At 58.6% G+C, this 57,671-nt stretch carries 45 protein-coding genes and 1 tRNA gene (2 of these 46 cut by a window edge); 28 read left to right on the top strand and 18 right to left on the bottom strand.

The window, feature by feature from the left end:
• From PIB16_RS06015 to PIB16_RS05985, 7 genes are all read left to right on the top strand, one after another.
• Positions 1-1,103 carry the 3' portion of a GmrSD restriction endonuclease domain-containing protein gene (locus PIB16_RS06015; RefSeq protein WP_271045191.1) on the top strand. The gene continues 730 nt to the left of window position 1, outside the view, so the window shows 1,103 of its 1,833 coding nt (coding positions 731-1,833); its start codon lies beyond the left edge, outside the window; it ends in the stop codon at positions 1,101-1,103.
• Positions 1,104-1,569: 466 nt separating this feature from the next.
• Positions 1,570-2,121, top strand: coding sequence for a recombinase family protein (locus tag PIB16_RS06010; RefSeq protein WP_271045190.1), 552 nt, complete (start codon positions 1,570-1,572; stop codon positions 2,119-2,121).
• 81 nt (positions 2,122-2,202) lie between these two features.
• Positions 2,203-4,749 carry a DEAD/DEAH box helicase family protein gene (locus tag PIB16_RS06005; protein ID WP_271045189.1) on the top strand — a complete coding sequence of 849 codons (2,547 nt, stop codon included), beginning with the start codon at positions 2,203-2,205 and terminating at the stop codon, positions 4,747-4,749.
• 12 nt (positions 4,750-4,761) lie between these two features.
• Positions 4,762-7,353: an N-6 DNA methylase gene (locus PIB16_RS06000; RefSeq protein WP_271045188.1), complete on the top strand. Its 2,592-nt coding sequence runs from the start codon at positions 4,762-4,764 to the stop codon at positions 7,351-7,353.
• Entirely contained in the window at positions 7,353-8,099 is a 747-nt protein-coding gene (locus PIB16_RS05995; protein ID WP_271045187.1) for a hypothetical protein, read from the top strand. The genes PIB16_RS06000 and PIB16_RS05995 overlap by 1 nt, the downstream gene beginning before the upstream one ends.
• Positions 8,096-9,145: a hypothetical protein gene (locus tag PIB16_RS05990; protein WP_271045186.1), complete on the top strand. Its 1,050-nt coding sequence runs from the start codon at positions 8,096-8,098 to the stop codon at positions 9,143-9,145. Before PIB16_RS05995 ends, PIB16_RS05990 begins: the two co-directional genes overlap by 4 nt.
• 16 nt (positions 9,146-9,161) lie before the next feature.
• A complete protein-coding gene (locus PIB16_RS05985) occupies positions 9,162-9,746 on the top strand; it encodes a hypothetical protein (protein WP_174019365.1) in 585 nt (194 codons plus the stop codon).
• Between the two features lie 227 nt (positions 9,747-9,973).
• On the opposite strand, the gene PIB16_RS05980 is transcribed toward PIB16_RS05985, so the two are convergent.
• From PIB16_RS05980 to PIB16_RS05955, 6 genes are all read right to left on the bottom strand, one after another.
• Positions 9,974-10,063 (bottom strand) — tRNA-Ser (locus PIB16_RS05980).
• A 197-nt stretch (positions 10,064-10,260) separates the two neighbouring features.
• Positions 10,261-11,142: a dihydrodipicolinate synthase family protein gene (locus PIB16_RS05975; RefSeq protein ID WP_271045185.1), complete on the bottom strand. Its 882-nt coding sequence runs from the start codon at positions 11,140-11,142 to the stop codon at positions 10,261-10,263.
• Positions 11,139-12,782: an ABC transporter ATP-binding protein gene (locus PIB16_RS05970; RefSeq protein WP_271045184.1), complete on the bottom strand. Its 1,644-nt coding sequence runs from the start codon at positions 12,780-12,782 to the stop codon at positions 11,139-11,141. The genes PIB16_RS05975 and PIB16_RS05970 overlap by 4 nt, the downstream gene beginning before the upstream one ends.
• Positions 12,775-13,698 (bottom strand): ABC transporter permease, encoded by a 924-nt coding sequence (locus PIB16_RS05965; protein WP_078052112.1) that lies wholly within the window; start codon positions 13,696-13,698, stop codon positions 12,775-12,777. Before PIB16_RS05965 ends, PIB16_RS05970 begins: the two co-directional genes overlap by 8 nt.
• A 15-nt stretch (positions 13,699-13,713) precedes the next feature.
• On the bottom strand, positions 13,714-14,628 hold the full coding sequence (locus PIB16_RS05960; RefSeq protein WP_035262398.1) for an ABC transporter permease: 915 nt from the start codon (positions 14,626-14,628) through the stop codon (positions 13,714-13,716).
• Positions 14,629-14,704: 76 nt separating this feature from the next.
• Positions 14,705-16,213: an ABC transporter substrate-binding protein gene (locus tag PIB16_RS05955; protein WP_271045183.1), complete on the bottom strand. Its 1,509-nt coding sequence runs from the start codon at positions 16,211-16,213 to the stop codon at positions 14,705-14,707.
• Between the two features lie 321 nt (positions 16,214-16,534).
• Here PIB16_RS05955 and PIB16_RS05950 point away from each other — a divergent pair, with 321 nt between their 5' ends.
• Genes PIB16_RS05950 through PIB16_RS05940 form a run of 3 tightly spaced genes read left to right on the top strand, consistent with a single transcriptional unit; the run spans position 16,535 to position 19,808 of the window.
• Positions 16,535-17,731 carry a sialidase family protein gene (locus PIB16_RS05950; RefSeq protein ID WP_271045182.1) on the top strand — a complete coding sequence of 399 codons (1,197 nt, stop codon included), beginning with the start codon at positions 16,535-16,537 and terminating at the stop codon, positions 17,729-17,731.
• Positions 17,728-18,684 carry a 4-hydroxythreonine-4-phosphate dehydrogenase PdxA gene (pdxA, locus tag PIB16_RS05945; RefSeq protein WP_271045181.1) on the top strand — a complete coding sequence of 319 codons (957 nt, stop codon included), beginning with the start codon at positions 17,728-17,730 and terminating at the stop codon, positions 18,682-18,684. The genes PIB16_RS05950 and pdxA overlap by 4 nt, the downstream gene beginning before the upstream one ends.
• The gene (locus PIB16_RS05940; RefSeq protein ID WP_271045180.1) at positions 18,681-19,808 is read left to right on the top strand and encodes an iron-containing alcohol dehydrogenase; all 1,128 of its coding nucleotides are present in this window, start codon (positions 18,681-18,683) and stop codon (positions 19,806-19,808) included. The genes pdxA and PIB16_RS05940 overlap by 4 nt, the downstream gene beginning before the upstream one ends.
• Positions 19,809-19,853: 45 nt before the next feature.
• On the opposite strand, the gene PIB16_RS05935 is transcribed toward PIB16_RS05940, so the two are convergent.
• From PIB16_RS05935 to PIB16_RS05920, 4 genes are all read right to left on the bottom strand, one after another.
• On the bottom strand, positions 19,854-20,561 hold the full coding sequence (locus tag PIB16_RS05935; RefSeq protein WP_080857531.1) for a FadR/GntR family transcriptional regulator: 708 nt from the start codon (positions 20,559-20,561) through the stop codon (positions 19,854-19,856).
• 4 nt (positions 20,562-20,565) lie between these two features.
• Positions 20,566-21,606 (bottom strand): four-carbon acid sugar kinase family protein, encoded by a 1,041-nt coding sequence (locus tag PIB16_RS05930; RefSeq protein ID WP_065656700.1) that lies wholly within the window; start codon positions 21,604-21,606, stop codon positions 20,566-20,568.
• Positions 21,607-21,839: 233 nt separating this feature from the next.
• Positions 21,840-24,083, bottom strand: a complete 2,244-nt coding sequence (locus PIB16_RS05925; protein WP_271045179.1) for a polysaccharide deacetylase family protein — start codon at positions 24,081-24,083, stop codon at positions 21,840-21,842.
• A gap of 173 nt (positions 24,084-24,256) precedes the next feature.
• Positions 24,257-24,646, bottom strand: coding sequence for an acyl-CoA thioesterase (locus tag PIB16_RS05920; RefSeq protein WP_035260778.1), 390 nt, complete (start codon positions 24,644-24,646; stop codon positions 24,257-24,259).
• Positions 24,647-24,819: 173 nt separating this feature from the next.
• Here PIB16_RS05920 and PIB16_RS05915 point away from each other — a divergent pair, with 173 nt between their 5' ends.
• On the top strand, positions 24,820-25,014 hold the full coding sequence (locus PIB16_RS05915; protein WP_003519634.1) for a hypothetical protein: 195 nt from the start codon (positions 24,820-24,822) through the stop codon (positions 25,012-25,014).
• Positions 25,015-25,044: 30 nt separating this feature from the next.
• Here the strand turns inward: PIB16_RS05915 and PIB16_RS05910 are convergent, their stop codons facing one another.
• Complete coding sequence (locus PIB16_RS05910; protein WP_174040096.1) at positions 25,045-26,853, bottom strand: ABC transporter ATP-binding protein/permease; 1,809 nt, start codon at positions 26,851-26,853, stop codon at positions 25,045-25,047.
• Between the two features lie 292 nt (positions 26,854-27,145).
• On the opposite strand from PIB16_RS05910, the gene PIB16_RS05905 reads away from it, so the two are divergent.
• The 7 genes from PIB16_RS05905 to PIB16_RS05875 all read left to right on the top strand — a co-directional run bounded on the left by PIB16_RS05905 (position 27,146) and on the right by PIB16_RS05875 (position 38,860).
• Positions 27,146-30,472: a transglutaminase family protein gene (locus PIB16_RS05905; protein WP_271045178.1), complete on the top strand. Its 3,327-nt coding sequence runs from the start codon at positions 27,146-27,148 to the stop codon at positions 30,470-30,472.
• A gap of 1 nt (position 30,473) precedes the next feature.
• Positions 30,474-32,879: a circularly permuted type 2 ATP-grasp protein gene (locus tag PIB16_RS05900; RefSeq protein WP_078052125.1), complete on the top strand. Its 2,406-nt coding sequence runs from the start codon at positions 30,474-30,476 to the stop codon at positions 32,877-32,879.
• A 4-nt stretch (positions 32,880-32,883) separates the two neighbouring features.
• Positions 32,884-33,762: a transglutaminase family protein gene (locus tag PIB16_RS05895; protein ID WP_065656595.1), complete on the top strand. Its 879-nt coding sequence runs from the start codon at positions 32,884-32,886 to the stop codon at positions 33,760-33,762.
• A 167-nt stretch (positions 33,763-33,929) separates the two neighbouring features.
• On the top strand, positions 33,930-35,168 hold the full coding sequence (locus PIB16_RS05890) for a vWA domain-containing protein (protein WP_065656596.1): 1,239 nt from the start codon (positions 33,930-33,932) through the stop codon (positions 35,166-35,168).
• Between the two features lie 110 nt (positions 35,169-35,278).
• On the top strand, positions 35,279-36,901 hold the full coding sequence (locus PIB16_RS05885) for an ABC-F family ATP-binding cassette domain-containing protein (RefSeq protein WP_065656597.1): 1,623 nt from the start codon (positions 35,279-35,281) through the stop codon (positions 36,899-36,901).
• A gap of 60 nt (positions 36,902-36,961) precedes the next feature.
• The gene (locus tag PIB16_RS05880) at positions 36,962-37,972 is read left to right on the top strand and encodes a 2-hydroxyacid dehydrogenase (RefSeq protein ID WP_271045177.1); all 1,011 of its coding nucleotides are present in this window, start codon (positions 36,962-36,964) and stop codon (positions 37,970-37,972) included.
• A gap of 135 nt (positions 37,973-38,107) precedes the next feature.
• Positions 38,108-38,860, top strand: a complete 753-nt coding sequence (locus PIB16_RS05875; protein WP_080819594.1) for a FadR/GntR family transcriptional regulator — start codon at positions 38,108-38,110, stop codon at positions 38,858-38,860.
• 56 nt (positions 38,861-38,916) lie between these two features.
• Here PIB16_RS05875 and PIB16_RS05870 read toward each other — a convergent pair whose 3' ends face one another.
• Both PIB16_RS05870 and PIB16_RS05865 read right to left on the bottom strand, forming a co-directional pair.
• Positions 38,917-39,714 (bottom strand): carbohydrate-binding protein, encoded by a 798-nt coding sequence (locus tag PIB16_RS05870; protein ID WP_271045176.1) that lies wholly within the window; start codon positions 39,712-39,714, stop codon positions 38,917-38,919.
• 10 nt (positions 39,715-39,724) lie between these two features.
• Positions 39,725-41,512 (bottom strand): heparinase II/III domain-containing protein, encoded by a 1,788-nt coding sequence (locus tag PIB16_RS05865; protein WP_271045175.1) that lies wholly within the window; start codon positions 41,510-41,512, stop codon positions 39,725-39,727.
• 247 nt (positions 41,513-41,759) lie between these two features.
• Here PIB16_RS05865 and PIB16_RS05860 point away from each other — a divergent pair, with 247 nt between their 5' ends.
• The 9 genes from PIB16_RS05860 to PIB16_RS05820 all read left to right on the top strand — a co-directional run bounded on the left by PIB16_RS05860 (position 41,760) and on the right by PIB16_RS05820 (position 52,686).
• Entirely contained in the window at positions 41,760-42,689 is a 930-nt protein-coding gene (locus tag PIB16_RS05860) for a carbohydrate ABC transporter permease (protein WP_236766955.1), read from the top strand.
• A gap of 3 nt (positions 42,690-42,692) precedes the next feature.
• Positions 42,693-43,529: a carbohydrate ABC transporter permease gene (locus PIB16_RS05855; RefSeq protein ID WP_003519646.1), complete on the top strand. Its 837-nt coding sequence runs from the start codon at positions 42,693-42,695 to the stop codon at positions 43,527-43,529.
• A gap of 4 nt (positions 43,530-43,533) precedes the next feature.
• Positions 43,534-44,706, top strand: coding sequence for a glycoside hydrolase family 88 protein (locus PIB16_RS05850; protein ID WP_271045174.1), 1,173 nt, complete (start codon positions 43,534-43,536; stop codon positions 44,704-44,706).
• Between the two features lie 13 nt (positions 44,707-44,719).
• Positions 44,720-45,829, top strand: a complete 1,110-nt coding sequence (locus tag PIB16_RS05845) for an ABC transporter ATP-binding protein (RefSeq protein ID WP_125145027.1) — start codon at positions 44,720-44,722, stop codon at positions 45,827-45,829.
• 19 nt (positions 45,830-45,848) lie between these two features.
• Positions 45,849-46,553 (top strand): DUF624 domain-containing protein, encoded by a 705-nt coding sequence (locus PIB16_RS05840; RefSeq protein ID WP_271045173.1) that lies wholly within the window; start codon positions 45,849-45,851, stop codon positions 46,551-46,553.
• A gap of 48 nt (positions 46,554-46,601) precedes the next feature.
• Positions 46,602-47,882: an ABC transporter substrate-binding protein gene (locus PIB16_RS05835; RefSeq protein WP_003519651.1), complete on the top strand. Its 1,281-nt coding sequence runs from the start codon at positions 46,602-46,604 to the stop codon at positions 47,880-47,882.
• Between the two features lie 69 nt (positions 47,883-47,951).
• Positions 47,952-49,817, top strand: a complete 1,866-nt coding sequence (locus PIB16_RS05830; RefSeq protein ID WP_271045172.1) for a DUF2264 domain-containing protein — start codon at positions 47,952-47,954, stop codon at positions 49,815-49,817.
• Positions 49,818-49,822: 5 nt separating this feature from the next.
• The gene (locus PIB16_RS05825; RefSeq protein ID WP_271045171.1) at positions 49,823-51,490 is read left to right on the top strand and encodes an acyltransferase; all 1,668 of its coding nucleotides are present in this window, start codon (positions 49,823-49,825) and stop codon (positions 51,488-51,490) included.
• Positions 51,491-51,540: 50 nt separating this feature from the next.
• The gene (locus PIB16_RS05820; RefSeq protein WP_003519654.1) at positions 51,541-52,686 is read left to right on the top strand and encodes an alpha-hydroxy acid oxidase; all 1,146 of its coding nucleotides are present in this window, start codon (positions 51,541-51,543) and stop codon (positions 52,684-52,686) included.
• Between the two features lie 39 nt (positions 52,687-52,725).
• Here the strand turns inward: PIB16_RS05820 and PIB16_RS05815 are convergent, their stop codons facing one another.
• Positions 52,726-53,070: a hypothetical protein gene (locus PIB16_RS05815; RefSeq protein ID WP_271045170.1), complete on the bottom strand. Its 345-nt coding sequence runs from the start codon at positions 53,068-53,070 to the stop codon at positions 52,726-52,728.
• A gap of 235 nt (positions 53,071-53,305) precedes the next feature.
• Between PIB16_RS05815 and PIB16_RS05810 the strand changes: the two genes are divergently transcribed.
• A complete protein-coding gene (locus PIB16_RS05810) occupies positions 53,306-54,247 on the top strand; it encodes a bifunctional helix-turn-helix transcriptional regulator/GNAT family N-acetyltransferase (protein ID WP_271045169.1) in 942 nt (313 codons plus the stop codon).
• Positions 54,248-54,320: 73 nt separating this feature from the next.
• Here PIB16_RS05810 and PIB16_RS05805 read toward each other — a convergent pair whose 3' ends face one another.
• The 4 genes from PIB16_RS05805 to PIB16_RS05790 form a co-directional block, all read right to left on the bottom strand.
• A complete protein-coding gene (locus tag PIB16_RS05805) occupies positions 54,321-55,352 on the bottom strand; it encodes an L-idonate 5-dehydrogenase (protein WP_271045168.1) in 1,032 nt (343 codons plus the stop codon).
• A gap of 65 nt (positions 55,353-55,417) precedes the next feature.
• Positions 55,418-56,092: a 4-carboxy-4-hydroxy-2-oxoadipate aldolase/oxaloacetate decarboxylase gene (locus PIB16_RS05800; RefSeq protein ID WP_271045167.1), complete on the bottom strand. Its 675-nt coding sequence runs from the start codon at positions 56,090-56,092 to the stop codon at positions 55,418-55,420.
• 89 nt (positions 56,093-56,181) lie between these two features.
• Positions 56,182-57,018: an ABC transporter substrate-binding protein gene (locus tag PIB16_RS05795; protein WP_271045166.1), complete on the bottom strand. Its 837-nt coding sequence runs from the start codon at positions 57,016-57,018 to the stop codon at positions 56,182-56,184.
• A gap of 33 nt (positions 57,019-57,051) precedes the next feature.
• Positions 57,052-57,671: the 3' portion of an amino acid ABC transporter ATP-binding protein gene (locus tag PIB16_RS05790; protein WP_142845547.1), read on the bottom strand. 148 nt of this gene lie beyond the right edge of the window; 620 of the gene's 768 nt are visible here — the last part of the coding sequence; its start codon lies beyond the right edge, outside the window — the gene reads right to left on this strand; its stop codon occupies positions 57,052-57,054.

Below are 57,671 nucleotides of genomic sequence, written 5' to 3'. Positions count from 1 at the left end.
CATCTCGCGATGAAGAACTTATCGCTCACACATTACTTTATATATTATTTAAAGAAAAATCGCAGACATCATCAAAATATCTCGATTCTGTATATTCACCAGGAGATCCCTTGAGCGATGCCGCGAGCGACGCTGTTCTCAAGGTCGGAATAGATAATCTATACAAATACTTCTGCCATACGTTTGACATTCTGAAAAGCGTCTTAGAAGAGGGCAATACGAACCTTGCCCAATACCTCTATTCGGGTGAAGCCCAGAAGATAGGTCAGGCATACCAAGTAATTTTCATTACCGTATACCAAAAAATAATAACCGAGAACAAAGCCATATCGAACAAAAGAAAACTTAGCCAGAGGCTTAAGGGAATTGCGAGCAACTGCATGCCCATACTTTTCAAAGATGTAAAATGGCTGAACAAACATAGGTCCCAATTGGTTGATGCGGTCTCCGGCGTGTTATCCGATTGCTTCATTGATAATCTCGACTCAGACCCAGCAACCCAGTCTTGGTTAGAAAGCTTCGAGAACATACTAAATCAATCGAGGACCGAGAATGTTTGTTATGACTTCAAGTGCGGTCTTCATGATCTGAAAGAAAATGCGAAAAAGGAGCCTGACGATATTTCGAAAATCGTAAAAACGTTGTGCGCTATGCACAACTCGCACATCGGCTCGAGCTACGTTTTACTGGGCGTGGCCGACAACGACGGCGCAGCGTTGCGTCACGAACAGTTGTACGGACAAAAAGCCCGAAAATACGAAGAATTTAAAATTGTCGGCATAGGAGCGGAAGCTCAGAAAGTCCATCGTAACATTGATGGATATCAACAATACATTTTCCAGAAGATTGAATCGCTAAATATTGACGATTCAGTTAAGCGAAATATTACACGAAATGTGCGGACCATTCGATATTATGACAAGGACATAGTCGTTCTCAAGATTGACCGCATGGCCAAGCCTGCCTTATTCGAGGGAATGGTGTACGTTCGCAAGCTTGCGAATGTTGACCCAAAACCTGTCAGCCAGGAGGATATGTTTGAGTTCTTTGAGGAATTCAAAGCACAAGGCCAACAATATCCATATTCTTCTTCCTTGACTTGAAAGGTTAATGCGAATGTTGCGTCGCTTATTGCCCGTTCAATATTTTAAGCGTTCGACTTTACAAGCAAAGGGAGAATGTTCCTTTGACTAGGATCAGCGCATGATTGTGTAACTGACTTGATACAGGTTGCCGCGATAGGATTGAGAGCGAGCGATTCTGGCAGCTCCAAAGTGTATTGTGCGCGCCGACAGGGCGCCTAGTATATTGGACATTAGTGACGGCGTGGCTTTGCGGTAAGCCACGTCCGCTTTTCGGCAAGGGTAGCTGCCGGCCGCATGACTGAATTAGGAGCGTATTGCCGTCGTGAGATAATGATCACTAATATTCGTAGGTTCGACGACAACGTGTAAGATCAGGGTATGCCCTGATGTGACGAGCCAACTGTTACGGCCACAAATGTAACATCTGAGTTGACACCGACTATTTGTGACGGGGTAGCTTGAAGCCTAAAGCTTGAGGTGACACATGGCTCGAATTGGGTACGCGCGCGTTAGTACGCTCGATCAAGATCTCGAAATTCAACAACAGCGGCTCCTAGCGGAAGGATGCCAGATAGTCCGATGCGAAAAAATGTCCGGCGCGAGTCGCGATGGGCGCACCGAGTTGGCAACTGTTATCGAGTTTCTACGCCAAGATGATGAGCTAATTGTCACACGTCTTGATCGGCTCGGTCGCGACACCCGCGATGTTCTAAACATTGTCTACGAATGCGAACAACGGGGCGCGTTCGTCACCGTGCTTGAACCTCATGTGTCAACCAAGGGTGAAATGGGCAAAGTCATTCTAACGGTTCTTGGAATGGTTGCGCAGATGGAGCGCCGGTTTATCAAAGAGAGGCAGCGGGACGGAATTGAGCGAGCAAAGCTCTTAAATGCCTACAAAGGTGGCCAACGCCGTATCGATAGGGAGTTGATACATCAGCTCTTTGCTGAGGGAATGGCAAAGAGCGATATCGCCAGAACAGTAAAGTGCAGCAGGATGCAGGTTTACCGAGTTCTTGCAAATATCACTCCGTAAAACAGGCAACCTTCTTAGCTTTCCATCCTCATCGTTTTCGTCTACCCCTCTGACAAGACTTATAGGCAACCGGGGGTTCAATTGCCGTTACGTAAGGAAGCAACAGCCAGGATTAAAATCAATCGGCTGCTGGAGGCGACCGGCTGGCGCTTTTTCGATGACAAGAACGGTCCTGCGAATGTCGTTCTGGAACCGAACGTCAAGCTGAAGCCTGAGCACATCGAAAGTCTCGGCGAGGACTTCGAAAAGAGCGCGAAGGGCTTCATCGACTTCCTATTGCTGGACAAGGACGGCAAGCCGCTCATCGTCCTCGAGGCGAAATCGGAAGACAAAGATCCTCGCATCGGCAAGGAGCAGGCGCGCAAATACGCCCGGGCTCAAAATGCTCGCTTTGTGATCCTCAGCAATGGAAACATCCATTATCTGTGGGACCTTGATCAAGGCAATCCGACGGTCATCTCTGCTTTCCCTGGCCCTGACGAGATCAAGAACCACTACGCTTTCGAGCCAAACGCCGAGCAGCTCTTTGCCGAGAAAGTCGAGCGTGACTTTATCGTTCTCACCCAGATGCCTAGTTATGCAAACGAGGCGGCATGGAAGAACGAGGCAGAGCGAGATGCTTTCGTCGAAAAGCAAAAGCTTCGTTTCCTTCGACCGTACCAGGAACGAGCGATCCAGGAGATACAGAAGAGCGCCAAGAAGGGCGCGACGCGGTTCCTGTTCGAGATGGCAACCGGCACCGGCAAGACCCTGACGTCCGCCGCAGTCATCAAGCTCTTCCTGAAAACGCGCAACGCCAAGCGCGTCCTGTTTCTCGTCGACAGGCTGGAACTGGAAACCCAGGCGGACAAGGCATTCAAAGCCTATCTGAAGAACGATTTCACCTCGATCATCTACAAAGAGCAGCGTGACGATTGGCGGAAAGCCGATATCGTGGTCACGACGGTGCAAAGCCTGCTGTTCAATGACAAATACCGCCGACTGTTCTCCCCGACGGATTTCGATCTCGTCATCTCGGACGAATCGCATCGCTCGATCGGTGGAAACGCTCGCGCCGTGTTCGAATACTTCATCGGCTACAAGCTCGGGCTCACGGCGACGCCTAAGGACTATCTAAAGCAGCCGAAGAAGGACAAACCGACTGAGCGCGATCCGCGAGAAGCCGAGCGGCGTATGATGCTCGACACCTACCGCACGTTTGGCTGCGAGTCGGGCGATCCGACTTTCCGCTATTCTCTCCTAGACGGCGTGCGGGAAGGGTTTCTGATCAATCCCTACGTCGTTGACGCCCGGACGGGCGTCACGACAAAGCTCTTGTCAGACGAAGGATTCGTCATCGAGACCAACGCGGAAGATGGTACCGAGAACAAGGAAGCCTTCGGTGGCCGCGATTTCGAGAAGCGTTTCTTCTCCGAAGCAACCAACCGAGTCTTCTGCCGAGCTCTTCTCGAAAACGGCTTACGGGATCCGATTTCCGGTGAGTTCGGCAAGACGATTGCCTTCGCCGTCAGCCAGAACCATGCCCTCAAAATCACGGAAATCCTCAACGAGCTTGCTGATCAGTTATGGCCGGGGCGCTACCAGTCTGATTTCGCAATGCAGGTGACCAGCGACGTGCCCGCATCGCAGCAGATGACCATCAACTTCGCAAACAACAATCTCGGTGGGCACAGCGGATTTGTCGAAAATTACCGCACCAGCAAGGCCCGAGTTTGCGTCACAGTCGGTATGATGACGACAGGCTATGATTGCCCCGACATTCTGAACCTTGCCCTCATGCGGCCAATCTTCTCGCCATCGGATTTCGTCCAGATGAAGGGGCGCGGAACACGAAAGCACAATTTCGCGGAAGAGCTCTTCGATCCCACTAAGAAGGCAGCGCTTGGGAATGTCCAAAAGGATTCCTACCGCCTGTTCGACTTCTTCGCCAACTGCGAGTTCTTCGAAGAAAAGTTCGACTACGACCAGGCATTGGCTTTGCCAAAGCCTGCCACCATGCCGTTATCCAATGGAGGTGACGATGGTTCGACAATCGCCTCAAAACCCGCCATCTACGAGTTTCTAGAACCCGATCAGGTCGTCTACCAGGTTGAAGAGCAGATCGGTCTGGAGGGCATGCGGATCGACCGTGAGCTGTTCCAGAAATTCGAGGAAACGGCACGCTCTGATCACAAGCTTGCTGAACTGGTTGAGCAGCGGGACTGGGATGGCGCCACACGCCATGTCGTGGAAGAATTGTTCGATAAGCCGAGCGAGTTTTTCAATCTGGAAAAGTTGCGCCGCGCCGCTGGTATTGATCGCCGTATCTCGGTGCGGGAACTGGTGGAAAAAGCATTCGGCTTCATTCCGAAGTTAAAGAACAAGAGCGAATTGATCGATGACGAATTCCAGAAATTCCTGGTCGACCAAAAACCCGAGGAAGCTGACCGCATCCGCGAAATGCGCTACTTTTTCGAAGCCTACATCCGCGACGCCAAGGTTCGGGCGTTGATTGACGCTGGCCATCTCGCGGACCTCAACGTAAACCCGTCCTTCTCAATGCGCGATCTCAAGGAAGTGCCCGCTCCGTGGCGCAAGCGCATCCCGGAATACATCAAGGACTACGTGTCCCTGAACCCTTTTATGTGATGAAAGCCCGAAATGCTCGATACAGATACCAAGCGCCGCATCGACACTTGCCGTGACATTCTCGTGGGCAAGGTGCCGGATCCGAAAAGCCAAGTGGAGCAGATCACCATCGCGCTGATCTACAAGTTCATGGATGACATGGACCTTGAGGCCGAGGAATTGGGCGGTGAGCGTCGGTTCTTCACCAAGGACTACGAGCGTTATCGCTGGGCGAAACTGGTGGCCCCCGGCGTGTCTGGGCAGGACATGCTCAACACCTATTCGGAAGCACTGACAAACATGGTGCAGAACGAGGAGCTACCCAAGCTCTTTCGTGACATTTTCCGCAACGCCTATCTGCCCTATCGCGATCCGGAAACGCTGCGAGCATTCCTCCGTGAGATAAACAGCTTCACCTACGACCACAGCGAGAAGCTCGGGGATGCTTTCGAGTACCTGTTGTCCGTTTTGGGCAGTCAGGGGGACGCAGGCCAGTTCCGCACACCCCGCCACATCATCGATTTCATGGTCGAGATCATCAACCCGCAGAAAAACGAGGTCATCATGGACCCGGCCTGCGGCACGGCGGGCTTTCTGATTTCGGCTTATAAGCACATCCTCAAACAGAACTCCACCGGCGTGGTGAACGGCAATGGCGCCAGCACTGAGGGCGACGCAGCCGAGCAGGCGCTCGAAAGCCCCATGCGCTATCCCGGCGACTTGTTGCAACCCGATGATCGCGCCCGCCTTGCTTGCAACATACGAGGCTATGACATTTCGCCCGATATGGTGCGCCTGTCGCTGGTAAATCTTTATCTGCATGGCTTTGCCGACCCGAAGGTCGAGGAATACGATACGCTCACCAGCGAAGACAAATGGACCGAGACGGCCGACGTCATTCTCGCCAACCCCCCCTTCATGTCGCCAAAGGGCGGAATCAAGCCACACACCCGTTTTCAGGTGCAATCCAAGCGCAGCGAAGTGCTGTTTGTCGATTACATCGCCGAACATCTGGCGCCAAACGGCCGCGCTGCCATCGTCGTGCCTGAAGGCATCATCTTTCAAAGCCAGAGTGCCTATGTCGCGCTGCGCAAGATGTTGGTAGAAAACCACCTCGCCGCAGTCATCTCGCTGCCTGCAGGCGTGTTCAACCCTTATTCTGGTGTGAAGACCTCAATCCTGATCCTCGATCGCTCGGTGGCCAAGTCCAGCCAACACGTCGCCTTTTTCAAGATCGAGAATGACGGTTTCGCACTTGGCGCACAGCGCAAGGCGGTAAGGGGTTCGCAACTGGCGCAGGTGAAGGCTGAATTGGGCGCTTGGTTGCAGGTCGCGCGGGCGGGCGGCGGCGAGGAATTGGAAAGTAGTCTCGGCTTTGCGGTGCCTCGATCCGAGTTTGTGGCGGGAAGTGACTACAACCTCAGCAGTGAGCGGTATAGGCAGGAGGTGGCTGCGGCCTCCGAATGGCCCCGTATCAAGATTGGCGATGTATGCAAAACAGGTGCTGGCGGGACACCAGCAACGGATCGACCGGAGTTCTACAAGGACGGTGTAGTGCCTTGGCTCAAGAGTGGCGAGATTTCACAAGGTGAAATTTTCTACTCTGAAACCTACATCACGGAGGAGGCTCTAAACAATTCTTCTGCAAAGATCTTTCCACCTGATGCCGTTCTAGTGGCCATGTACGGCGCGACTGCCGGTGAGGTGGGGATACTTCGTATAGCTGCGTCAACCAATCAGGCCGTTTGTGCTTTAGTGCCAGATGAGCGGCTAGACCCCGGCTTCCTCTATCGTCTGCTCCGGCATAATAAGGCAACGCTGATCAGATTTGCGGGCGGCGGTGCACAGCCCAACATTTCCCAGAAGATCGTCCGCGACATTGAAATTCCCCTCCCGCCACTTGAGGTGCAGCGCGAGATTGTGGCCGAGGTGGAGAGCTATCAGCGCGTCATCGACGGCGCGCGTGCTATCCTCGACAATTACCGGCCCCGCATCTCTGTTGACCCGGAGTGGCCAATGGTGGAACTCGAGGAGATCTTCGAAGCGCTTGAAGCTGGAGTAAGCGTAAACTCAGAGAACCGCACGAAGCTACCGGGCGAGCTAGGGGTTCTGAAAACCAGCGCGGTTACGTCAGGGATATTCAACCCTAATGAGCACAAGGCTGTATTGCCAGAGGAAGTGGACCGAGTGAAATGCAGCCCACGCAAAGGTTCAATCATCATCAGCCGCATGAATACCGAGGCACTCGTTGGGGCAAGCGCGTATGTCGATGATGATTTCCCCGATTTGTTCCTGCCTGATCGACTTTGGCAAACGGTGATTATTCGACCGGACGTCAGCGCGAAATACATTCATACCGTCATCGCGTCCGACGAATATCGGGCGCGGATATCCTCAATCTGTGGCGGAACCAGCGGGAGCATGAAAAACGTTGCAAAATCACAGCTTATGAAAATAGTGGTTCCGCTTCCCAACATCGACATCCAGCAAGCCATCGTCGCTGACATCGAAGCCGAGCAGGCTCTCGTCGATGGCAACCGTGATCTAATCGCTCGTTTCGAGAAAAAGATCGACGCTGCAATTGCTCGTGTATGGGGTGAGGCCAAGGCCGAGGAGGTTGCCTGATGGATGAGGCGCTCGAGCTGGGAAGCTATTTACCCCAATCATTCGCCAATTCCAGTGAGCAGGCCTATCTCGACTTTCTTTGGTCCGCATTTCAGACGAACTACGATGCTGAACGTTTCGAGTTTGCCAGTCTCGCCTTTCACCTGCTCTACATGAGCTTTGTCGGCTTCTCGATTTGGCAGATCAGGCTAGCCCGCCCGGAGCAATTCGCAATGGCTATGGTTGGGTTTCGTTCGGACGAGGAAGGCAGTCTGATGGATTGCGAAAGTCCATTCAAGTTTTACGACCGCCTAAAGGAAAGCCAGATTTTCCGGTTTCTCAAGCTGATTGGTTGCTCCAATCAGCAGGTTGGAGAGTTCGCTAAGTTCGTAAAACGCCGGAACAAGATCGCACACCCGACAGGAACTGTGTTCTTTAACGATCGCGCGGCAATTGATGCTGAAATCGCTGAAATGATGAGGGAAGTACGCAATATTGAAACGCATATGGAGCCGGTTATCCTGGAACTCTATCGGCGATTTTCCATATCAAGCTCGGACGTAGAAGAGCGCGAGTATACGGATCCAGCAGACGAGATTGCTGCGAACCTGGTTCATGCGAATTATATGTCGTCCGCTGATATCGCTACCTGCTCCGGCTTTGACGTTTCAGCGTTGGCTGGAGAGGAGCACTACGACGAAATTCAGGCGTTGCACGCCAAATTGCTGGAACTCTTTCCGCCAGAAGACATGGAGGACGCCGCATGAGCTCGCTCTACTCCATCGTTGATGGTAAATTGAAACCTGCCACGCGCCGTGCCTTGCTGAAGGAAAGCCTCATTGAGGATTGGGTCGCGGCAGATCCATCGCTGCTCGGCCTGAACGCCATGGTCATCGGTCGGCAAGTGCCGACGGACCACGGCAAATTCATCGATCTGCTGGCGCTGGATGCCTCAGGGGCTCTAATCATCATCGAACTGAAGAAGGACCGCACGCCGCGCGAAATCGTGGCACAGGTGCTGGATTACGCCTCCTGGGTTCGCACGCTGACGACGCCCCAGATATACGAGCGGGCTGAACGGTATCTTCAGACGCGCCTGGTGACCGCCTTCCGGGAGAAATTCGGCGAAGCTATTCCCGAACAGCTCAACGGCAGCCACTCCATGCTGATCGTGGCCAGCGAACTCGACCCGGCGTCCCGGCGGATCGTCGAATATTTGTCAGAAGAGCATGGCGTTGCCATCAACACCGTGTTTTTCAAAGTCTTCGAGGCAAACGGTCAGGAATGGCTGACAACGGATTTCCTGCTCGATCAGGAAGAGGTGGAGGAGCGTTCCGAGCGCAAAGTCCGCCCACCGTGGTCCGGCTACTACTTCGTCAATGCCGGTCTCGGAGAACACCGGTCGTGGACAGACATGAAGCGCTACGGCTTCGTGAGTGCTGGCGGTGGCGAATTCTACACCAAGCGCCTTGAGCAGCTCGCGGTTGGCGACGAGATATTCGTTTACGACAAGGGCAAGGGCTACATCGGTTATGGGGCGGTTACCGGCGAAGCCCAGCTCGCCTCTGAGTTTATGACACCAAATGGCCTGCTCTTCGAACAGCCTCTTGCCGAACCTCGAATGAAGCGGATCGGCGAATCAGCTGAGCGGGCGGAATATGCCGTTGGCGTCGATTGGCGCAAAACGGTCGAGCCATCACAGGCTAAGTGGTTCAAAGGCGCTTTTGCCAACCAGAATATCGTCTGCAAGCTGCGCGACCAGGCGACTGTAGACTTTCTAGTTTCTGAGTTCAAAGAGAACAGCAGCGATTAAATATTGGACGAATGATATGAGCTACATAGAGAATAATTCACCCGCCGATCTCCTTGTGCAGGAAACAGAACACTCAGCCTTCGGGGACTGGCTCCGGGCCGAGATCGAGAAAAAAGGGCTCTCTATCGGAGTTCTGGCCGAGAAAACAGGCATCACATATGCGGGCATCTGGAATATCGTGAAGGGAAATACGGTTTCCCCGCGAAAAGAGACGCGAGATAGACTCGCCGCAGCCCTCAACGAACTAATACCCCCAGCAGTCGAGGCGGAAATTGTAAGTCAGGCTATGCCCATTCCCGGGTTTGAATGGACCGATTTCACTCCTGATGACCTTGAGACGGTGCCGCAAGCGAGCGGAGTATATGTTTTTTACGATATTACCGATCGTCCCGTGTATGTCGGTAAATCGAGTAAGAACGTGCGCACCCGTGTTAAAGACCATCAGACCCGCTTCTGGTTCAAGCCCCCTCTCGTCGTTCGCGGCTCATTTCTCGCTGTGACAGACCCAGACCTATGCCTCAAAATCGAGACTATTCTAATTAAATTTCTAGGAAAGCACGCGCTGCTAAATTCCAAGGGTGTCGTTAGAGACGCCGACTGATCGAAAGACGATGGGATACGCATAAAATAGCTCAATCTAAGCACTTGCCACCTTGCGAGCGCCAAGATCAACGAAGGCGAATAGCGCGACGAGGGAGTCGCGCTTATAAACCTGGATGGATCCGCGACTTTGGATCATGCGATGAAACTAAAAGTGTGGGTTAGTATGTGGGTTTCGGCTGTGAATTTTTCACAAGCAATTGATAAATATTGCTATTTTTCAGTGTATGGCGGAGAGGGTGGGATTCGAACCCACGATACCCTTGCAGGTATGCCGCATTTCGAGTGCGGTGCATTCGACCACTCTGCCACCTCTCCGCATGCGCGAACGCTTGCGTTGCGCGCTCCTCTTAAACATCAATGGCCGGGCTGACAAGGGGAATTTCGTGTTTGTGTCACAAATTATTCGTCATGGGTGAGGCTGGGGAAATGCATCGGCTTCTGGCTGTTTTCGCCGATATTTTTAAGATAACGCGCACTATCCGCAGGGGTGCGCGTCACATTCGATAGCAGCGTCAGATCCGTTGATAACGCCGCAAGATTTCCAGGATTTTTTCATCCTGCTCTTTATCCGGCAGAAGGGCCGGTTGGCGGCTGGCGCCGACGGATGGGTCCTGGAGATAAAGTGAGCGTTTAACCATGGCCGGTGCGAAGCCGAGGGCGTAGAGATCGGTGCGGAAGTCGGCGTAGATTGCCTGCTGGCGTTCGGCCTCGGTGATATCACTGGCGTTGAAAGCATTGAGAATGCCGGCAAGTACATCCGGCAGCGCGTTGCCGAGGCCGGAAATGCAGCCTGCCGCACCGTTCTGCAACGACCAGAGAACGAGGTGATCCGGGCCGGAATAGACCTCGAAGCCGGGCATCTCCTTTGCCACCTGAAGATAGGCTTCGAGCGTCTGCTGAGCGCCGCCGGAATCCTTGATGCCGGCGATATTGCCATGGGTGGCGAGTTTGCGGGCGGTTTCCGGCTCTATGTGGTTCTGGGTGCGGGCGGGAATGTCATAGAGATAGACCGGCGTTTCAACGGCGTCAGCCACCGTCGAGAAATGGCGGATCAAGCCATCCTGCGTGCAGGCGATGAAGAATGGCGTGATGACGGCGATACCGTCGACGCCGATGCGGTCGAAGGCTTTGGCAAGTTGCAGGGTTTCGAATGTGGCGGGCATACCCGCATTCACGATCACCTTGGCACGGCCGGCAACTTCGTCCACCACCTCTTCCGTCAGCCGGATTTTTTCCGCATGCGTCAGCGCGGTAAAATCGCCATTTGTGCCGGCACACATGATGTTGTTGCCGGCCGCCGCCTGGCGGCGCACCTGCGCACGGGTTGCCTCATAGTTGATGGTTTCGTCCTCGTTGAAACAGGTGACGAGCGCGACGAAAGCTTGCTTGCTCATGAAAGAACTCCGCTTGAATTTCCGATGGCGTCACCGGCACAGGCCGGATGACGCTGAGATTGCATATCGGGGTCGGGATCGAGGCTCGCGGATAAAAGGGCACGGGTATAGGCCTCGCGCGGCGCTTCGAAAACCTGGCGGACCGTGCCGAACTCCACCACCTCTCCCCGCTGCATGACCATGACGTGATCGGCAAAATCCCGAACCACCGGCAAATCATGCGCGATGAAGATGAAGGAGAGGCCCATTTCGCGGCGCAGCTTGTCCAGCAGTGCGATAACCTGCGCCTGAACCGAAACATCGAGCGCCGAGACCGCCTCGTCGCAGATGATGAGCTTCGGTTCCAGCGCCAATGCGCGGGCAATCGCGATCCTCTGCCGTTGACCGCCGGAGAACTGATGCGGATAACGGCGCATATGCTCCGGCGAGAGACCCACCTGATGCAGCAATTCGGCAACCCGCTCACGCCATCTTGCTCTGGGCAAGATCTCAGGATGGATGCCCCAGGCCTCGGAAATCAGCTGAAACACCGTCATGCGCGGATTGAGCGACTGGGTGGGATCCTGAAACACCATCTGCAAATCGCGCCGGAGCGCGAAGAGTTCGGCAGGCGGAAGCTTGAAGAGGTCGCGACCCTTCCACAAGGCGCTGCCCGCATCCGGCTCGTCAAGGCGAAGTAGAATACGCGCCAGCGTCGATTTGCCGGAACCGCTTTCGCCGACGACCGCGATGGTTTCGCCTTCCATAAGGTCGAAGGAAATGCCCTTCAGCGCCTCGAAGGCGCCGTAACGCTTGCGCACATCACGCACGCTGAGCAGCGCTTCGCCCCCCGCCTGCGGCTCGTGCATGTCGCCCCTGCCCGGTGCTGCACTGATGAGCTTGCGGGTATAGGGATGCTGCGGATTGCGATAAACCTCGCGCACGGTGCCGGCCTCGACCAGAACGCCCTTTTCCATCACCACCACCCGGTCGGCGATTTCGGCAACGACGCCGAGATCATGGGTGATGATGAGCACGGCCATGCTGGTTTCCCGCTGCAATTCCTTGAGCAGCGAAAGCACCTCGGCCTGCACCGTCACGTCAAGCGCGGTGGTCGGTTCATCCGCGATCAGGAGATCAGGCCGAAGAGCAAGCGCCATGGCGATCATGACGCGCTGGCGCTGGCCACCGGAAAATTCATGCGGATATTTCTTCAAGGCCCCGTCCGGGTCGGGAATGCCGACGCGGGCGACAAGCCGCCTCGCCTCCGCTTCGGCCTTTGCCTTGTCCATGCCGTGGGTGGTCATCGCCTCACAGATCTGCCAGCCGACGGTATAGACCGGATTGAGATGGCTGAGCGGGTCCTGAAAGATCATGGCGATACGCCGGCCGTTGATCTCGCGGCGCGCTTCGGCCGGCATGGTCAGAAGGTCGTGACCGTCAAGCAATATCTGGCCGCTGCTGATATGTCCGGGCGGCATGTCGATGAGGTTCATGATAGCCGAGGACGATACCGACTTGCCCGAGCCGCTTTCGCCGAGGATGGCCAGCGTTTCGCCACGGTCGAGATGGTAGGACACATCCTTCACCGCATGGACGACACCGCTTGCGGTGTGGAACTCCACGGAAAGGTTGCGCACGTCGAGAAGATGGTCAGCCATGCTTGCTGCCTTTCATTTCCAGCCGCCAGCGCTGCACGGGATCAAGCGCGATGCGCAGCCAGTTGGAAAGCAGGTTGAGCGACAGGGTGGTGAGGATGATGGCAAGTCCCGGCCAGAAGGACAGCCACCAGGCATTGGTGAGATATTGCCGCCCCTGCGAAATCATCAGGCCCCAGGTGATTTCCGGCGGCTGAATGCCGATGCCAAGGAAGGACAGCGCGCTTTCCGCCAGCATCACATAGGCGAAATCGAGCGTGGCGAGCGTCGTCAGCGTCGGCAACACGACGGGCAGGATGTGGCGGAACAGGATGCGTTTGCCCGATGCGCCCATGACCCTTGCCGCCTGCACGAACATGCGCTCGCGCACCTCCAGCACCTCTGCCCGCGTGGTGCGGATGTAAACGGGAATGCGGGTGATGGCGAGAACCAGCATCAGGTTGAGGATGGAGGAACCGAGCAGATAAAGCACGATGACCGCGATCAAGAGCGACGGGAACGACATGATCACATCCGCAAGCCGCATGATGATCTGGCCGACACGGTTGGAGGAAAAACCGGCGATCAACCCGAGCACGGTGCCGGTGATGGCGGAAAGAAGCACCGCGCCGGCGGCGATCATCATCGTGTTTTGCGTGGCGGCGACAATGCGCGCGAGAAGCGAGCGGCCGAGCGCATCCGCTCCCAGCCAGAAATACCACTCGCGCTGCCAGTCGAACGGGGCGAGGTTGCGCCCGCGCAGGTTCTGTTTCGTCGCAAGATCGCCAAGCCAGGCAGGGCCGATAAAAGCGAGGATAACAACGATGATGAGGAAGATCGCGGCGCAGAGCGCGAATTTATCCGCCCACAACATGCGCAGCATACGCGTTGCGAAGGACGGCTCGGCGATGATTTCGGTGTCGGCATTGGAAAGGCTCATGGCTGAACGGCCTCCTCAGTGCCGGATACGCGGATCGAGGAGCGCATAAGCGATATCGATCAGAAGATTCATCAGGAAAATCGCCAGCGCGGTCACGAGAATGGCGGCGAGCACGACGTTGAAATCGCGCTGCAGAATGGAATCGATCATCAGCTTGCCGACACCGGGAAAACCGAAAATGGTTTCGACGATGACCGCGCCGTTGAGAAGGCTTGCTGCCTGGTCGCCAATGACGGTGATGACCGGCAGCATGGCGTTTCGCAAAGCGTGAATGAAGATGATCGGACCCGATTTCACGCCCTTGGCGCGCGCCGTTTTGACATAGGCCGAGGACAAAGCGCCGATCATCGAGCCGCGCACTACCTGCACGATAATGCCGAAGGGGCGCACAAACAGGACCGCAATCGGCAATATCCAGTGCAGCACGGAGCCCGTTCCCGACGTGGGCAGCCAGGCGAGATTGACCGAGAATACGACGATAGCGACAATCGCCAGCCAGAAATCCGGCACGGATGCACCGATGAGCGAGATGCTCGAGGCCATGCGGTCGAAGAAGCCGCCGGATCGGAAAGCCGCAAGCGAACCGATGACGATGGCGGCGGTGGTGACGAGCGACATGGTGATGACCGCGAGCCACAGCGTCCAGACGAAAGCCTCCAGCACCACATCCAGCGCTGGGCGGGCTTTTCTGAGCGATTCTCCGAGATCCCCAGTCATTACATCGCCAGCATAACGCAAAAACTGCACCATCAGCGGATCATTCAGCCCGTGCAACGCCCGGAACTGCTGCTTCAACTCTTCCGAAGCCTCGACCGGCAGAAACAGTGCGGCCGGGTCCCCCGTCAGGCGCGACAGGAAAAAAACCATGACGATGAGGCCGATCAGGGAGATCAGGCTCGCAACGGAACGTTTTCGGATGAAGCTCAGCATGGTTGCCTCCGGTTTTTCAATGCGGCGGCGAAGCTTTCGCCGCGCCGCCGCTTCTCAATTGACAAGACGCGGGGTCTTATTTGATGCCGATTTCCGAAAGCTGTAGCATCGAGTTGGTGGCGATGGTGGGCTTGAAGTCCAGCCGTTCCGAGACGCGGGAGAAGCCGACCATGTGGAACAGCAGCACATCTGCCACCACATCGTCGTGCAGATAAGCGATCAGTTCCGACCAGAGCTTGGCGCGTTCGTCACCCACGGCTGCGGACGCACGTTCGATCAGATCGTCCACCTTCTTGTCCGAGAAGCCGGACTGAGTGCCCTTGGTGGCATATTTGAAGAACATGGTGAAGGACGGGTCGCCCTTTGAGTTGTCGTGCATGGCGGCGACGATCTGCGGTCCGCGGCCTTCCTTGAAGGGCTTGGAGTAATAGCTCTCGTGCTCGGCCACCTCCACGAATTTCAGGGCGATCTTGAAGCCGACATCCTGCAATTGCTGCTGGATCGCTTCCATGATCTCGGTGACGTTGGGGAAGTTAGCGGTGCGCGCGATGATGGTGATCGGCGTATCCACCTTCACACCGGCAGCCTTGGCTTCCTCGAGCAGCTTTTTTGCGCCCTCGGGGTCATAGGGGAAGACCTTGACGTCGGGGTTCCAGCCAAGCGTGGTGGGCGGAACGAGAGCGGTGGCCAGCACGGCACCTTCCGGAACCAGCGTGCCGAGGAAGGCCTGCCGGTCGATGGCAAGGTTGAGTGCGCGGCGCACCCGCACATCGTTCAGCGGCGCAATATTGTGATCGAGACGCATATAGACGGTCTCGCTGTCGAGATAGGAAAAGTCGGTCTTCGTATTGGTAGCGTCGAGCTGCGAAATGGAAGGTGAAAGATCGGCTTCGCCGGTCTGCACCATGGCGGCGCGAACCGAAGGATCGGCGCGGAAAAGATAGGTCGCTTCCGTCACCTGCGGCTTGGCGCCCCAATAATCGTCGCGTGCGGTGAGGACAATCTGTTGGCCCGGCGTCCAGTTGGTCAGCTTGTAAGGCCCGGTGCCGACAGGCTCGCGGATGAATTCCATCTTGGTTTCTTCGGGAACGATGGTGACGAGCGACATGAGGAGCGGCAGAATGGGCTGCGCCGGGTCGGTCTTGAAGTCTATCGTGTGGTCATCGACGACGGACGGGGTCACCGTCATGCCGCCGAAATAACGGCGGGACTCGCAGGCGTTCTTGTCGCTCATGATGCGTTCGAAGCTGTGCTTGACGTCCTTGGCATCGAATGCCGTGCCGTCGGAAAACTTCACGCCTTCACGCAGGTGGAAACGCCAGCTTCCATCGGCATTCTGCTCCCACTTCTCGGCAAGGCGCGGCTGAACGCCCTTATTGCCGCGCACATCGAGCTCGGTCAGCGTCTCGCTGACATTTTCCATGATGATGCGGCCGATATTGGAGCGGGTGGCCATGCAGGGCTCCAGCAGGTCCGCCTCTTCCGCCAGCACGATCTTGATCGGCCCCGATGCAGCAAGCGCCGGCGAAACCGCGGCGCTGAGGGAACCCAAGACCAGGGCGCCCGCAATCAATGACTTCTTCATTCCGTTCTCCTCCCAGATTCAGAAATTCAGCAACATGGCGGCGCGCCGCAAGGGGTATCTGAAATCCCCATCTCCTGCATTGAGGAGCATGGCATGCGGATGATTGTCTCCTCCACCCGTAAACAGAGCATCGGCGTTATCGCATTTTTTGTCAATTTATTTTTCGAAGGCAATTTTTATTCAAACCAAATCCATTATTTTTGTCATTTAAAAACAAGTATTTAGTTCATAAAACCAAAAACGATTGATCCTCTTTTTTTATCAAATAAACTTGACAACTTTTTGAATATGTCATTTTCATCGGAACAAGAGGAGACCACGATGACCCCTGATGACATCGCTCAAGCCATGACTGGAGCCATACATGCCGTGTCGAAAGACCGGCAGGAAGCGTTCCTGCCGTCACCCATGATCCAGAACCATGCGAGCTTCCTGCACCTTCTGGATGACGGCACCCTGCTCTGCGCATGGTTCGGCGGCACGCTGGAAGGAAAATCGGATATTTCGATTTTCGCATCCGTGCTGACAGCGGGTGCAACCCGCTGGGGACCGCCGCAGCGCCTGAGCCACGACCCCGCTCATTCCGAACAGAACCCGGTCCTCTTCACTGCGCCAGATGGCGTTCTCTGGCTGTTTCACACAGCCCAGCCCTCCGGCAATCAGGATGAATGCCGCATTCGCATGGCGCGAATCCACCGCGACGCGACTGCACCGGAGAAGCTTATTTCCGAGGAAGGCCGTTTTCTCGATCTCCCGCAGGGCTGTTTCATCCGCGCACCGCTGCGCATCCGCGATGGCGACGCTTGGCTGCTGCCGATCTTCCGCTGCGTCCAGCGCCCCGGCCAGAAATGGAACGGCAGCCACGATACGGCAGCGCTCGGCATATCCACGGACAATGGCGCGACTTGGCAATTGCAGGAGGTGGAGGAATCGACCGGCTGCGTGCATATGAGCCCGGTCGCGGTGACGGACGGGCGCTACGCAGCCTTCTTCCGCCGCCGTCAGGCCGATTTCGTCTATCGCACCGAAAGCACCGATGGCGGCCGCTCGTGGTCAAAGCCAAAGCCGACCGATGTGCCCAACAATAATTCCTCCATTGCCGTGATCAGTCTCAACGATGGCAGGCTGGCTATGATCTGCAACCCCGTCAACGCCGCGCAGTCGAGCGACCGCCGCGCCTCGCTTTATGACGAGCTGGGAGAGGAAGACGACAGGCCGGATGCCGATCCGAGCGGCGGCTGTGTACCGGTCTGGGGCGTGCCGCGCGCGCCGGTTTCTATCTGCCTGTCCGACGATGACGGGCGCAGTTTTACCACCCGGATACTGATCGAAGACGGACCGGGCACCTGCCTTTCGAACGATTCGACCGATGGGCGCAATCTGGAAATGTCCTATCCGTGGCTTCTGGAAGCGCCGGACGGTACGCTGCATGCGAGCTACACCTATCATCGCCGCGCAATCAAATATGTCCGGCTGGCGCCCGGCTGGGCTGACGAGAACGACGGGAGACAAAAATGAGCAACATCATTGGTATCACTATGGGCGACCCCTGCGGCGTCGGCCCCGAGATCACGGTGCGGGCGCTCGCCGAAATGTCCGCCCCGGATCGTGCGGCGACGCGGATTTACGGCAACCTCGCCACGCTGGAAGCGGCGCGGGATGCGCTCGGCGTTGATATCGATCTCACTCAACATGTGGTCGACCTGCCTGTGGAGGGCGCGCCGCTGCCCTGGGGTACATTGTCGCCAGTGGCCGGAGACGCCGCGTTCCGCTTTATCGAAAAGGCCGTTCGCGATGCCGAAGCGGGCGCAATCGGCTGCATCGTCACCGCGCCGATCAACAAGGAAGCCCTGAATCTCGCCGGTCATCATTATGACGGGCACACCGGCATGTTGCGCAGCCTCACCGGCTCCTCGGCCGCCTATATGCTGCTTGCTTCAGAACGGCTGAAGGTCATTCACGTTTCCACCCACGTCTCCCTGCAGGAAGCCATTCGCCGGGCGACGACGGAGCGGGTGCTGGCAACCATCCGAGCCGGCAACGCGCATCTGAAGCGCATCGGCTACGAGCGGCCGCGCATCGCGGTTGCCGGCATCAACCCGCATTGCGGTGAAAACGGCCTGTTCGGCACCGAAGATGACGACCGGATTGCGCCAGCGGTCGCCACCGCACGCGCCGAAGGCATTGAGGTGCAGGGGCCGATTTCCGCCGATACCGTGTTCCACCGGGCCTATTCCGGCGCTTTCGATCTCGTCGTCGCGCAATATCACGATCAGGGCCATATCCCGATCAAGCTTGTCGCCTTCGACACCGCCGTCAATGTCTCTGTCGATCTGCCGATAGACCGTACCTCCGTCGATCACGGCACGGCTTTCGATATCGCCGGCAAGGGCATCGCCAATCACGGCAACATGAATGCGGCCATCGCCTATGCGCGCAAGCTGGTGGCGGGCAAGGAACGGAAGGAATGAGCACCATGTCGACAGCTCCTATTCTCATCCACCAGCCACGACGGCTCGCCGTCGGCGCCGGCACCATTTCACAGATCGGCACCTGGGCGGGAAAAACCGCATCGACCCTGATTATAGCCACACCGCTGACGGCGAAATTTGCCGGACGGCTGCAATTGCAGGGCGCTTTCACGATCTTCGACGCCATTCCCGGCGAGCCGGACACCGCAACGCTCGAAGCCGCCCTTGCTGCAGCACGCGCTGCCAGGCCAGATCTTGTCATCGGCCTCGGCGGCGGTTCGGTAATGGATGTGGCGAAGCTGGTCGCTGCCCTCTGGAATTCCAACCAGTCGCTTGAAGACGTGGCCGGGCCGAACAGGGTTGCCGGGCGCGACACACGGCTGGTGCAAATCGCCACCACTGCCGGCACCGGCTCGGAAGCCGGCATCCGTTCGCTCATCACAGACCCGGTGAAAGGCAACAAGATCGCGGTCGAAAGCCCTTATCTGATCGCGGATTTCGCCGTGCTCGATCCGGAACTCACCTATTCCGTCCCATCAGCCGTTACGGCGGCAACCGGGGTGGATGCCATGGCCCATTGCGTCGAAGCCTTCACCAACCGCAAGGCCCATCCGATGATCGACGGTTTCGCGCGCATGGGCTTTGCACTGGTCGGTAAATATCTGGCGCGCGCCGTTCGCGACGGTGCGGATACCGAAGCGCGGGAAGGCATGATGCTCGCCTCCTATTATGGCGGCATCTGCCTCGGCCCCGTCAATACGGCGGCCGGCCACGCCATCGCCTATCCGCTTGGCACGCTTCTCAACCTGCCGCACGGGCTGGCAAATGCCATCGTCTTTCCGCATGTTCTCGCCTTCAACCAGCCTGCGGTTTCGGCGAAGACGGCGGAAGTGGCGGGAGCCCTCGGGCTTCGCGAGCACCTTTCCCCTGATGATCTACGCAAGGCGGCAACGGATTTCTGCGCCGGGCTCGGCATCGAAATGTCACTCGCACGGCATGGCGCGACTGAGGCCGATCTTCCCCGATATGCCGAGGATGCGCATGCCATCCGCCGGCTGATGGACAATAACCCCGTCGACATGAGCGTTGAGGACGTGCTCGGCATTTACCGCCACGCCTTCTGAGCAAAAATCCGGTGCGCGAACGCGCATCGGCCTTCGGCCACCCGCTTAATCCGCGTGCGAAGATTCGAACAGGCGGTCGCGCGATCCGGTCAGATGCTGGAGCATCAACTGGCGCGCCGCCTCTGCGTCCCCATCGGCAATCGCCTTTGCGATTGCCTCATGCTCGGCGAAAACACGCGTCAGGCCGGATGCGTCCCGCTTCACCGACATGCCGTGGAACTTCATTCCCATTGCAATATGGTCCTTGAGCGCCTCCATCGCGGTGGAGAAATAGCTGTTTCGCGCCGCCCGCGCGATGGCGAGATGGAACTGATAATCGGCATCCTCGCGGTGGGACTGGCGATTGGTCGCATCCCGCATCAGTTCGAGCGCCTTCCGGATCGCAGCAAGCCTCTCGCCATCGTGCCGCAAGGCTGCCGCGGCCGCCGCAGCCGGCTCCAGCGTCAGCCTGAATTCGTAACAGTTGAGAAGATCCGCAACGTTTTCAAGCTGCCCGAAGCCAAGCGGCTCGCGCAGGCCAAAAGCCCTGACATAGCTGCCGGAGCCTCTGCGGGAATAAATGAACCCCTGCTCGCGCAGCCGCCGCAACGCCTCGCGCACGACAGGTCGCGACACTTCGAATTCCATGGCGAGTTCATGCTCTGTCGGCAGCCGCTCATCCGGCTTATAGGCCCCGGATTTGATCGCTCGGTGCATTCTCTCGAAAATAATGTCCGGAAGTGCCTTGCGCGCCGTTTCTTTCATCAGCCCCATCTGGTCAGCTCTCTCCAGCATCGTTGTCGCCAAGCATCATTTTCGCGATCCGTTTCAACGTGTCAGCTTGCCCAAAACCGCCGGACTTCGCAATGATGCATTGATCGCCGGACCAGCCGACCCCGAGACCCGGCAGGCATTCGCCGGCAAGACGCAGGCGCGAAACGCCCATGGCCCGCAGCACGGCCTCGGCCGTGGCTCCGCCCGATAACAGCAGCCTGGCGGCGCTCGCGGTAAGATGCGGCACGACGCCCTCCGCCAACCGGTCTGAAACCGCAAGCGGCGACAGATTTTCCTTACCCTGCGTCGCTTGAACCAGCGTCAGAGCGGCACCGTCATCGGTGTGGCGGGGCATGACGCCATTCGGCGCCTCTATGATCGAGACAGGCCCAACGCTTTTGAGAACGTCGATCTGCTCCACAGTGATCGGATCGCGAGACCCGATGACAAAAAGCCCCCTGCCGGGTGGAATGACCGCGACCTCTGGAACAGTCTGCGCCGTCATCGCTTCAGCCAGCGCCTCGGCAAGCCCACGCGCGCCAACCAGAAGATCGGCCCCTTCCGCCTGCGCGGCGGTGAGAGCTTCCCTGATATCGCCCTGTGATCGCGTGTCGGGTATCGTGCAGCGGCCGGCATGTCCGCCCAGCCTTTCATGAACCGGAATGGCAGCTTCGACGCCAAAGCCGGAAACGGCTCCGCCAGTAACGACTCGTCCGAAATCCGGAATGGCGGGCGCGACAAGCGCGTGCCGATAGGAAATCGCATCCATTTCCGCGGCAATATGCCCTTTCAGGCGGGAATCGATCTTCTTGAAAAGGACAGCATCGGCGGGAGCCAGCCCCAACAGTTCCTGCGTGCGACGCCAGGCTTCATCCGCTTCGCCATCACGGCAGCCAAGATTGACGCTAAGGACGGCGGGCGCATCCGCCAGCGCCGCACGTACACCGTCAAGCCCTATCGCAACCTCGGTCGCCAGCCCGCGCCCGGCAAAGGGAGCGGCGGCGTCGAGCGCTCCGGTCAGATCATCGGCAAAAATCAGCAGCACGGGTGAGGCCTTCATAAAAGTTGTAATGTTTTACGTCGATAAATTTATTTATAATCAATAGATAAATGGATGTGAATAACAAAAATTATGGCGCATCTTTTCGGATTGGCCAATTCGGCCGCAAAGAGGCTCAAAGAACGAAATAGGAAATCGGAAACGGCAAATAGAACGCCAAACGCGGGCCGCAGCCATATATGGCGAGACGGCCGAGAGATGGCGAACGAACAATGTCGCTAGATGAACCGGAAGGGCAGGCCCGAGATGAGCGCCTTGACGAAGCGCTTTTTCTGAAAGCGTCCATTCAGCGATACACGCGGTAACTGCGTCGGCTTTTCAAGGCTGTGGGAACCGATAACGCCAGCCTGCGTGGTCACTGCCGCGGAAAATCCTGCATCCTGAACCGCTTTTGCTTCCCGTTCCCCCACTGCCTTTACCCAGCCATAGGGATAGGAAAAGGACCGCGGCCTTTGGTCGGCATAGGCTTCCACCCGGCGCGTCGATTCCGCGATCTCATAAGCCAGACGCGCCGCATCCACCTTACGCATATTCACATGCGTCATGGTATGCGCGCCGAAATGCACCAGAGGGTCCTGCGCCAGCGCCCTGAGCTCATTTTCATCCATGACAAGTTCGTCCACGATCGCGATGGGATCGACGCCATGCTGCCTCGCGACACGATCGATCCTTTCCACCGCCTCGTCTTCCGAAAAGTTCTGGACAAAATCTTCAAGCTGCGTGAATGCCTCCGCTTTCTGCGAAGGGCTGGCGCATGCCACGTGCTCCGGCCCCGCCCCGAAATCGAATTCGAACGACGCGACTTTCTGCGTCAGGGCAGCAGCGGTTTCCCACCAGAGGCTGCGTGTCCGCTCCACAAAACCCGGCGTGATGAAAATCGTGTAGGGAACGGCATATTTACGGAAGATCGGCGCGGCATAGTCGGCATTGTTTCGATAGCCGTCATCAAGCGTGAAGGCGCAGAACGACCGGCCCTCGTGATTAACGGCAAGCAGAGCCGGCAGATCGTGCAGATGGACTGGAACGAGACCGCATTCGAGTGCGGCCTGTATCGCCTCTTCCAGAAATTGCGGCGTGACGGACAATTGCACATTGGGTGCGAAAGCCGAAACAGCCCCTCCGGGGCGCACATGATGAAGCGTGAAGATCACACCACGCCCGGCAAAAGACGGAAATGCCGAACGGAGGGCCGGGAGAGAACTCACCTCCAGCCCCGCCCTTATGGCCCCGTATTTCACAAGTCGTTTTACCGGTTGTAAAAACACCCTCCCCGATTGTCCTGATGTCAGGCCGGGAAGAAGGCGTTTTCTCACGACTCTCGAGACCGTCAACGGCAGATCGATCAGGCCCGGCAAGGGATCGTTCGGCGCAAAGGCGGCCCAGCTGCGGATATTGCGAAGAGAAGCGAAATAGTCGCCGATTTTCGCCTGCCCCCTTCGGGCCAATGTGAAGGCGGCAACGGAATCGCGGACAAGATAGGACCAGGAAACGCCCTGCCGCGCATTGCCGGGCTGGCCGACCGGCTCGCCATTGGCGACCCGCCATAGCAGGGCGCCAAGGTCGATGCCCGCTGCAGAGCAAAGGCCAAACCATGACCATGGGCGTGGATTGACATCGAGAAGCTTCAGTTTTCCGTCCCGGCCGTCGAGCTTGAATTCCGCCTCGACCAGCCCGCTATGACCGGCCGATTTCAGTATTTTTCGGGCCGCATCCACCGCCTGCCCGTTGTCGACGACCTCGACGCTGGTGCTGGTATAGCCGAAATCGACAGGATATTGCCGAGCGCGCCGGGCAGTGAATTCCGCTACCGGCTCTCCGTTCAGCCAGAGCGCGGCGTAGGAGAACTGGCTTTCTCCCCCACCCGGAATGAGTTCCTGTACGACGACATTGCCAGCGCCGATCTCTCCACTCGCTTCGGCAAAAGCCGTTTTCAGAGCATGTCGGTCATCGGCGCGAATGACTTTCGCTCTGGCGATGGTGGTATCGCCACCGCCCATATTCGGCTTGAGAATGACGGGAAACAATATGTCCAGCGTATCGATGTCAGCGGCCGATGCCAGCGCATAGGTTCGCGGAATACTGACGCCAAGTTCTGCGGCGCGCTGGTAAAGCAGCGGCTTTTCGCAGAGCCATTGCAGCGCAGTCCAATCCGGCAGGATGATTTTGTAGAGCGAGGACAGTTCCTCACGATGCTGCGCAACAAGCTGGACCTCTCCATCGCCGGACGGCACCAGCAGACAGCCCTTCAAACCATGCTTGTCGGCCATTTGACGCAGGAACGGCAGTGCCCCGGCATCATGCGGGCCGGCCCAGCGGATTGTTTTCCGCACGAAACGCGACCAACCCGGCAAAGGAGAATCGTGGGTGAGGTAATAAACGGGCACATTCAGGGCGCCGAGGCTTCGGGCAAGGGCGAGCGTACCGTGAGCGCCGCCGACAATAACAACACCTGGAATGGTCAAAGCCTGATCCCCGTCCTATTCCATATCTTGATCGCAAAAATTGATAAATAAATTGGATATTTCTAAAGTATTGAGCGGACCGACATCGAATTGCGAAAAATCCGAAACGCCGATGCTTTTAATCTTTTGCAGGCGCTTCGGAATTGCTTTGAAAAGAAAATGAGGATGCCGCCTCACGCCTCCTTGCGGACGGGACGCGGATCGCCGTTGTCGTCCACCGCGACCATGATGAAAACGGCCTCCGTCACCTTCTCGCGTGAATCCTGATAGTGCCTGCGGGTCCAGGCCTCGATCTTCAACGTGACGGAGGTGCGGCCGATCTTTTCGATTTTGGTGTAGACACACAATGTGTCGCCGATCTTGACCGGCTTCTTGAAGACGATCTCATTGACTGCGACGGTGACAGTGCGGCCGCCGGCCACATCATTGGCGCGGACGAAAGCGGCAAGGTCCATCTGCGACATGACCCAGCCGCCGAAAATATCGCCGGCGGGGTTGGCATCGGCGGGCATCGCAAGCGTTCTGAGCGTGAGTTCCATATCGGCGGGCGGTTGCTGGTCCATGTCTCAAAGTCCTTTCACAAGCCTCCCGCTGCCGGACTTAAACAACCGCGCCCCATCCGCCAATAGCCGATTTGTCGCGGCAGCCCTTCCAAAACAGCAAGGAATCACAGAGCCATCGTAAGCTTCGGTTAACCATGATGAGGCACGATTCCAAAAAACGCGAGGGCATCCGAATGGCCTACGACTGGAGTGGAAACAACACAATACAGCAGCGCTACGACCGTATCGTCCTGGCGGTCGCCAGCGTCGTCGCCATCAGCCTGGCGACCGGCACCCTTGCCCTGCGTTCTCAGGTAGAGCCGGACACCACCATAAGCCTTGCCAAACAGCAGCGGCTCGATTCGGACAAATGGCATTTGCGGCTCTAGTCCGCTCGGACCAGCCCGATATCCAATGCCCTATTGCGGAGCACTCCCGGGCCTGGAGATATTTTCCTTCTGCGCGGTGTGGTCGAGATGCGCCACAGCCGGGGCGAGCACCGACAGGAATGTTTCCGACCGGCCGATATAGACGATCGCCGCACCCTCGATCCCGTTCAGAACTTCCGCCAGCGTATCCTGCGTCTGTTTTTCCAGCCCTTCGAGCAAATCGTCGATAACGACGAATTTCGGCTTCAGCAGCAGGGCATTGGCAACCCGAATGCTGGCCTGCTCATCCGAATCCAGTTTTTTATCCCAGCGAATGTTTTCCTCGAGACGCGATGCCATCTCGCCAAGCCCGCAGGCTGTGAGCGCCGAGACATAATCCGCATCGGCGAAACGCTGGGGCGCGCGCGGATAGGCGAGAATTTCACGCAGCGATCCCGCCGGCAGATAGCCGTGCTGAGCGATGAAAAGCGTGTCGGACTGCTCGGGCATCTCTATTCTGCCCTGTCCCCAGGGCCACAGGCCCGCCATGGCCGCAAACAGCAGCCTTCGGTTCACGCCCTGCTCGCCATTGATCATCAGCCGTTCGCCCGGCCCGATCTCGACTTCGCTCTCGCGCAGCTGGAAGCCGCGATCCAGATCCTGCCCACCCGCATCGCGGCAGATCACCACCGACTGGAGACGGATTTTTTCATTCTCCGCGCTGCGTTGCAGATCGATCGCCAGGCCGTGCTGTTCGACGCTGTCCATCTGGATAAGCGCGTTACGGAACACCGAAACGCGTTGCAATGTCGCCTTCCAGCTGGCGATCGGCCCGAAATTGTCGATATACCAGCGCAGTGCCGTGTTGACCTGGTTGAACGCACCGACGGCCATCATCAGCCCGCCGAAGGTGAGGTTGCCGGAGAAATAAACCGGAGCCGCGATCAGGATCGGCGCCACCACCGCCAGCCAGCCATATCCTGCCGAAACCCATGTCAGATGCGTTAGCGCCATGGCGAGCCCGCGAATGACGCCGAGCACCGCATCAATATCGATGCCTATCCGCCGCCTTTCGTTCTTTTCGCCACGTGCAAGGGCAATGGCGGCAAGATTTTCGCTGGCCCGCATCAGTGAGAAGCGAAGCTCCGCCTCTTTGGAATAACGCTCGGCATTCAGTCCCACCAGCCGATAACCGACGAGGTTGCTGAGCAGGGAAGCGGAACCGGCGTAAAGGATCGCCGCCCAGACCATATAGCCGGGGATCGCATAGGTATCGCCGTTGATGGTGATGGCGAAGCCGGCCGAAAGAGACCAGAGGACGCCGATAAAGCTGACGAGCAGGATCGTCGCATTGACGAGACCGATGGAAAGCGCCGTGCTGCTTTCAGCCAGATTGCGGACATCGTCATGCAGGCGCTGGTCGGGGTTGATCGCAATCGTGCCGAAACCGGCAAGACGCGCGGCCCGTCCCGGTTTCAGCCATTGATCCACCATATCCTTGGCAAGGCCCTCGCGCATGTTCAGCGCCGTCATCTGGTTCAGCCAGGTCTGGATGACGTTGAGGAGAAGCAACAGCCCCGCGATGATGGCGAAGACCTCCAGCTGGTGAATGAAGGCGGCAAGATCGCGCCGCTCCAGCGCGTTGTAAAATGGCGCGTTCCATTCATTGAGCCTGATCTGCCCATAGGCGGTGAGCAATATCACCGTGAGCAGCGCTATCGACAGCAAGATCAGCCGGGTGCGCACCGGCGAGGTCCAGAAGGCGCGCCCCATCATGCGCAGCTGCGCCGGGAAATCGAGATCGAAACCCGAAAGATTAGCCGCGCTTTTGCGCTGATCGTCGGTCACCGTTGTTGCCATTCATTCCATTCCGAAACGTCAGTCGGCAAAGAAAGCGGGTCGCGATTCTGCGCCTTTCGTTGCCAAGCAATAACACGCCGTTCGACCTTGTCCACAATCCCGGCGAAATCTCAGCGGCGATGATTGAAAAGCCCGGACAATTCTTACCGCGGGCAAATATCGCGACCTCGACCAACAATGCGGCTGCCCCCGGAAATGATCCTTGCTTTCTTTTCCTGCATTGCACAAAATCCGAATAATTTCAGAGGGGCGGACAAACCGCATAAGCCGGAAAACCGGGCAAGGCAGATTAATGGCGATCAAAGCGAGCATCTATCATCTGACGCATTATAAATACGACAATCCGGTTCGCCTTGGACCACAGATCATAAGATTAAAGCCCGCCTCGCACTCCAGAACCCGTGTTATCAGCCATTCGCTCAAGGTTTCGCCCTCCAATCACTTCGTGAACCTTCAGCAGGATCCCTACGGCAATTACCTCGCCCGCTTCGTTTTTCCCGAACCGGCGACGGAATTTAAGATCGAGGTCGATCTTGTCGCCGATATGACGGTTTACAATCCGTTCGATTTCTTTGTGGAGGAAGAGGCGACAAAGTGGCCCTTCGACTATCCGCAGGAATTGCGCGACGATCTCTCCATCTACATGAAGCCGGAGCCGACAGGCCCGCTGCTTGCCGCCTTTATGGCCACTGTCGACCGCACGCCGGGGCAGCAGACGGTGGATATGGTCGTTGGCCTCAATGCCCGCCTGCAACAGGAGATCGGTTACGTCATCCGCATGGAACCGGGCGTCCAGACGCCGGAGGAAACGCTTGCTTCCGGCAAGGGGTCCTGCCGCGATACCAGCTGGCTGCTCGTGCAGGTTCTGCGGCATCTTGGCCTCGCCGCCCGTTTCGTGTCGGGATATCTCATTCAGCTCACCCCCGATCTCAAAGCGCTGGATGGCCCATCCGGCACCGAAGTGGATTTTACCGATCTGCATGCCTGGGCCGAAGTCTATATGCCCGGCGCGGGCTGGATCGGCCTTGACCCCACCTCGGGACTTCTGACGGGCGAGAGCCATATTCCGCTGGCAGCAACGCCTCATTACCGCAATGCGGCGCCGATTTCCGGCGGTTATTACGGCCATGCCAATACGGAATTCGCCTTCGACATGCAGGTCCGGCGGGTTGCCGAAACGCCGCGCATCACCAAACCTTTTTCGGATGAAAGCTGGGAGGAACTCAACGCGCTCGGTCGGGAGGTCGATGACGTTCTGAACAGCCATGATGTCCGGTTGACCATGGGCGGCGAACCGACCTTCGTTTCCATCGACGATTTCGAATCCGACGAATGGAACACCGGCGCGGTCGGACCGACAAAGCGTGAAAAGGCCGATGCCCTGATCCGCCGCCTGCGTGAACGTTTCGCACCGGGCGGCTTTCTACATTACGGGCAGGGAAAATGGTATCCGGGCGAAAGCCTGCCGCGCTGGACCTTCTCGCTCTATTGGCGCAAGGACGGCCTGCCGATCTGGCAGAACCCGGCGCTGATCGCCGAGGAGGGCGCAAATACAGACGTCAAGGCGGAAGATGCGCAAAAACTGCTGGGCGGTATAGCCTCCCATCTCGGCATCGAGCCGGAACTGGTGCTGCCGGCCTATGAGGATCCGGCCGAATGGATCATCAAGGAAGGCAGCCTTCCCGACAATGTCGACCCGTCCAATTCCAAGCTGAAAGACCCGGAGGAGCGAAACCGCATGGCCCGCGTCTTCGAACGGGGACTGACGACACCGACCGGTTATATTCTTCCCGTTCAGGCGTGGAATGCGCGCGCCGCCGGCAAACGCTGGATCAGCGAAAAATGGAAGACGCGGCGCGGTAAAATATTCCTGGTTCCGGGTGACAGCCCGGTGGGTTACCGCCTGCCGCTCGGCACTCTGCCCTATGTGCCGCCCTCCGCCTATCCCTATATTCATGAAGCCGATCCTTCGATCCCCCGCGGTCCGCTTCCCGATGTGCTGACGCCATCGGGCCGCGCCATGCCCGAAGCCTCCTTCCATGCCAGCGAAGCCCCGGGGCAGGAGCGCATCGAACAGACGCTCGACGAAATCGGCGGCGCGGTGCGCACCGCCATGTCGGTGGAACCGCGTGACGGAAGGCTCTGCGTCTTCATGCCGCCTGTCGAGCGCATCGAGGACTATCTCGAACTGATAGCAGCAGCGGAAGCGGCAGCCGCCGATCTTGGCTTGCCCGTCCATATCGAGGGCTATGCGCCGCCGCATGACGAGCGCGTCAATGTCATCCGCGTTGCACCCGATCCCGGCGTCATCGAGGTCAACATCCATCCCGCCGCGGGCTGGAAGGATTGCGTCGACATCACCACGGCTGTTTATGAGGAAGCGCGTCAGTCGCGTCTCGGCGCCGACAAGTTCATGATCGACGGCCGCCACACCGGCACCGGCGGCGGAAACCATGTGGTCGTGGGCGGCGCCAACCCCAATGACAGCCCCTTCCTACGCCGGCCCGATCTTCTCAAAAGCCTCGTTCTGCACTGGCAGCGGCATCCCTCGCTCTCCTACCTTTTCTCAGGCCTTTTCATCGGCCCGACGAGCCAGGCGCCGCGTATCGACGAAGCCCGCCACGACAGTCTCTACGAGCTGGAGATCGCGCTTGCGCAGGTGCCTGCCCCCGGAGAAGGCGTACCGCCGCTGCCATGGCTGGTCGACCGCCTGTTCCGCAATCTTCTGACGGATGTGACAGGTAATACCCATCGCGCCGAAATCTGCATCGACAAGCTGTTTTCGCCTGACGGGCCGACCGGCCGCCTCGGCCTTGTGGAATTCCGCGGTTTCGAAATGCCGCCCAATGCGCGGATGTCGCTCGCCCAGCAATTGCTGGTGCGCGCCCTCATCGCCCGCTTCTGGAATAACCCGGCCGCCGGCAAATTCGTGCGCTGGGGTACGGCGCTCGCCGACCGCTTCATGCTGCCGCATTATATCTGGGCGGATTTCCTCGACGTGCTTGCCGATCTCAGGGAAAACGGTTTCGACCTTAAGCCCGAATGGTTCACCGCCCAGCAGGAATTCCGTTTCCCCTTCTTCGGGGAAGTGGAATATGAGGGCGCGAAGCTGGAATTGCGCCAGGCGCTGGAGCCCTGGCATGTGATGGGCGAACAGGGCGCCATCGGCGGAACCGTGCGTTATGTCGACAGCTCCGTCGAGCGCCTGCAGGTGCGGCTGGAAACCTCCAACCCCGCCCGTTACGCGGTGGCATGCAACGGCCGCGCCGTTCCGCTGACCCCGACCGAAAACCGCAGCGTCGCAGTCGCCGGCGTTCGCTTCAAGGCATGGCAGCCCGCTTCCGGCCTGCATCCCGTTCTGCCCGTCAATTCACCCTTGACCTTTGACATTTATGATACATGGTCGAGGCGATCGATCGGCGGATGCATCTACCATGTTGCTCATCCGGGCGGGCGCAATTACGAGACCTTTCCCGTCAACGGCAATGAGGCCGAGGCACGCCGCCTCGCCCGTTTCGAACCATGGGGACATACGGCAGGGCAATATCCGCTACAGGCGGAAACCATGTCGCCAGAATTTCCGCTGACGCTCGATCTGCGTCGGCCTTACGGAGTGTAAATTGTCCAAAGCCCCGGCAACGGAACGCAAGACGGAAACGAGCGCGCAACCGCGCGGGCTTGAATATTCCCCCTTGCCGGGTGTTGCCGACGAAATGCTCGATACCAACGGCAAGGTCAGGCCGGTCTGGAAGACCCTGCTCGACGCCCTGTCGCGCATGTCGGAACGGGAATTGCACGAGCGCTTTGCCCGCACCGACCGCTATCTGCGCGATGCCGGCGTGTTCTATCGCGATTACGGCAAGGGCAGCAGCGAAAGAAACTGGCCGATCTCCCATATTCCGGTCCTGATCGACGACAGGGAGTGGGCGGTTCTTTCCGAGGGGCTGAAACAGCGCGCCAATCTTCTGGAAGCCATGGTGGCCGATTTTTACGGCGAAAACCGGCTGGTCAAGGAAGGTTTCGTGCCGCCGGCCCTGATCGCCTCCAATCCAGAATATCTGCGGCCCATGGTCGGCGTAAAACCGGCAAGCGGCCATTATCTGCATTTCTGTTCCTTCGAGATCGGGCGCGGACCTGACGGCAACTGGTGGGTGCTGGCCGACAGGACGCAGGCGCCTTCCGGTGCGGGTTTCGCGCTCGAAAACCGGGTGGCCACCACCCGTGCACTTTCGGACATCTATGCCGAAACCCATGTGCACCGTCTGGCCTCGTTCTTCGGCGCTTTCCGCGACACGCTGCAGGCGCAAAGGAAGCACCCCGACGACCGGATCGCCGTGTTGACGCCCGGCCCCGCCAACGAAACCTATTTCGAACACGCCTATATCGCACGTTATCTCGGCTTCATGCTGCTGGAAGGCGAAGACCTCACTGTCGTCAACGGCCGCGTCATGGTCAGAACCGTAGCGGGGCTGAAACCGGTTGGCGTTCTCTGGCGGCGTCTCGACGCCTCCTATTCCGATCCGCTGGAACTGAACCAGCAATCCCATATCGGCACGCCGGGCATGGTGCAGGCGCTGCGCAATGAGGCGCTCACCGTCGTCAATGCGCTCGGCAGCGGCATTCTCGAGACGCGGGCGCTGCTCGCCTTCATGCCGCGCATCTGCCGCCACATTCTGGGCGAGGAGCTGAAACTGCCATCGATTGCCACCTGGTGGTGCGGGCAGGAATCGGAACGCCGCCATGTCGCCGGCAATATCGAAGGCATGGTCATCGGCCCGGCTTATTCCCGGCTTCCCTTCTTCGACGATAACGGTCAATCCGTGCTCGGCTCGTCGCTGCGCGAAACGGCGAAGGAATCGATCAGCGACTGGCTTGCCTCCGACGGCCACAGGCTGGTGGGACAGGAAGTGGTGACGCTTTCGACAACCCCGGCCTATATCGACAACAAGCTCGTGCCGCGCCCGATGAGCCTTCGCGTTTTTGCCGCGCGCACCCAGGATGGCTGGCAGATCATGCCCGGCGGCTTTGCCCGTATCGGCAGCAGCAACGATGTCTCCGCCATCGCCATGCAATCGGGCGGAAGCGCTGCGGATGTATGGATCGTCAGCGACAAGCCGGTGGAACGCACCACGCTACTGCCGGCGGAAGAAAGCTTTACCCGCAATATGCCGGGCAGCCTGCCGAGCCGCGCAGCCGACAATCTCTTCTGGCTCGGCCGTTATATCGAGCGTTCGGAAGGCGCCCTGCGCATCCTGCGCGCCTGGCACGGGCGTTATGCCGAATCCGCTGATCCGCGCCAGCCTCTGCTCGCGCATGTGACACGCTATCTCGAAGCGCTCGATGTGGAGATGAACGATGCCGTGCCGGAAAGCCTGCTGAACAACATCAACAGCGCGCTTTATTCCGCCAGCAATATCCGCGACCGCTTTTCGCCTGACGGGTGGCTGGCGCTGAACGACCTTGCCAAGACCGCCCGCCGTTTCCACGCGAAAGTGGCCCCCGGCGACGACGCTACCCATGCCATGACGATCCTGCTGCGCAAGCTTGCGGGCTTTGCCGGTCTCGTGCACGAAAACATGTATCGCTTCACCGGCTGGCGTTTCCTGTCGATCGGCCGCTACCTGGAGCGCGGCCTGCATATGACGCGTCTTCTCGGCCATATGACCGGCCCGGACGCACCTGACGGCTCCTATGACATGCTGCTCGAAATAGGCGACAGTGTCATGACCCATCGCCGCCGCTACAACGTCAATACGGCCGGCCTGACCGTGACCGATCTTCTGGCGCTCGACCCGCTCAATCCCCGCTCGATCCTGTTCCAGCTGAACGAGATCCGCACCGAGGTGGAGCAACTGCCGAATGCCTTCGTCAACGGCCAGATGTCGCCCTTCTACCGCGAGGCGATGCGTCTGCATTCCGGACTTGCGGTGATGACGCCGGAAAACATGAACGGCGCGATCTATCGCCAGCTCGAAACCGACATGGAACATCTCTCCGATGTTCTGGCCCGGACCTATCTCGGATAATCCTATGCTTTACGATCTTTCCCTGCATATGGGTTACACCTACGACACGCTGGCCCACGGCGCGCGCCACATCATCCGTGTCCTGCCGCTCTCCATCCCCGGCCGGCAGCGGCTTGTCGCCGGCTCCATCGATGTTTCGCCGGTGCCGGAAGAACGTGCCACCTTCGAGGACTTCTTTCATCAATCGGCCACGTCAGTGCATCTGCGCGCTCCGCATGAAAAGCTGGATATCCGTATGCAGGCCCGCGTGATGGTGGAGGCGCCGGCGCTGACGGCGGATTTTTCGCCCGAGCTTTCCCGCCTGCCGCAGGACCTGGCCGATGTCTGGTCGCTCGATTTCCAGTCGCCGCACCACTTCATCGGCGCAAGCCCAAGGATCGGAATGGATGCGGCAATATCCGCCTATGCCCGGGAATTGTTGAAACCGGGAATGACCATTCGCGAAATCGCGCGCTCTCTGTGCAAACGCATCCATAAGGACTTTACCTATGATGGTGAGGCGACGACCGTCGATACGACGCCATCGGAAGCCTTCAAGCTGAAGCGCGGCGTGTGCCAGGATTTTTCGCACATCATGATCATGGCGCTGCGCAGCCTCGGCATTCCCGCCGGTTATGTCAGCGGTTTCCTGCGCACCATTCCGCCACCGGGCAAGGAACGGCTTGAAGGCGCCGACGCAATGCATGCCTGGGTTCGCGTCTGGTGCGGAGAAGCAGCCGGTTATCTGGAACTCGATCCCACCAATGATATCGTCGCCGGAAGCGACCATATCGTCGTCGGTTACGGCCGGGACTATTCCGATGTCGCCCCCGTGATCGGTGTCTTGAAGAGCTATGGCAACCAGCAGATAAAACAGGCCGTCGACGTCATCCCCGTCCAATAATGACACGATGTGTATTATTGCGGCCATCGCGCCAACAATTCTTGAAAATACTTCGAAAACTGCTCCAATTTGATCGCTGCGTAAAATTGAACCGATCACGTTAGCGGATTTTACATCGTTTGCGGCTTCTCTGTGCTCAGTCGAATATTCTAATCCGTGAGCCCCTCATGACCGCCTCTGCACATCAAAAACCGAAGCGCCGTTTTCTTGCCGATACCAGCGGGAATTTCGGCATGATGACGGCCATTCTGCTGCCGGTGTTGCTGGGTTTTGCCGGCGCCGGCATGGAGTTGGCCAATGTGATGCAGGTGAAAGCGGATATGCAGAATACCGCGGATTCTGCAGCCCTTGCAGCAGCGACCGAGGCCCGTTTGAAAATGGGCGACCTGACGGACGAGCAGATCAAGGCAATCGCCAAGAACTTCATCGCGGCCCAGATGGAAAAGAACCTGACCGAGGAAGAGAAAAAGGAACTGGAGCAGAATTCTCCGACCAATATCACGAAGACGGAAAATGCCCGCGGCAAGACCTATACTGTTGAAACTACGATCAACCACCGCATACAGCTCAATCCGCTGCTCGGGTTCATTGGCGCAAAAACACTCGATCTTTCGGTAACCGGCACCGCGAAGAGCACCGTCAACAAGGGCGCACCGATCTCCATGTATCTGGCGCTTGATCGTTCCGGTTCGATGTCATTCAAGACGGATACCATCAATACCGCGAAAAAATCGTGCCCGGTTTATACGGCTGACAATTGGGGTACCAGCGAAGCGAAGGCCACATCCAGTCCCTGCTATGTCAACAAGGCCACGTCGCTCAAAACCGCCGTCGGGTTCCTTGTCGCAACATTGAACAAGGCTGATCCGACCTACACGGCCAACGGCGGTTCAGAACTCGTCCGTACCGGTGCCTCGGTCTATACGCACGAGACATATGCTGCTCAGCCCATCAGCTGGGGTACGGGCAGTGTCGCCAGCTATGTCAACAAACAGATCCCGGAATTTCCCTCCGGCGGCACGGATGCCCGCAGCAGCCTGAACGCCGCCTATAACGCCCTTAAAAAATCCAACACCGACGAAGCGAAAGCACACAAGGACAAAGGCAGTGAATCGTTCGAGCGCTACATTGTTCTCATGACCGACGGTGAAATGACGGGCAACAGCGCCTCGTGGAATTCCAGCATCGACCAGTCCGTGCGCACCACCTGCGAGACCGCCAAGAAAGACGGGATCAAGATTTTCAGCGTCGCCTTCATGGCGCCGGACAAGGGCAAGTCGCTGTTGCAATATTGCGCATCCAGCCTCGACAATTATTACGCGCCGGAAAACATGGAGCAGATCGTCACTGCCTTTGGCGAAATCGCCCGCAAGGCTGCCGGCAGCATAGCCACGCTCACCAACTGATCTGTTTCTGGAGCGTCTTGTCGGCTGCATGGCTGACAAGACATGCACGGCAGGTGACAGCGGCGGCGGCCCGTGGCATAGGAGGGCCGCTCCCATTCACAGGCCCTGTCATGATCCGCATCGAAAACATCAGCAAGTCGAACAGTCACCGCATTCTCTATATCGAGGCCTCCGCCGCGCTCAATCGCGGTGAGAAGATCGGCCTTGTCGGTCCGAATGGCGCCGGCAAGACCACGCTGTTCCGGATGATCACCGGCGAAGAGCAGCCCGACGAGGGCCAGGTCGTCGTCGAAAAGGGCATGACGGTCGGTTATTTCGATCAGGATGTCGGTGAAATGTCCGGCCGCTCGGCCGTCGCGGAAGTCATGGAAGGGGCAGGCCCGGTCAGCGAAGTGGCGGCGGAGCTTCGGGAACTGGAAGCCGCCATGTCCGATCCCGACCGGATGGACGAGATGGACGCCATCATCGAACGTTACGGCGAAGTGCAGGCGCGTTATGAGGAACTGGACGGCTACGCGCTGGAAGGCCGTGCGCGCGAAGTGCTGGACGGGTTGAGCTTCAGCCAGGAGATGATGGACGGCGATGTTTCCAAGCTTTCCGGCGGCTGGAAGATGCGCGTGGCGCTTGCGCGTATCCTGTTGATGCGCCCGGACGTGATGCTCCTCGACGAACCGTCGAACCATCTCGATCTCGAAAGCCTGATCTGGCTCGAGGATTTCCTGAAAAACTACGACGGCGCTTTGCTGATGACGTCGCATGACCGCGAATTCATGAACCGCATCGTCACCAAGATCATCGAAATCGATGCCGGCAATCTCACCACCTATTCCGGCGATTACGGTTTTTACGAACAGCAGCGCGCGCAGAACGAAAAGCAGCAGCAGGCGCAGTTCGAACGCCAGCAGGCCATGCTTGCCAAGGAAATCAAGTTCATCGAACGCTTCAAGGCCCGCGCTTCGCACGCCTCGCAGGTTCAGAGCCGCGTGAAGAAACTCGAGAAGATCGACCGCGTCGAGCCGCCAAAACGGCGTCAGACGGTGGCTTTCGAATTCGCGCCGGCGCCCCGGTCAGGCGAGGATGTCGTGGCGCTGAAGAAGGTAAACAAGGCCTATGGCAGCCGCACGATCTATGGCGAGCTCGATTTCATGGTGCGGCGCAAGGAACGCTGGTGCATCATGGGCGTCAACGGCGCTGGAAAATCGACGCTGCTGAAGCTGGTGACCGGCACGACGGAACCGGATTCCGGCAATGTCACACTCGGCGCCAGCGTCAAGCTCGGCTATTTCGCCCAGCACGCCATGGATGTTCTGGATGGCGACAGCACCATTCTCGAATGGCTGGAGGAGCGTTTTCCGAAGGCGGGGCAGGCGCCGTTGCGCGCCCTTGCCGGCTGTTTCGGCTTTTCCGGCGACGACGTGGAAAAACGCTGCCGTGTTCTTTCCGGCGGCGAAAAGGCCCGTCTCGTCATGGCCGCCATGCTGTTCGATCCGCCGAACTTCCTCGTGCTGGACGAGCCGACCAACCATCTCGATCTCGACACCAAGGAAATGCTGATCAAGGCCCTGTCGGATTATGAGGGCACGATGCTGTTCGTTTCGCACGACCGCCATTTCCTCGCCGCGCTTTCCAACCGGGTGCTGGAACTGACGCCCGATGGCATCCACCAATATGGCGGCGGCTATACCGAATATGTCGAAAGCACGGGACAGGAAGCGCCGGGCCTTCGCAGCTAAGCCACCTGCCGGACGCACCGCCCTGTAACGGCAGCTTTTGTTTGGAGACTGGAGAAACAGATGCGGATCGTGGTCTACAGCGCCAAACCCTATGACAGGCAGTTCCTTGACGCTGCCGCCCACGCTGGCATGCGGATGCAATATTGCGAAGCACGCCTGTCTCTCGAGACAGTGGCGCTGGCGGAGGGAGCGGCGGCGATCTGCGCCTTCGTTAATGACGACCTGTCGCGGCCAGTACTCGAAAAGCTGGCGGAAATGGGTATCCGGCTCATCGCCCTGCGCTGCGCCGGTTTCAATCAGGTCGATCTCGCCGCCGCCGAAAAGCTCGGCCTGACGGTTGGGCGCGTGCCGGCCTATTCGCCCTATGCGGTCGCCGAACACACCATGGCGCTCATCCTGTCGCTCAACCGTAAGATTCATCGTGCCTATAACCGTGTCCGCGAAGGAAACTTCGCCCTCGACGGTCTTCTCGGCTTTGATCTTCACGGCAAGACGGTCGGCATTGTCGGCACGGGTAAGATCGGAGCGATTTTCGCGCGCATTGCGGCCGGCTTCGGCTGCCGTCTCGTTGGCCATAACGTCCGCCCAAATCCGGATTGCGAGGCACTGGGCATGGTCGACGTCATGCGCGAGGAACTGTTTCGAACATCGGACATTCTGGCGCTGATGTGCCCGCTCACACCGGAGACCCGTCACCTCATTCGCCGGGAGACGCTGCCGCTTTTGAAAAAGGGCGTGATGCTCGTCAATACCAGCCGCGGCGCCATCATCGACACGCAGGCGGCAATTGCGGGTCTGAAAGACGGCACAATCGGCAGTCTCGGCATCGATGTCTATGAAGAAGAGGCCGATCTCTTTTTCGAGGATCTTTCCAACGACGTGCTGCGCGACGATGTTTTCGCGCGGCTGCTGACCTTCCCGAATGTTCTGGTCACCGGCCATCAGGGCTTCTTCACGCAGGAGGCCCTTAGAAACATTGCGGACACCACGATCGGCAATATCGAAAGCTTTTTCAGGACCGGCAGGGCGCTACATGCGGTTTCCACGGAGCGGTTTGCCGGCCCGGCCTAGTGTCTCCGGGACGATTTTTAATACCATACCGCGCGTCGTCGGCATGAAGGCGGGTAAAATTGGTATGATCATTGAGTTTTACTGAAATTCATCATACATATTTGACAGGCTCTACGCCTGCCTCGATTTCAATGCATGGTGACCGACGTGCCTGAACAGCAAAAACAGCGCAGCAAATCCTCCGGTTCTCTGGTCAGCAGAGTTAGCCTCAGCCTGAGAAACGCGATTGCCTCCGGGCAATATGGACCCGGCGACCGCCTGCCCAGCGAAATCGAGATGACGGAAACCCATGGCGTCAGCCGCACCGTGGTGCGCGAGGCGGTGACGGCGCTACGCTGCGACGGGCTGGTGGAGGTACGTCAGGGGGCGGGCATTTTCGTGCTGAAGCGTGAAAAAGACGCGTCACCCACACCCGGTATCGACCGCGCCCGGCTCTCTTCCGATCTGGAGGTGCTGGAAATCAGGACGCCGCTCGAAATCGAAGCGGCAGGGCTCGCCGCCCTCCGCCGTTCGCCTTCGCAGGAGGAAGCGATTTTCGACTGTCACGCCCGGCTTCTGCAGTGTATCGAGGAGAACCGCTCCATTCGCGAGGCGGATCTGGCGCTGCATCTTGCCATTGCGGCGGCCACCAACAATCCGCTTTTCACACAGTTCCTTGAGCTGCACGGTCAGGCCGTGATTCCACAATCGCGCGTGGTTTCCGAAACCGGCGAGAACGACCAGACAGCTTACCGGCGATTGATCCACAAGGAACATGAAGCCATCGTCATCGCCATATCGGACCGGAACGAACAGGCCGCGAAGCTGGCGATGCAGGCGCATCTGCGCGGTAGCCAGCACCGCTACCGCGACATGATGCGCGACATGCGCGGCATCGCGCACAGCTAAAGGGTTTTCAGTAAAACCGGGTCGTCGCTTTGCGCTCAGTAAGCCGCGATCAGGCGCTACGGTGCTTCCCGCAGGTCCGCTCCCCAGACCTCGATTTGCGTCAGCGCGGGAAAGGGCGAAGGGTCGTCGGCTTTTTTAAGATCATGCAGACGGATCCATTCCACCTGGCGCGGCGCGACCGGGAAACTCTGGGCAGCCCCGGTTTTTTGCAGGGAAAAGCTCACGCTTTCGCCGTCGGAAAAAGTGACGCTCGCTTTTTCCCACCAGGCATCATGGGGAAAATCCGCCCGCAGGTAAAAAGTCAGCTGGTCGATGAGGACTGCGCGGCCGAATACGAGGGTCAGCGAAGCTTCGGGATCGCGGTTGATGCCCCAGCTTGTGTAGGGCCAGAAGCCGTGGCCCGCGCTCGCCTTTTCACCATCGATGACGTTGCGGGCTGCGAAGGCCGCCTCCCCGCGCGTTTCCGTGCTCGCATAAACGTGCGGAAACAGCGAGGTGTTTTCATGATCGTCAAACGGGTTGAGGGCCAGATTCCTGCGAACCCCGATTTCACCGGCGAGTGTGCGGCGCGCGGCGATCCGGTGAAGGTTACCGCTGAAAGCCTGCGGCGGATAGGATTTGCGTTTTGCCGCAGAAGGAACGGGCAGGATGAATTGGTTTCCGTGCAGGAAAACCAGCGTCGGCGGCATGCCAGCATCGAGCGCAAGCCAGATATGACCGGGCTGTGAAACCTCGACGACAAGCCTGTCACCCTCGCAATATTCTGCGCGATAGACGAGCAAAGCTTCGTCCTCCGCTCCGGCCTCCGCCAGAACATTACCCGCCGCATTGACGACCTTGAGTGTAAGTTTCATCGGCACTTCCTTAACTGATCGTCAGGCACAGACGCTGGGCTGCGATGGGGATGAGAATGCGATAGATCACGGGTGGCCAGGACAGGCGAAGGCGGGCATCGTTGATTGTTATGGCTTCGATGGCGGGTTCTCCTGCCCCTTCGCAGGCTATCTCTCCCAGCCCCGCAAAGATCAGCCAACCCGACATGACAGCGGGCTTCTCGGCGACCATCAGCGACAGAACCGCCTCCTGCCCGCCCTGATAGTCGTCGAGGACTTCCACATGGCTGCCACGCAGCAGTCGGACGCGGCGGCGATAGTGCTCAACACGCGCCACGGCGGGATAGGCCCCGGCTATATTGAAAGAGACTTCCGCCTGATCTTCAGAGAATTCGGTCACAAGATCTCTCGCCGTAAACTCTGCCCCGGCGGCCTGCATGACGCCGCCGAAAGTCGGCAGATTGTGAAAGGCCGATTGCATCGTCCAGATGTCGTAGCGTTGCGGCGAGAAGGTTTTTGCGGTGTAGGTTTCCACCCCGACATCGATGATGAACGGCCGGCCGTTCTTATAAAGCGTGAAACTGCCGACATCATTGTGGTTGTGGCTCTCGCCATTATTGCCCGCCTTCACGGCAAGATCGAAAACCCCGTCGCGGGCAATCGCCAGACCGATGCCGGGATAGGCGATGTCGGTCTTTGCCGGTTCCGCAGGAACAGACGCGGACAATTCCGGGATGGCGAGCACCGCCTGGACCCGATACCAGAGGTTCCACTCCTTGCACATCAGCCGGTCCGGTGAGCGGTTCCAGCAGGCGGCAGCGAAAGCCTGGAGTGGCGGCGAAGAAACGGCCTTGCCGAAGAGATATTCCCGCACGCCGGATGTCTCGACCTTCGCCGGCGCATCGGCGAAGTTGAAGAACCGGTCTTCCGCCACGTGCATGTTGAGAATGAATTCGGCCATGCTGCGCAGCTTCGGCGCATGAAAGAGCGGCGCCATGGAGCCGGGCGCGGAGGCCTCGAGAATGCTCATCGCCCCGAACAGGCAAAGTGCCGCATGGCCATAATAAAGAACGCCCTCTTCGCAGGCACCGTCTTCCGCATAATCCTTCTGAAACGCATCGAGACTCTTGAGCGCCTTTCCCACGACCGAACGCCTCGTCGACTGGTCTATGGGCAATAGCAGGGTCGAGAGAAGGACGTTCTGGGTAATCCAGGCCGTCCAGTTGTTCATCCGCTTGTCGCCCTTCCCCATCCACCAGAAATGCCGGGTGAGATAAGGCGTGGTAATGCGCCGGTCGATCTCGGCGCGGACGCGGGAAGCGAGGTTTGCATTTGCCCTTTCCAGTTCCGGTGCCAGCAGATGCAGGCACAAAGCGAGATTGGCGCCCGTTTCGGCAGCGAACAGGTCGATCACCGGGTTTTGCGGATCGGGCAGAGGATCTCGCGGGCCGCCGCGAATATGGGAATTATGGGCGGGCAATTGCCAGCCGCTCTCCTCGCATATCAGCCAAAGACCATCGATGATGGCATCGAGAAAGCGGCCCTGCCCCTCGGCGCATTCTCCAAGAACCAGCGCGTTCAGCTTCAGTCGTCGGGAAAAATAAAGCGCCTCGAAACGATCGCGATTGCCGGTGCGACTATATTCCCGGTAGTCGCCCGCCAGAATGACGGACCAGGGCTCGTCAAGGGTCTGCTCCGCCGCCTCGATGAGACTACGGGAAACCGCGCCCGGTGCTGAAGACCGTATTTTCTGCGCCGTCAGTTCCGCGCCGAAATCGGCGAACCGTTCGGGCAGAAGCCGCATCATTTCGACAAACACGCCCTCAAACCTCCCGCGCGTTCCGCAATCCGATATGGGCCTCCTATCATACGTATTTTTGAAAAACCAGAAAATTTGTCTGACTTTATGCAAAGTTGTTTGACCAATATAGATATTGTGTTATCCAGAGCGCGGGAGGCGGCAGGGCGAAGACCCGGACCGCAATGGAAAATGCAGGCAGCCGGCACCGATGAAGCAGTGAAACGGCGGCAATGGGAGATATGCTGTGGCAATCGCAACCGCGACCATGTCCGACAAGCAGGCGACTCCGTATCGCAGGAAAAAACTCCGCATCGTCTCTAAACGGCGGCGCAGAATAGAAAATGCGCTCGTCGCCTATTCCTTCATTGCGCCCAATTTTCTCGGCTTTGCGATTTTCACGCTCGGACCCATCCTCTTTGCCTTTGCACTGGCCTTCATGCATTGGGATGGCTCCAATGCCATGCGTTTTGCCGGTCTCGATAATTTCTGGCGGCTTTTCGAGGACAGGGCCTTCATCGCGGCCTTCTGGAACACGGTCATCTACACCGTCGCGTCGGTGCCGGCCACGCTCGCCTGCGCGCTCGGGCTTGCGATCCTGCTCAACCAGAAAATCCTCGGCCGCAATTTCTTCCGCACGGCCATGTTCTTTCCCTATGTCGCATCGCTGGTCGCCGTGGCCGTCGTCTGGAACATGATTTTCAATCCGGAGATGGGTCCGGTCAACATGCTGCTCTATACGCTCGGCCTCGATCCCGCCGACATGCCGGGATGGGCGGCGGACCGGCACTGGGCCATGGTCACGGTCATCCTCTTCGGCGTGTGGAAGAGCATGGGTTATTACATGGTCATCTATCTCGCCGGGCTGCAGGGCATCAATTCGGAGCTTTATGAAGCCGCGGGGCTGGATGGCGCCAATGCCTGGCAGAAATTCATCCACGTCACCCTGCCGCAGCTTGCGCCAACGACCTTTTTCGTCACCGTCATGCTGACGATCCAGTCCTTCAAGGTTTTCGATCAGGTCTATATGATCACGCAGGGCGGTCCCGGTACCTCAACGCTGGTTCTCGTCTATCACATCTACAATGAGGCCTTCATTTCCTGGGATCTCGGCTATTCCAGCATGATCGCCCTCGTCCTGTTCTTCCTCGTCCTGATGGTCACCATCGTCCAGTTCAAACGGCAGCGGGAGGATTGATCCATGCGCATCATGGGCCGCAAAATCCCCGCCGCCACGATTGGCATCTATCTGACGGTCATCGTCGTCACCATCGTCATGCTTCTGCCCTTCGCATGGATGCTGTCGGCATCGCTGAAACTCAGCCGCGATGTCTTCGCGTTCCCGATCGAATGGATCCCCTCGCAGCCGCGCTGGGAAAACTATGTGGAAATCTGGACGAAAATCCCGCTGGCATTATTCATCTACAACACGTCGAAGCTGACGATCATCGTCACATTGCTGCAATTGCTGACCTCAAGCTTTGCGGCCTACGCCTTCGCCAAGCTGCATTTTCCCTACAAGAACACGCTGTTTCTCGGCTATATCGCCACCATCGCCATGCCCTGGCAGGTCTATATGGTGCCGCAGTTTCTGCTGATGCGCGAATTCGGGCTCAACAACACCCATCTCGCCCTGATTTTCCTGCAGGCCTTTACCGCCTTCGGCGTTTTCCTGATGCGGCAGTTTTATATGTCGATCCCGAACGAGCTTTGCGAGGCGGCGCGCATCGACGGCATGAACGAATACCAGATCTGGGCGAAGATCATGCTGCCGCTTTCCAAACCTGCGCTTTCCACCTTGACGATTTTCACCTTCGTCACGACCTGGAACGACTTCATGGGTCCGATGATCTATCTCACCAAGACCGAGCTGAAGACCATCCAGATCGGCCTGCGCATGTTCATTTCGCAATATTCGGCGGAATACGGATTGATCATGGCCGCCTCGGTCGTGGCGCTTGTCCCGGTTCTCGTCGTTTTCCTCGCATTGCAGCGCTTCTTCGTCGAAGGCGTCGCCTCCACCGGCCTCAAGGGTTGATTTCATGCTCGATTTGACCACGTCCCTCCCAACCCCGATCACCGCCGCCGAAATCGATGCGGCGCTGGCCGTGGCCGTCGCGCAGGTCAGGCGCAACCTGCCGCAATTTACCTATGCGGCGCAGAACCATTCGAGCGTGAAGAATTTTTACCCGGCAGTCGCCAACGACCAATGGACCGCCGGTTTCTGGCCGGGCCAGATATGGCTCGCCTTCGAACATACCGGAGACAGGACCTTTCAGCATGCGGCGCAAATTCAGGTGCAGAGTTTCCTGCATCGTATCGAAAACCGCATCGAGACCGATCATCACGATATGGGCTTTCTCTACTCACCCTCCTGCATCGCCGCATGGAAACTGGTGGGCGATGAGGATGGAAGACGCGCGGCGCTGATGGCGGCGGACCAGTTGATGGAGCGGTTCCAGCCGGTCGGGCAATTCATCCAGGCCTGGGGCCGCAGGGATAATCCCAACGAATATCGCTACATCATTGACTGCCTCTTGAACCTGCCGCTGCTTTATTGGGCAAGCCGCGAAACCGGCCGGGAAGACTACCGCACCGTGGCGCTTGCCCATGCCCGCACCACGCTTGCCCACTCCGTCCGGCCGGACGATTCCACCTATCATACATTTTACATGGACCCGGAGACCGGCGCGCCGGTGCGCGGCGTCACAAAACAGGGTTACAGCGATGAGAGCTACTGGGCCCGCGGACAGGCCTGGGGCATTGCTGGCATGGCCATTTCCTATCGATATGAACGCCTGCCCGCCTATCGCGACACCTTCGAGCGGCTTCTCGCATTCTATCTCAAACGCCTGCCCGACGATCTCGTACCCTATTGGGATCTGATTTTTGCGAATGGCGATGGCGAACCGCGCGACAGCTCGGCAGCGGCCATCGTCGCTTGCGGCCTCCTGGAAATGGCGGAACTGGAGACGCCGGAGAAGGCGGCGGAATATCGCGATCTGGCAAGGCGCATGGTGAAAAGCCTCGCCGATATCTATTCGGTGCGCGATCCCGCGATCTCCAACGGGCAGCTTCTGCACGGCACCTATTCCAAGAAGACGCCCCATAATACCTGCCGGGGCGAAGGCGTCGACGAGTGCGTCTCCTGGGGCGATTATTATTATCTGGAAGCGCTGATCCGGCTTTCGCGCAACTGGTCTTCCTATTGGTGAGCGCGAGGAACAGATGGCTAGCATTTCCCTGAAAAAACTCAACAAGACCTTCGGCGCGCTCAAGGTCGTTCACGATATCGATCTGGATATTGCCGACAAGGAATTCATCATCCTGGTCGGCCCTTCCGGCTGCGGCAAATCCACGACGCTCAGAATGATCGCCGGGCTGGAGGAAATCTCCGGCGGCGAGTTGCTCATCGGCGAGGACGTGATGAACGATGTCCCCTCGAAGGATCGCGACATCGCCATGGTGTTCCAGAACTATGCGCTTTACCCGCATATGACGGTCTATAAGAACATGGCCTTCGGTCTGGAACTCCGAAAGGCGCCGCGCGATCTCATCGACACCAAGGTCAAGGATGCGGCGAAAATTCTCGACATCACCCATCTCTTGAACCGCAAGCCGAAAGCGCTCTCCGGCGGCCAGCGCCAGCGTGTCGCGCTCGGCCGGGCCATGGTGCGCAATCCGGAAGTCTTCCTGCTCGATGAGCCACTTTCCAATCTCGACGCCAAGCTGCGCGGCACCATGCGTTCGGAAATCTCCAAGCTCCACAAGCGGCTGGACGCCACCTTCATTTACGTCACCCACGATCAGGTGGAAGCCATGACCATGGCGGACCGCATCGTGGTGATGAAGGACGGACATATCCAGCAGGTGGATACGCCGCAAAACCTTTACGACCGGCCGATCAACATGTTCGTTGCGGGTTTCATCGGCGCGCCGCAGATGAACATGCTGCCCGTGACGCTGCGCCGCGAAGGCGACCGCTTCATCGCCCTGTTCGACGGCAATCCGCTGCCTCTGCCGGCGGGCATCGATACCACACGCCTGCTCCCCCACGAAGGAAAGGACATCGTTCTCGGCATCCGGCCGGAAAACTTCCACGAATTCGCCCCGGCGGATATCGATGCCGCCAATGTCGCACCCTTCCGGGCGACGGTGGAACTGGCGGAGCCGATGGGATCGGAAGTGCATCTCAACCTCGTCTCCGGCGGCAGAAACCTTGTTGCGCGCGTCTCACCGCGTTTCAGGGCGAAGATCGGCGATCCCGTCGAACTGGTGGCCGATCTGACGAATGCACAGCTTTTCGATCCCGCCACCGAGCGATCGATCCTTTATTGAGGCGACGGGGAGAAACGCGATGCAATGGCTGGAAGGGTTATGGACGAAGGAAGGGGCCGGGATCGACAAGAACGCCCCGCCGCTGACCGGCCTTGCCCTTTTCCTCGATATCATCAAGCGCGAATGGTGGGAGATGGTGAAGCTCAACCTCCTCTTCATCATCGCCAGCCTGCCGGTGGTGACGATGCCGGCGGCGATGCTGGCCATGGCCCGCATCTCTGTTTCCTTCGCAAATGACGAGAATACCTATCTGCTGCGCGACTTTCTCGAGGCCTTGCGGAAATTCGCCCTGCGCGGCACCGCGCTTGTGGTTTTAAGCGCGCTGCTGGTGAGCGCCGGTGCTTATGCGACCGTCAGCTATGCCAGTGCCGCCCGGCTTCAGCTCGTCTATAGCCTGCCTTTTGCGATCAGCCTGGCGGTCACGCTGTTTCTCATCCTCCTCAGCGCCTATGCCAGTGTTGTTCTGGCCAAGCGGGACCTGCCGCTTTCGGAAACCCTGCGGCAGGCGGCGTTTCTGGCGCTCACCAGGCCATTGCCAATGCTTGCGGCGCTCGGCTTCGTCGCAGCGCTCTCGCTCGCGCATATCCTCTTTTATCCGGTGTCGGTTTTCATGCCGGCCACCATCAATTTTTCGCTCGGCATGTTCGCCCTCTGTTTCGCAGCGAGAAACGCCGCCGCAAAAACACGCGCGCGGATGCCCGAACCGGCGGGGAGCGGCACTTAAAGCAGACCAGAATCAAAACGACATCAGTCAGGGAAGGAGAAACGGGCTATGGAGTTTAAGACAACCAGACGTGCATTCGCTCTCGCAACCGCCGGTCTCGGCATTGCCATGGGCATGGGAGGAACGGCGTTCGCTGCGGGCGATGCGCCCGTTACGCTGAAATGGGCGCTGTGGGATCTGGACAAGGGCGCATATTTCAAGCCCTTGATGGAGGCCTACAAGCAGAAGCATCCGAATGTGACGTTCGAGGTGGTCGACCTCGGCTCGCAGGATTATACGCAGATGATATCCACGCAGCTCACCGGCGGCTCCAAGGATATCGATGTCGTCACCATCAAGGATGTGCCCGGCTATGCCAATCTGGTGCGCGCCGGCAACATCACCGATCTCAGCGGCTTCATCAAGGACCAGAAGATCGAGACGGCCCCCTATGGCGGCCTGATCGAGGAGCTGACCATCGACGGCAAGATTTACGCCCTGCCGTTCCGCTCGGATTTCTGGGTGGTTTATTACAACAAGGATATTTTCGACAAGGCCGGCGTGCCTTACCCCACCAACGACATGAGCTGGGCGCAGTTCGATGAGATCGCCGGCAAGCTGAAGGGCGGCATGGGCGCAAACCGCACCTATGGCGCGCTGCTGCACACCTGGCGTTCGACGGTGCAGCTGCCCGGTATTCAGGATGGCAAGCACACGCTTGTGGACGGCAACTATGAATTCCTCAAACCCTGGTATGAGCGTGCGCTTGCCCTGCAGAAAAGCGGCGCGATACCGTCCTATGCCTCGCTGAAAACATCGAACACCCATTATTCCGCTCTGTTCTTCAACGGAACGATCGGCATGCTGCCCATGGGAACATGGTTTGTCGGCACCCAGATCGCCAAGGTGAAATCCGGCGAGTCGAAAAGCGTCAATTGGGGCATCGTGAAGTTCCCCCATCCGGATGGTGTGGCGGCAGGCGCGACGGCCGCGCAGATTGCCGGATTGTCGGTCAATGCCAATTCCGGCCACAAGGAAGCGGCGCTGGACTTCATCCACTTCGTTACCGGACCTGAAGGCGCGGCGATCATTGCCTCCACCGGCACTTTCCCTGCGCTCAGAACCGATGATGTGGCCGAGAAGATCGCAGCGCTGCCGGGCTTCCCGCAGGACCAGAACAGCAAGGACGCGCTGCAGGCCGGCAAGGCCTATCTGGAAATGGCGGTCAACCCGAATGCGGCCAAGATCGAAGTCGTTCTTAACCGCGTGCATGACGCGCTGATGACCGACAATATCTCCATTGATGACGGCATCAAGGACATGAATGACGGCGTCAAGGCCATCAAATAATTGCCACAGGGCCGCGGGCGATGAGCCTGCGGCTCTTTCCATTGATCATGAATCCGGACATTCGTAACCGTGCCTCACGAGACCGCCACAGCCAATCCGCTCTTTAACAATCCGCTTCTCGGCAGGGACGATCTCGCAAAGTCGGTGATCGATCTTTTCAACCCGCTGCTTGCCTGTTTTTCACCGGGCGGCGCGCGTGTCCGGCTCGGAGCAACGGGGGCGATTTTCGATTTTCCTGCGGCGGACCTGGAGGGTTTTGCCCGGCCATTATGGGGCATCGTTCCGCTCGCCGCCGGCGGTTATGACTTTCCCCATTGGGATCTCTACAGGCGTGGACTGGCCAACGGCGCCAACCCCGCCCATCCCGAATATTGGGGCGATACGGCTGATCGGCACCAGCGGCTGGTCGAACTGGCGGCGATAGGATTTGCGCTTGCCATGGTTCCCGAACATATCTGGGAGCCGCTTGCCGAAACGGACAGGCAGGCTGTCGCCGCCTATCTTCTGTCCGCCCGCGAGCGGGAATTCGTCGACAATAACTGGAAATTCTTCCGCGTTCTGATCGATCTCGGGCTGGAGCGGGTCGGTGTGGAATTCGACCGGACCAAGACCCAAACCTATCTCGATGAACTCGAGGCTTTCGATATCGGCAACGGCTGGTATCGCGACGGGCCGGTGCGCCGGGTCGACCATTATATTCCCTTCGCCATGCATTTTTACGGCCTGATCTATACGGTGCTGGCGAAAGGCGACGACACGCGAAAGACACGCTTGCTCGAACGCTCGCGCATTTTCGCGCGCGACATACGCCACTGGTTCGGGCCCGACGGGGCCTCGCTCGCCTTCGGGCGCAGCCAGACCTACCGTTTTGCGGCGGGCGGTTTCTGGGGCGCTCTTGCCTTTTCCGGTCTGGAAGCGCTGCCGTGGCCGGAAATCAAGGGCTATTACATGCGCCATATCCGCTGGTGGTCGAAGCGGCCGATCGCGGACCGCGACGGCGTCCTGTCGGTCGGATACGCCTATCCAAATCTTCTGATGAGCGAGAGCTACAATTCTCCCTGCTCGCCCTATTGGGCGCTTAAATTTTTCCTGCCGCTGGCGCTGCCCGCCGATCACCCGTTCTGGACTGCGGAAGAAGCCGAACCGCAGGAATTTGCCGAACCGGTTCCCCTCGCTGAGCCTGGCATGGTGGCCTTTCATACGCCGGGCAATATCGTGGTCCTGTCCTCCGGGCAGCAGCACGACAGGATGCGTGGCGCGCAGGAAAAATATTCGAAATTCGTCTATTCCACCCGCTACGCCTTCAATATCGAAGCGGATGACCGGCATTTCGCCGCCGCGAGCTTCGATGGCATGCTCGGCCTTTCCGACGACGGCGTGCACTTCCGCACCCGCGAGACGATGGAAGAAGCGTTGATCGCCGAGGATTGCCTCTATTCCCGCTGGCGGCCATGGGCAGATGTCGAGATCGAAACCTGGCTCGTGCCGCAAAACCCCTGGCACATAAGGCTGCACCGCATCCGCACACCGCGCCCGCTGCAAACATCAGAAGGCGGATTTGCCATAGAACGCGCCGATTTCAACCGCGACCGCACCGAGGCGAGCGAAGGTCGCGCGGTCTGTTACGGACAGACTGACACCAGCCTCATTGTCGATCTTTCGGCTGGCATTCAGCGCGAAGGCGTGTGCCATCAGGCAATCGCCAATACCAACCTCATTCACGCCAGAACCCTTGTTCCGCAATTGCGCGGCGCCATCGCCTCCGGCGAAACGCTGCTCGTGACGGCGGCCATGGCACTGCCAACCGGCAAAGAAGCAGAGGCAGCATTGGCTGCCCTCCCCGAGAGTCCCGATCTCCCGAGGCTGGAAGAGATGTTCAAACGGGAGGGGCGGCGCGTTCCCGCCTATGCTCTCGATGAAAACCGCGCAGGCTGACGGAGATGACCGACGACACACCGGGTGTTTCCCAAAGATCGGATCGGCTGAACATCCTGACCTGGGAGCGGAGACGGGAGGATATCAACAGCCCCGACCATCAGGCGCGGCTGCATGACCTTGAGCGCTCTGGAAACGCCGTTTTCGGGCAGGGCGTCTACATCGCCGCTAGGGCCGAGGTGCATACGGACAGGCTATTAATGGGTGCGCAGTCGTGGATCGCCGGTTACGCAATCGTGCGCGGCGATATCGAACTGGGCGAAAATGTCTCGATCAACCCCTATGCCTGTCTTTCCGGTAAGGTGACAATCGGCAATGGCGTACGCATCGCCTCACATGTCAGCATCGTCGGCTTCAACCATGGCTTCGACGACATTGAAACTCCGATCTATCGCCAGCCGCTGACCTCGCTAGGGATAGAGATCGGCGACGACGTCTGGATCGGCGCCAATGCGGTTGTGCTGGATGGCGTGAAGATAGGGCGCGGCGCAATTATTGCCGCAGGCGCGGTGGTGGCGAAGGACATTCCCGCCATGGCCATTGCAGGCGGCGTTCCCGCCCGGGTTCTGCGATATCGCGGAGAAAAAACGGCCGCGCCGAAGCTGACAAAGCCCGATGGCCTGCTGCAAGAACTCGGTAAGGAGATTGCCGGCGACTGGCTTGCCGCCATCCGCTCTTGTGGCGAGGATGGCATCTATCGTTCCGCCGATGCATCCGGAGATGAGGTCGAAAGCGTCAGGCATCTGTGCGATGCCATCGAGATCGCAGCAACCTTCGGACAGGAAAAAATCGCTTTCCATGCCGGAAAAACCGTGGCCAGTCTTCAGGCACTGCAGGATCAGGAAACGGGGCTGTTTCTTAACCGTCACCACCGCCCCTCGACGCCTCCCGAGAAGGACCCTGCCGTCCTTTATAATATTCTGGCTGTCGGATATGCGCTTGAATGTTTCGGTGCCGCGCCGAAACAGCCGATCGCTTTCGTGGAGCGTCTGCGTGCAGACGAACTCATCCTCCTGCTGGAAGAGTTGCCGTGGCAAAGCCGGGCATGGCATTGCGGCGCCACCATAGACGCCATTGCCACCGCGCTTTATTTCAACAGGCGCTATTTCACATCCGGCGACAACCTCACCGTTCTCTTCGGCTGGCTGGCCATGAATGTGGATAAAACCACCGGGCTTTGGGGTGAGCCGACTGCCGCACAGGGCCTGCTGCAACCGGTCAACGGCTTTTACCGGCTTACCCGCGGCTCTTACGCACAGTTCGGCCTGCCCCTTCCCCATCCGGAAGCAGCGATTGACTCCGTTATCGCCAATTATCATGCCTATGGCGGTTTCCATGGCGAGGATTTTAATGCCTGCAACCTGCTCGATACGATCCATCCGCTTCTTCTGTGCCTGAAACAGACGGATCACCGGCAGGACGAGGCGAAGGAAATCGCCCGCGAAATTCTGCGCCGAAATGAGGGACGCTGGCAAAGGAACAAGGGATTTGCCTTCGCCGAGGGGCATCCGGCCGGGCTGCAGGGCACGGAAATGTGGATGTCGGTTCTCTGGCTTTCAGCAAAGCTTCTCAATGCGGAACATCTTCTGCCGTTCCGACCTCACGGCATCCATCGCTTCGAGCCTGCGGAAATCGTCCGTGGCCTGATTGCCCGCTATAAATCTCCGGTATAGGTTTCCGACACTCTTTTGAAAGCTTTCAAACCGGACCGGTCGAGTAAAAGATGCAACTCAAAGACTGCTATAATTTCCACGATTTTCGCCGCATGGCCAAACAGCGTCTGCCCGGACCGATCTTCAATTATATAGACGGCGCCGCCGATGATGAGGTGACGTATCGGCGAAACACGGCCGCCTTCGAAAAATGCGATCTCGTTCCCGATGTGCTGCGGGGCGTGGCTGATGTGGATATGTCGGTCACCGTCATGGGGCAGAAGCTGTCCATGCCGGTCTATTGTTCGCCGACGGCGCTGCAACGCCTCTTCCACCATCAGGGGGAACGGGCGGTTGCGGCAGCGGCGGGGAAATACGGTACGATGTTCGGCGTCTCCTCGCTCGGCACCACGAGCCTTGAAGAAGCGCGCCGGATCAGCGGCGGCCCGCAGGTCTATCAGTTCTATTTCCACAAGGATCGCGGCCTCAACCGCGATATGATGGCGCGCGCCAAGAGCGCCGGTGTCGAGACGATGATGCTGACGGTGGACAGCATTACCGGCGGCAACCGCGAGCGCGACAAGCGGACCGGCTTTGCCATTCCGTTCAAGCTCAATCTTTCCGGCATCGCGCAATTCGCCATCAAGCCGGCCTGGGGCATCAATTACCTGACGCATGAGCGCTTCAGCCTGCCGCAGCTCGACGACCACATTAAAATGGACGGCGGCGCTCTTTCCATCAGCCGCTATTTCACCGACATGCTCGACCCTTCGATGAACTGGGACGATGTGGCGCAAATGGTGCGCGAATGGGGCGGGCCGTTCTGCTTAAAAGGCATCATGTCGGTGGATGACGCCAGACGCGCCGTGGAGATCGGCTGCAGCGGCATTGTGCTTTCCAATCACGGCGGCCGCCAACTCGATGGCTCCCGCAGCGCCTTCGATCAGCTGGCCGAGATCGTCGATGCGGTCGGCGACCGGATCGATGTGATGATGGATGGCGGCGTGCAGCGCGGCACCCATGTTCTGAAAGCATTGTCTCTCGGCGCAAAAGCGGTGGGGCTCGGCCGCTATTATCTTTTCCCCTTGGCTGCTGCCGGGCAACCGGGCGTCGAACGGGCACTTGAGCTGATGCGTATCGAAATAGAGCGCGGCATGAAGCTGATGGGCTGCACCTCCGTCGATCAACTCACACGCCGGAACCTTCGGTTCCGTTGAACAGGCAGGACGTTAGAGAAGAACTGGGGCGGAGCGCGATCACAACCGACTACTGAAACCGCATGCCGTTTCAGCCGCGTTTCGTCGCTGTTCCTGAAGCGCCATGCCGATGTTCCAGACGAGGGCCAGGCAAACAAGTCCGCAAAAACAGGCTGAAATCAGCGAGCGATGGCGTTTGGCTCCGGAGAGAAACATCCAGCCGATAATTGCATAGGCCGCAAGCGCCGGCACCGCGGCAATCAGAACGGATATGGGGCCATCGCAATCGACGGTCTCGACGCCGATGGCGCGATATTCATTCGGGGTTGCCACCAGGCCGAGGACGGCCACCGGAAACATGGCCGCTAAAACCGCGTAACGGAAAAATCGGGGCGTGTCGGGCATGCCTGCTCCATAGCCGGATAATCAACTACCGCAAACCGCGCAGGTAAGGTCCCGCCGCGCGATCTCAGCGAATATCCATCTTGCCGATAATATCGGTTTAGCCGCCATTGTCGGCGACCGGAAGAGCAGATTGCCCGCTTTTGCTGAGAAAGCCAGCCTTTTACGTCGGGAGCAATCTTGGCAAGTCAGGCGGAATATGATTATGGTTGCATGATGCAACCATAATGGATTGAACGTGCCCCAACAGCCATTCCCCATAAACGACATACGTTCCACCTCCCGCCGGCTCGTCCGCGAACTCGGCTTCATGGGGGGAGATTTTGCAGGCACCGATCTGCCGCCCTCCGCCGTGCATGCCCTGATTGAGATCGAGGCATGCCCCGACATCACGGCGCGGGATCTGGGAAAACTTCTGCGGCTTGAAAAATCGAGTGTCAGCCGCATGCTGCGCAAGCTCGTCCTGTCGGGCGATGTTCGCGAAGAAACGGATGAAGGAGACAGCCGCATCAAGCGGCTGCGTCTTACGGGTCAGGGACAAGAACAGGTGAGCGCCATTCATGGCTTCGCGAACCGGCAGGTCTCCGGCGCCCTGACGCAGCTTACATCGGCGGATGCCGACACGATCCTCCAGGGACTTCGTCTTTACGCCGATGCGCTGGGAGACAGGACCGATACCGTTGCTCCCTCCATGGAGATACTGGAAGGATACAGACCCGGCATCATTGCCCGGATCACGCAGATGCATGCGCTCTATTACGCCCGGACATCCGGATTCGGCCAACGTTTCGAATCCGTCGTGGCCGGAGGCCTTGCCGCTTTTTGCAACCGGCTCGAAAGCCCGAAGAATGCGATCTGGGTCGCAATGCGCGGACAGGAGATCATTGGCTCCGTCGCTATCGATGGCGAAGATCTCGGAGCTAATATTGCGCATCTGCGCTGGTTCATCGTTGATGACGGGGTGCGCGGTAGCGGTGTCGGACGCAGACTGCTGGAAACCGCACTGGCCTTCGTCGATGAAAAAGGCTTTGCCGAAACCCATCTCTGGACATTCAACGGCCTGCTGGCCGCACGGCACCTTTACGAAACCCATGGCTTCAAATGCGTCGAGGAACATCCGGGCAGCCAGTGGGGAAGCGAGGTTCTGGAACAGCGCTTTGTCCGGTCACGGCCCGAATGATCTTTCAACCGCGCACAAACGGCCGCAATCGGAATCGTCCTGCGGCCGTTTCGAAATCGGGTACCGGCACCCGTTAAAAGGCGAGTTGAACCTTCATCGACCTGCTTCTGTCACCGGCGGCTTCGAATGCCGCGACTGCCTCTTCTAGCGGAAAGGTTCCAGTCAGCAGGGGCTTCAGGTCGACACGGCGCTGGTTGATGAAATCGACGGCAAGTCCGAATTCCTCATGGAACCGGAAGGTGCCCTTCATCTCGATTTCCTTGGCGACCACCATATTCTGCGGAATGGACACATCGCCGCCAAGACCGAGCTGAACCACCGTGGAACGCGGTTTCAGCGCTTCAAGACCAGAACGGACGGCTCTCTCATTGCCGGACGCCTCGAATTGCACATCGAAATAACCCTTGTTTGCCGAATAGGCGGAGAGCGCATCCGGGTCATCGGCGACATTGATGACACGGTCGGCGCCGATGGCGAGCGCCTTTTGCAGAACCGCATCCATGACATCAGTCGCGACGATTTCCCGGGCGCCATGGGCGCGCGCGGCAATGATCGCCAACGCACCGATCGGCCCGCAGCCGGTGACCAGAACGCGTTTGTCGGTTAAGGCACCGGCGCGGTTGACCCCATGCAGCGTTACCGCGAAAGGTTCGGCCATGGCCGCTTCATGAATGGAGACGCCATCCCGCACCTTGTGGCACTGATACGCCTCGGCGACGAGACGCTGACGAAACGCGCCCTGAATATGCGGCATGGGCATGGCGGAGCCATAAAAGCGCATGTTCAGGCACTGGTTCTGCTGACCCTCCAGGCAGAATTCGCAATGGTTGCAGGGCCGGCTCGGCGATACGGCAACACGGTCGCCAACGGCGAGACCGGAGACACCCTCTCCCAAAGCCTTGATGGTGCCGGCGACCTCATGGCCGAGGATCATCGGCTCCCGCACGCGCACGGTGCCGAAGCCGCCATGATTGTAATAATGCAGGTCGGAGCCGCAGATGCCACCCGCTTCGATGGCGACCTCGACCTGCCCCGGACCGGGCTGCTCGGTCTCCCGTTCCTCGATCCGCAGATCCTTCGCCGCGTGGATGACAACCGCTTTCATAGTCTCTCCTCCCGTAAGGCTCACACGGCGGCAGTCGCCGCCGTTGCCCATTGTCCAGACTTGTCTCAGATATCGACCACGAGGCCCTTGGCTTTCAGAACCGGCTCGAGCTTGCTGACCTCGATCACCGACTTGCCCCGCTTGTAGGCTTCGATGTAGCCCGCCTCGGCATCTTCGCGGGCCTGCGAAAGCTTGGCCGCTTCGTGTGCCTCCTCGCGCCTGACGACCACAAGGCCATCGGCGTCGCCGACGATGATATCGCCCGGATTGATGATCTCGCCGCCGACGATCACCTGATCGTTGACCGCCGCAATGGTCTCCTTGACCGTACCCTTGATGCAGACGCTGAGCGAGAAGACCGGAAAGCCGAGGTCCCGCAGCTGCAGCGTGTCGCGCACGCCGGTATCCGTTACCAGGCCGCCGATGCCTTTTGCGAGGCAGGCATTGGCCAGCACGTCACCGAACGAACCGGCTTCTTCATATTCGCCGGCGGAAACGACGATGATATCGCCCGGCTTGGCATAGTTGATGGCAAGCTGCAGCATGATGTTGTCGCGCGGCGCGCATTTGACCGTGAAGGCCGGGCCGCAGAGCTTCATGCGATAATCGACCGGCTTCAGCCGCGAGGACAATGCGCCGCGGCGTCCCTGCGCCTCATGGATCGTGGCGGGAGAGAATCTGGCAAGGGCGTCGACATCCGCCTTGGCCGGACGCTGCGCGATATCTTTAATGTGGATCATGAAAACCTCCCACGTTGAAGCTGTCGGCGAGAGCGTCTCGCCGACCGATAGTGTTGAAGAGTTGGAAATTGCCGAGGCTGAGCCGAAGCTCAGGGGATCGGGTCGAACTTCAGTTCGGACAGAGGCACGACCTTGTCGGTGCGCGTCATCTTGTATTCGGTGTTCGGGCCAAGCCACTTGTCCCAGATGCGGTTGATTTCGCCATCCGCATCGAGCTTGCGCAGGATTTCGTTGATCTTCGCAGTCAGCGCCGGGTTGTCCTTGGCCATACCGATGCCGATGGGCTGGAAGAGCATCGGCTCTTCGATCATGCGCATCTGCTTGCCCTTGGTCTTGGATTCGTTGACGAACTTCGTCATCGTCATGGTGTTGCCGACGATGCCGCGCGCCTTGCCCTGCTGCACGGCGAGATAGGCGGATGCCGTATCCTGGAACGTCAGCGGCTCGGACTTGTTGAGCTTGACGGAGAGTTCCGATGTCGAGCCCTTGCTGGATGCGATCCGCTGACCGACAAAATCGGACTTCTTGGTGCCGGGGTCATCGACCGGAACGATCAGCATTTCCTTCGCCAGATAATATGGGTCGCTGAACTGGATCTGTTCGGCCCGGCTCTGGGTATAAGCGAGGTTGGCGACCGAGAGGTCGACGCGGCCGAGCTTGACTTCGGGAACGCGCGCTTCGACAGACACCGGCTTGATCTCGGCCTTGACGCCGAGTTCCTTGGCGATGGCGCCGCACAGATCGACATCGAAGCCGGCCATTTCGCGCGTCTTCGGGTCCGGCGAGGCGAAAGGCGGCACATCGGCGAATGTCGCGCAACGCAGCGTCTTGTTCGCAACGATCGTATCGAGCTGGTCGGCCTTGGCCGGAATGACCGCAGCCGAGGTTGCCAATATGGCGGTAAGAGTAATGCACTTCCAGTTCATTTCAGTTCTCCCGTTATTATATAGAGGTTGGGTCTAGTGTCTCAAATCGGCAAGAAACCGCTGGGCACGCGGATGTTGCGGATTTTTGAAAAACTCGTCCGGTTTTGCCGTTTCGAGAATGCGCCCGGCATCGATGAACCAGATGCGATCGGCCACTTCACGGGCAAAGCCCATTTCATGGGTGACGCAGAGCATTGTCATGCCTTCGGCGGCGAGGCTCTTCATGACGGCGAGCACTTCGCCAACCATTTCCGGATCGAGCGCTGAGGTCGGCTCGTCGAACAGCATGACCGGCGGCTCCATGGCGAGCGCCCGCGCGATGGCGACGCGCTGCTGCTGACCGCCGGAAAGCTGCGCGGGATAGGAACTGGCTTTGTCGGCCAAGCCGACGCGGTCGAGAAGCTTCAGCGCCTTGTCATGGGCGACGGCCGGAGAAACGCCCTTCACCCGGACCGGCGACATGGAGACATTCTCCACCACCGACAGATGCGGGAAGAGGTTGAAGCTCTGGAAGACGAAGCCCACACGGCTGCGCAGTGCGTTCAGCTCCTTTGCGCGCATCTGGGCATGGATGTTCCTGCCATCCAGCATGATCGAGCCGCTGCTGATCTCTTCCAGACGGTTGATCGTGCGGATGAGGGTGGACTTGCCGG

This window comes from Agrobacterium sp. ST15.13.015, assembly GCF_027871645.1.
GTDB lineage: Bacteria > Pseudomonadota > Alphaproteobacteria > Rhizobiales > Rhizobiaceae > Agrobacterium > Agrobacterium leguminum.
Note: the sequence above shows the minus strand (reverse complement) of the source record. Positions and strands in the feature narration are given on the sequence as shown.

Coding starts and splice junctions, on each gene's coding strand:
- PIB16_RS05845 (WP_125145027.1), top strand. CDS start 44,720: ATGGCTAGCATTTCCCTGAAAAAACTCAACAAGACCTTCGGCGCGCTC.
- PIB16_RS05860 (WP_236766955.1), top strand. CDS start 41,760: ATGTCCGACAAGCAGGCGACTCCGTATCGCAGGAAAAAACTCCGCATC.
- PIB16_RS05935 (WP_080857531.1), bottom strand. CDS start 20,561: ATGGGGCTGATGAAAGAAACGGCGCGCAAGGCACTTCCGGACATTATT.
- PIB16_RS05915 (WP_003519634.1), top strand. CDS start 24,820: ATGGCCTACGACTGGAGTGGAAACAACACAATACAGCAGCGCTACGAC.
- PIB16_RS05990 (WP_271045186.1), top strand. CDS start 8,096: ATGAGCTCGCTCTACTCCATCGTTGATGGTAAATTGAAACCTGCCACG.
- PIB16_RS05905 (WP_271045178.1), top strand. CDS start 27,146: ATGGCGATCAAAGCGAGCATCTATCATCTGACGCATTATAAATACGAC.
- PIB16_RS05985 (WP_174019365.1), top strand. CDS start 9,162: ATGAGCTACATAGAGAATAATTCACCCGCCGATCTCCTTGTGCAGGAA.
- PIB16_RS05875 (WP_080819594.1), top strand. CDS start 38,108: ATGGTGACCGACGTGCCTGAACAGCAAAAACAGCGCAGCAAATCCTCC.
- PIB16_RS05850 (WP_271045174.1), top strand. CDS start 43,534: ATGCTCGATTTGACCACGTCCCTCCCAACCCCGATCACCGCCGCCGAA.
- PIB16_RS05910 (WP_174040096.1), bottom strand. CDS start 26,853: ATGGCAACAACGGTGACCGACGATCAGCGCAAAAGCGCGGCTAATCTT.
- PIB16_RS05955 (WP_271045183.1), bottom strand. CDS start 16,213: ATGAAGAAGTCATTGATTGCGGGCGCCCTGGTCTTGGGTTCCCTCAGC.
- PIB16_RS05805 (WP_271045168.1), bottom strand. CDS start 55,352: ATGAAAGCGGTTGTCATCCACGCGGCGAAGGATCTGCGGATCGAGGAA.
- PIB16_RS05825 (WP_271045171.1), top strand. CDS start 49,823: ATGACCGACGACACACCGGGTGTTTCCCAAAGATCGGATCGGCTGAAC.
- PIB16_RS05975 (WP_271045185.1), bottom strand. CDS start 11,142: ATGAGCAAGCAAGCTTTCGTCGCGCTCGTCACCTGTTTCAACGAGGAC.
- PIB16_RS05800 (WP_271045167.1), bottom strand. CDS start 56,092: ATGATCCACATTAAAGATATCGCGCAGCGTCCGGCCAAGGCGGATGTC.
- PIB16_RS05960 (WP_035262398.1), bottom strand. CDS start 14,628: ATGCTGAGCTTCATCCGAAAACGTTCCGTTGCGAGCCTGATCTCCCTG.
- PIB16_RS05855 (WP_003519646.1), top strand. CDS start 42,693: ATGCGCATCATGGGCCGCAAAATCCCCGCCGCCACGATTGGCATCTAT.
- PIB16_RS05885 (WP_065656597.1), top strand. CDS start 35,279: ATGATCCGCATCGAAAACATCAGCAAGTCGAACAGTCACCGCATTCTC.
- PIB16_RS05950 (WP_271045182.1), top strand. CDS start 16,535: ATGACCCCTGATGACATCGCTCAAGCCATGACTGGAGCCATACATGCC.
- PIB16_RS05920 (WP_035260778.1), bottom strand. CDS start 24,646: ATGGACCAGCAACCGCCCGCCGATATGGAACTCACGCTCAGAACGCTT.
- PIB16_RS05840 (WP_271045173.1), top strand. CDS start 45,849: ATGCAATGGCTGGAAGGGTTATGGACGAAGGAAGGGGCCGGGATCGAC.
- PIB16_RS06010 (WP_271045190.1), top strand. CDS start 1,570: ATGGCTCGAATTGGGTACGCGCGCGTTAGTACGCTCGATCAAGATCTC.
- PIB16_RS05820 (WP_003519654.1), top strand. CDS start 51,541: ATGCAACTCAAAGACTGCTATAATTTCCACGATTTTCGCCGCATGGCC.
- PIB16_RS05940 (WP_271045180.1), top strand. CDS start 18,681: ATGAGCACCATGTCGACAGCTCCTATTCTCATCCACCAGCCACGACGG.
- pdxA (WP_271045181.1), top strand. CDS start 17,728: ATGAGCAACATCATTGGTATCACTATGGGCGACCCCTGCGGCGTCGGC.
- PIB16_RS05795 (WP_271045166.1), bottom strand. CDS start 57,018: ATGAACTGGAAGTGCATTACTCTTACCGCCATATTGGCAACCTCGGCT.
- PIB16_RS05970 (WP_271045184.1), bottom strand. CDS start 12,782: ATGGCTGACCATCTTCTCGACGTGCGCAACCTTTCCGTGGAGTTCCAC.
- PIB16_RS06000 (WP_271045188.1), top strand. CDS start 4,762: ATGCTCGATACAGATACCAAGCGCCGCATCGACACTTGCCGTGACATT.
- PIB16_RS05815 (WP_271045170.1), bottom strand. CDS start 53,070: ATGCCCGACACGCCCCGATTTTTCCGTTACGCGGTTTTAGCGGCCATG.
- PIB16_RS05995 (WP_271045187.1), top strand. CDS start 7,353: ATGGATGAGGCGCTCGAGCTGGGAAGCTATTTACCCCAATCATTCGCC.
- PIB16_RS05870 (WP_271045176.1), bottom strand. CDS start 39,714: ATGAAACTTACACTCAAGGTCGTCAATGCGGCGGGTAATGTTCTGGCG.
- PIB16_RS05965 (WP_078052112.1), bottom strand. CDS start 13,698: ATGAGCCTTTCCAATGCCGACACCGAAATCATCGCCGAGCCGTCCTTC.
- PIB16_RS05895 (WP_065656595.1), top strand. CDS start 32,884: ATGCTTTACGATCTTTCCCTGCATATGGGTTACACCTACGACACGCTG.
- PIB16_RS05880 (WP_271045177.1), top strand. CDS start 36,962: ATGCGGATCGTGGTCTACAGCGCCAAACCCTATGACAGGCAGTTCCTT.
- PIB16_RS05835 (WP_003519651.1), top strand. CDS start 46,602: ATGGAGTTTAAGACAACCAGACGTGCATTCGCTCTCGCAACCGCCGGT.
- PIB16_RS05890 (WP_065656596.1), top strand. CDS start 33,930: ATGACCGCCTCTGCACATCAAAAACCGAAGCGCCGTTTTCTTGCCGAT.